Raw genomic sequence first — 56,548 nt, forward strand, 5'->3', positions numbered from 1 at the left:
CGTCAACCCCGGCCGCCCCGGCCAGGATTCCGTCCGGGGATAACCGGAACACCATGTATCCGGGGCCCGGCTTCCCGCGCTCCACAGCTTCCCCAGGCGCTGACATGTTCCCGACGGCTTCGGCATGCACGCCGTAGCGGTCGGTCCAGAACCACGGCACGGCGTCCGCGGGCGCTTCCTGGCCCAGGATTCCCGCGGCGGCCGCCTGGCCGGAGCGTACAGCGGCGTCCCAGTGCTCGCTGCGCCTTTCCAGGACTCCGTTGATCCTGCGGCGAACGGCATCACCGGCCGCGAAGACCCGGGGATGGCTGGTTCGTCCGGCACCGTCAACCACAATTCCGTCCTCCACTGCCAGGCCCGCGGCCTCCGCGAGCCCCGTGTCCGGAACCATGCCCACAGCGGCGAGCACGGTATCCGCGGCCACGGATGTGCCGTCTTCCAGAAGTACGGCCAGCGCTTCCCCGTCGGCCACGACGTCCACGGGCAGCGCGGTGATGGATTCAACCCCGCCCTGGGCATGGAGGGAATGCAGGTGCGCGGCAAGTTCGGCCCCCACGGCGGGAACCAGCGGGACCGGAACCGGATCGATCAGCACGACGGCGGTGCCGCAGGCGGCAGCCGTCGCGGCGACTTCCGCCCCGATGAGTCCGGCGCCAATAATGACCAGCCGCCGTCCTGCACCAAGCCGGCCGCGCAGCGAGTCTGCATCGGAACGGCTCCGGAGGGTGTGCAGCAGTCCGGCGCCAGGGAACGGCAGGGCGCGTGCCCTGCCGCCCGTGGCCAGGAGAAGGACGTCAGCCTGGAGTTCTCCGCCGCCGTCGAGAAGCACGGTTCCGGAATCCGGATCGATTCCTGCGGCAGTGCCGGCGGTTACGGAGACCGAGTTGGCCTCATACCAGGACTCTTCAGCCAGCGCCAGGGCGGTATCCGGGTCCCCGGCGAGGTAACCCTTGCTGAGCGGCGGCCGGTCATAAGGCAGTCCCTCGGGATCCAGCAGCTGGATGTGCCCGGCGAATCCGCGGCGCCGCAGTTCCGCCGCAGCACTGAACCCTGCTGGACCCGCTCCGATGATGGCCACGGAGGCGGGCTCGGCGTCGGGCATCCCTTATGATCCAGCCGGAGCCACGCCCGGATAAAGGATCACGTCACCGTCCACTACTTCCACCTTGTGGGCCACCGCGTTCACGGTGGCGGGTAGGCAGAGGGCAGCGCCGGTCTTGAGGCAGAAGCGGGCGGAGTGAACAGGGCACTCCACTTCTCCGTCTTCGATCCAGCCTTCGGCAAGGGATGCCTCTTCATGTGTGCACGTGTCATTGAGTGCATAGAACCCGCCGTCGTCGCTGTGGAAGACAGCTATGTCATCCACTGTCCCGGCGGTGGTGGAGTCCACCGTGATGGCTTCGCCTTCATCAATTTCGTCTGCTGCAGCTACGCGGATACCTTCACTCATGACGTCCACGTTACCGCGAGCCGCCGGCCGGGTCCGGGCACCCGCCGCTAGGCACCGGCAGACCCCGCCGTGCCGTACTGGCGGTTCCCCTCAAGCTCGGAAATCAGCGAAATGAGCTCCTGGCGCAGCGCCGGCCGCAGTTCAGCCGTAAGGCTCTGGTCTTCCAGGCGGATTGCCTGTCCCAGCGCTTCGCGGCCGTACTCGGAAATGTGCACTGCACGTTTAGGCGCTTCCGCGCCGTCGCCCACCTCGTAGACGAGTCCCTGCGAGCGCATGCTCACCAGCGTGGTTCCCAGCGTCTGCGCGGTCACCCTGAGCCTGCGGGCCAGTTCTGCCCGGCGCATCGGCCCAAAGTCACGCAGCACTTTTAAGGCCGTAACCCTTTCCTGGGTCAACCCCATTGCCCGCAGCCGGTTATCCATCTCCCGGCGCAGCATCCGGGCTGCCGTTGACAGCAGCCGGACGGCTTCCCAATCCCCCTCGTTCTGCATACCTGGTTCCCCCTGAGCTAGCTGTGGCTGATGTTCAGATTTCCTCAGTGTACTTACTATCCAAACCGCAGTCGGGGGGTGCCTGTCAAGCTCGGCCTTCGTCAGGCGCCGGTAAAGCTCCTGAATCGGTCCACGCACTCGGGCGCGCCGGAAATCTCCACCCGGGCAGCCGAGCGCCGCCCCATAGCGTGCAGCGCCAGCTCCGACACGGGTCCGGTCATGGTCACGGACCGCTCCCCGCGCCGGACCCTCGCCTGCTCTCCGCCCGGCAGCTGCAGCAGCACTCCCACGGGGCTGCGCAGGTACCCCATCCGTGCCATCAGCGGCAGCCGGCGGCGCAGCTCGCGCTCCTCCCCTTCCGGCAGATCGCGCGGTCCTGCCTCACCGGTCCCCCGGCGGATGTCCTCGTGGTGCACAAAAAATTCCAGGAGGTTGACGGCGTCGCCTCCCCAGCGCATGGGCGAAATGCCCTGCGCCCCGGCAGCGAACCGGTCTACCAGTTCCCGATAGCCGGACTCCGTTCCAGCCTGTGCCACCAGCGGGTTCAGGCTGTGCTCCTGGCCCGGTTTGTCGCGCCGGATCTTGTCCCCGGCCATCTTCCAGGGCCGCTCCTCACGCATGATCAGGTGGGCCAGCAGCCTGCTCACGTTCCAGCCCTCGCACAGCGTTGGTGCCTGGGGATCCGCGGCGTGCAGCGTCCGGACCATTGCCTCGCGTTCGGTTTCCATCCATGCCATGCCCGGTACCCTACATGGTCACGCCGGGCGGCCCGCCGTCGTCGCCGAAAGGAATTGGCTACTGGCCGGTACCGGTTATTCGGCTACCCCTTTACCGGCCAGTAGGAACGCGTAGCATGGTCGGCACAGCCAGCGGAGGCTGCATGGGGAGCGGCCCGGATCAGTCCAGAACTAGGGGAAAACCATGAGTTCCACTAATCTGCAGGATGCCCAAAATACCGGTGAAGACGATTCGGTCCGCCGGCTCCGGGAACGCAAGGTCAGCGAAAAAGACGCCCGCGATGTTGCAGAGGCGTCCCGCATTACCGATGAGCAGCGGCCCAGCTTCGCCAAGGGCATCTATCTGGGCGACTTTGATCTGTCACTGATCCGCCCGCACCCGTCGCCCGCCCCGGAGGAGGTGGCGCGCTCAGAGCGGTTCCTGGCCGACCTCACCGAATACTGCTCCACCATGGACGGGCAGCTGATCGAACGCACCGGCGTGATCCCCGACGAGTACCTTGCGGGTCTGGCCAAGCTTGGAGTCTTTGGCATCAAGATCCCGCAGGAGTACGGCGGCCTGGGACTCTCGCTGCTTTACTACGGCCGGGCCCTGATGATTCTGGGCACGGTTCACCCGAGCCTCGGTGCCCTGGTTTCGGCGGACCTGTCGATCGGTGTGCCGGAGCCGGTGAAGGTCTTTGGCAGTGAGGAACAGCGCCGGGAGTACCTGCCGCGCTGCGCTGCCGGGGCCATCACCGCATTCCTGCTCACCGAACCCGACGTCGGCTCCGATCCGGCCCGCATGCGCACCACTGCTGTTCCCTCCGAGGACGGAAGCGAATACGTGCTGGACGGTGTGAAGCTCTGGACCACCAACGGGGTGATCGCCGAGCTGGTGGTGGTAATGGCTGCCGTTCCGCCGCGCGACGGGCAAAAGGGCGGAATCAGCGCGTTCATCGTGGAGATGGATTCCCCCGGGATCAGTGTGGAGAACCGCAACAACTTCATGGGCCTGCGCGGGATCGAAAACGGCGTGACCCGGCTGCAGGGTGTGCGGGTTCCTGCTGCCAACCGCGTGGGCCGGGAAGGCCAGGGCCTCAAGATCGCCCTCACAACCCTGAACACCGGCCGCCTTTCCATCCCGGCGATGTGCGCTGCGGGCGGCAAATGGTCGCTGAAAATCGCCCGCGGCTGGTCCAACGCGCGGGAGCAGTGGGGCCGGCCGATCGGGCGGCACGAGGCGGTGGGAAAGAAGCTGGCGTTCATTGCCGCCACCACCTTTGCACTGGAATCGGTTTTTGAACTCTCCGCCGAAATGGCCGACGCCGGCACCAAGGACATCCGGATCGAGGCGGCACTGGCCAAGCTGTGGGCCAGCGAAATGGCCTACAGCATTGCTGATGAGCTGGTCCAGGTGCGCGGCGGCCGCGGCTTCGAGACGGCAGCTTCCCTGGCAGCCCGCGGCGAGCGCGCAGTCGCTGCCGAACAGCAGCTGCGCGATCTGCGGATCAACCGGGTCTTTGAGGGTTCTACGGAAATCATGCACCTGCTGATCGCACGCGAAGCCGTGGATTCCCATCTGAAGGCTGCCGGAGACCTGGCGGTTGCCGATGCGTCGCTTTCCCGGAAGGTGAAGGCCGGCGCAAAGGCGAGCGGCTTCTACGGCAAGTGGCTGCCCACTCTGGCGGTGGGAAACGGCAACGTCCCGACGTCGTACACGGAGTTCGGCCCGCTGGCCAAGCACCTGCGCTACGCCGAGCGGGCGTCCCGGAAACTGGCGCGCTCCACCTTCTACGGCATGGCGCGCTGGCAGGCGGGACTGGAACACCACCAGGCGTTCCTGGGCCGGATCGTGGACATCGGCGCGGAGCTGTTCGCCATGTCAGCGTCCTGCATGAAGGCAGAGACCATCCGGCGGCGGGACGCGGAGGAAGGCGCAGGGGCATATGAACTCGCGGACGCCTTCTGCGCCCAGTCGAAGGTCCGGGTGGATGCCCTCTTCACCGAGCTCTGGAACAACTCGGATGTTGAGGACCACAAGCTCTCCAAGAAGGTCCTGGACGGACGGTACACCTGGCTCGAGGAAGGTGTGCTGGACCAGTCGGAAGGAACCGGACCGTGGATCTCCCCCACCGCGTCCGACGGCAAGCCCAAGGAGAACCTGCACCGCAAGTACCGCTGACGCAGACGGCCTGACGGCCCCGGAGATGCTTCCGGGGCCGTCAGTCTGTCAGCCGTGTAAAGGGCGGTCAGCCGTTTGAGGCCCGGGGCGCTCCGATGCCGGGATCGATCTGGAATGGTCCGGACGCTGAGGGCCGCACATCGAAGTCAAAAATCGACGTCGGGATGTAGACCGTGGAACACGAGTTCGGGATGTCCACCACTCCGGAGAGGCGCCCCTCGATCGGCGCGGCACCGAGCAGCAGGTAGGCCTGCTCCGGGCTGTAGCCAAACTTGGTCAGGTAGTCGATCGCGTGCAGGCATGCGCGCTGGTAGGACAGGTGCGAGTCCAGGTAACGCTGCTCGCCGTCGAGCGTCACCGACGTCCCGGAGAACGCGATCCACTCGCTGAACTGCGGATCCACGTTCCCTGGCATAAAGATGGCGTTCTCATGCACCCCGTAGGTGTCCATGCCACCCTTGATGATGTCCACCCGCAGGTCGATGAAACCGCCCATCTCGATGGCGCCGCAGAACGTGATTTCGCCGTCGCCCTGGGAAAAGTGCAGGTCCCCCACGGAGAGGTTGGCACCGTCCACGAACACCGGATAAAAGATCCGGGAGCCCTTGGAAAGGTTCTTGATGTCCTGATTGCCGCCGTTCTCCCGCGGCGGTGCGGTGCGGGCGGCCTCGGACCCAACGCGGGCCCACTCGTCCCGCGGCAGGGCCCCAAGGACGGCATGCTCAGCTTCCGGCGGCAGCGCCAGCGGCGGCACCCGGTGCGGGTCCGTGGCAATAAGGTCTCCCTCGCGTTTGTTCCACTTGGCCAGCAGCGCAGCGGAGGGAGCGGTTCCCATCAGGCCCGGGTGGATCAGCCCGGTAAAGGAGACCCCCGGGACGTGCCGCGACGTCGCCGTCTGGCCGTTGAAATCCCAGATGGCCTTATAGGCGTCGGGGAACTGGTCAGTGAGGAATCCGCCGCCGTTTTCCTTCGCAAAGATGCCGGTGTAACCCCAGCCCTGCCCGGCCAGCGGACCGGAGTCCTCCTGCGGAATGGGGCCGACGTCGAGGATGTCCACGACCAGCAGGTCTCCGGGCTTGGCCCCTTCCACGGCGAAGGGGCCGCTGAGTTTGTGCACGGTCAGCAGCGGGGCGTTGAGGATATCCTCTGCGGAATCATCGTTGACAATGGCGCCGTCAAACCATTCGCGGCAGTCCACCCGAAAGGACTCACCCGGTTTTACTACCGCGACCGGGGGAATTTCAGGGTGCCACCGGTTATGGCCCAGCTTTTCCTGGTCTTCGAATTTCCTGGCCGAATCGAGTGGAAACAGGTTTTTTGGCACCATTCCTCCTTGGGGAAACTGAAACGCTCTTTTAGTCGGGGCGGGGAAGTTTCTGGTGGAGCGGATTCCGGGTGACTCCCGTACCGGCGGGCCGACGCCGTCCGCCCGGCGAGGAGACAACGGCAGGTTCCGACGCAGTGCGTTCGGTTGACTCGATCAGCTTGTAGGCGCTGGAGGAGGACAGTGACAGGTTCGGGGCTGTGAACCTCCGGGGCGCGGGAGTCCCGCATTCCGGGCATGGCAGGGTCTCCCGGACCTGGCTCATGGACGCCTGGACTTCGAAGTCCGCGCAGTCCGCGCACCGGTAAGCGTATAGCGGCATCAGGCACCTTTCTGCGGTTCCGGCGTTGCTAATCCGCAGGCGGTAATACGTTCCGGAAGGCCTGCGAATAAAGTCATGAATGAATTTTGAATAAGCACCGTAGCGATTGTCCCCCACCCTAATAACACCTTCAGATAAAGGTCAATGGTGCGGGTTTCACCGCGGCGGCCCCCTAAGCCAGCACATCCTTGACACCCGTAGGCGGCGGGCGCAGACTCGGGCCGTCGGGCCGGCCTGGGCACGGCAGGCAGAGCCAAAGGGGACGCCGATGAGCAGCTATCCGGTACCTTCGACGGCCCTCCCGCACCGCCTCGCCGGCCGGAGGGCCGTCATCACGGCCTCCAGCCGAGGCATTGGGCTGGCGGTCGCACACCGCTTCGTTGAGGAGGGCGCACGGGTGCTGATCACCGGAAGGGACCCAGGGCGGCTCCAGGAAGCTGTCGACGGGTTTCCGGACGGAACGGCGCTGGCCGTACCGGGAAACGCGGCAGATCCGCTGCACCAGCGCGAGGTGCTGGACGCGGCGGCCGAGGGGTTCGGCGGGGTGGATGTCCTGGTCAACTGCGCCGGGACGAACCCCGTCTGCGGCCCGCTGCTGGACCTGGATCTTGACGCTGCCCGTAAGATCCTCGACACCAATCTGGTCACGGCACTCGCCTGGGTGCAGTCCGCCTGCCGGCACCCGGCTGCGGGTTTCCTCAAGGGAGGATCCGCCGTCATCAATCTGTCCTCCGTCAGCGCACGGACGACCGCCAAGGGGATCGCCTTTTACGGGATCAGCAAGGCTGCGCTGGAACACCTCACCCGCGCCCTCGCCGTCGAGCTTGCGCCCGCCGTCCGGGTCAATGCCCTGGCTCCGGCCGTGGTGAAGACCCGCTTTTCCCAGGCCCTCTACGAAGGGCGTGAGGAAAAAGCTGCGGCTGCCTATCCGGTGGGGCGGCTGGGCACACCGGAAGACGATGCGGCGGGCGCGGCTTTCCTGGCCTCCGACGACGCCGCCTGGGTCACGGGGCAGGTTCTTACCCTCGACGGCGGACTGCTGGCCGGCGGTTAACCGGCCCAGCCTCCATGCCGTCTAGGGAACGACGACGGCGCGGCCCAGCAGCTGGTTGTTCTTCAGCTTTTCGTAGGCGGCAGGTGCCTCGTCGAGGGAGAAGACTTCGGTGTGCACGTTGATGTGCCCGCCGCGGGCAAGGTCCAGGACTTCGAACAGCTCGGTACGCGAACCCCAGTACGGCGACCGCACGGACACGTCCCAGGCAGCACCTGACACGAGTCCCACTTTCAGGGTTCCAGCGCCTGCTCCGAGCAGGACGTGGTCGCCCTGCGGACGGACCATTGCCTGGCCGAGGTCCAGAGTGGCCTGATTGGCTACAAAATCGAAGACAGCATCGACTCCCAGTCCGTCGGTCAGATCACTGATCATGGTCGCGGCACCGGCCTCGGACGGGAAGGTGTACTGGGCACCGACGTCGCTGGCAAGATTCAGTTTTGCTTCGTCGATGTCCAGGGCCACCACGGTGGCGCTGGTGAGGGCGCGCAGGATCTGGATGGCCACGTGCCCCAGCCCGCCGACGCCAATTACGACGGCGGTGGCACCGGAGTGCAGCTTCTCCAGGGAGCCCTTGATCCCGTGATAGGGCGTCAAGCCGGCATCCGTCAGGGAAACGTTCTTCACCGGATCCAGGTCCCCCAGGGGCAGCAGATGACGGGCGCTGTCCACGATCACATATTCGGCCATGGAGCCCGGAGCACCCAGCCCGGGAGGGGCAATACCGTACTTCGCCGCATTCCGGCAGTAGTTCTCACGTCCTGAGGAGCATTCGTAGCAGAGCCCGCAGCCCCACGGACCGTAGACAGCCATCGACTGGCCCTCTTCGATGTACTTCACCCCGTCGCCGATTTTGTCCACGATGCCGGCGCCTTCATGGCCCAGGGTCAGCGGCAGCCCGTAAACGAACTCGCTTTCGGGAAGGGACATGATGTATTCGTCGGAATGGCACACTCCGGCGGCAGTGACCTTGAGCCGCACCTGTCCCGGGCCCGGTTCCGGAGTGTCGATCTCAACGACTTCGGGGGCTTGGCCGATGCTGCGGTATTGAAGGGCCTTCATGGCATGCTCCTGTCTCCGCACCGGCAGATCCCGCCCGCACGGGTGGATGGATTTGCTCCTTAATCGTTGCACCGATGGGCCGATAACACAGCCCTGAACGATGGTGCGGAACAGATGAGCTGCCAGCTATCCGAACAGTGCCGCCGCCTTTGTCAGGGTCTGAAAGACCCCGTAGGCGAGGGGAATGCCGACCAGCAGCCAGCTAAAGGTCAGTTTCAGGGTGCTCATCGGGTGCCTTCCTGGAGGGTTTCGTTCGTGCCGGAGTTCCGGACCGCGGTTTCTTCCGTGCCTTTGGTGCTTCCGCCCTTGCCCGGCTCGTGGTGCTTGGGGGCAACCGGAGTAATCAGGAGATTGGCGATAAACCCGACGATCAGCAGCCCCACCATGGTCAGCAGCGCCGGCTGGTAGGCCTGGGCCGCCAGCTCACCGGGTGTGCCCTGGGCGTCCAGGAACGAGTTCACGATCAGCGGTCCTGCGATTCCGGCAGCAGACCAGGCAGTCAGCAGCCGGCCATGGATGGCGCCCACCTGGAAGGTGCCGAACAGGTCCCGCAGATAGGCAGGAACCGTGGCGAAACCTCCGCCGTAGAAGGAGAGGATGATGAAGGCCAGGAGCACGTAGAGGATCGTGGACGTGGAGCCGAACAGGGCCAGCAGCACGTAACAGACGGCGCCCACGCCGAGGTAGACCATGTAGATCCGCTTGCGGCCAATCACGTCCGAGGTGGCGGACCAGACGAAACGCCCGCCCATGTTTCCGATCGAGAGCAGGCCCACGAATCCGCCGGCCACGGCCGCCGTCACGATTGACGCGCCGTCGGGTTCACGGAAGAAGTCCTGGATCATGGGCGCTGCCTGTTCCAGGATGCCGATTCCGGCGGTCACGTTGCAGAACAGCACAATCCAGACCAGCCAGAACTGCCGGGTCTTGATGGCGTTTGACGCGGACACGTTGGCGGTGGTGACGAGCGGCTTCTTGGCGACGGTGGCCGGATCGAATCCCTCGGGCTTCCAGTCATCCGCCGGCACCCGGATAGTCCATGCCCCGTAGAGCATATAGACCAGGTAGACGACGCCGAGGGTCAGGAACAGCTTGCCGACGGCGTCTCCGCTTGCCACCCAGCCGGCGGTTCCGGAGTCCGGGTCGTAGAAGGCCAGCAGCGCGGAAGAGAGCGGGCTGGCGATCAGCGCGCCGCCGCCGAAGCCCATGATCGCCATGCCGGTGGCCAGGCCCGGGCGGTCCGGGAACCATTTGATCAGGGTGGACACCGGCGAGATGTAGCCGATGCCCAAACCGATGCCGCCGAGGAATCCGTAGCCGACGTAGACCAGCCAAAGCTGGCCGGTGAAGATCCCCAGAGCGCCGACCATAAAGCCGCCGGACCAGAACAGTGCCGAGACGAACATGGCTTTGCGGGGACCGTTGCGGTCTACCCAGGTGCCCATCACGGCTGCTGAGAGTCCGAGCATCACGATCGCAACCGAGAAGATCACGCCGATCTGGGTGAGGCTCGCGTCGAAGTACTCGACCAGGGCCGTCTTGTAGACGCTCGTGGCGTACGCCTGCCCGATGCACAGATGGACAGCCAGAGCGGCTGGAGGAATCAGCCAGCGGTTGAATCCGGGCGGGGCAATAATGCGGTCGCGGTCCAGCCAGCTCATTTGTTCTCCCAAGGTCACCCAGCAAAGTCATTGGCCGGCCGGTGCCGCCAGGGCGGCACCGGCCTGTGCGCCCAGCCTTGTCGACTACTGCGCCTGACGGGTGGCCGACACGCCGTAATCCGCTGGATCAGATGTGCACTTCCGCTGCAACCTACCGGCCGGTAACTAATTTTCAAAAACCCTTGCTTTGTTACCAATCAGTAAGTTAGATGTAACCGACATCACATTCCTACTGCCCGGTAACCCCCGTTCGTGACACGGCATGACACGCGGGAAATGCTGCGCAGCGCACCACGAGGCGGAGCCCACAGGCGCACTCCCGCCGTCCAAGCGGTCTCGAGACCGAAGCTGAACCAGAAAAGGGATATTCAATGACGAGTTCCACGTCCGGCCGGTCCACTAACCGGCCGCACACCATTCTGACCGGTCTTTTGGCCTTGTTCCTGGTCTTGCTGCTGGCCTTTTTTGTGCTCTTCACCAATCAGGTGGCCAGCGGCGCCACCCAGCTTTCCGAAGGCGCTGAGCGTGCGTCCGCCGGTGCCGGGGACCTGAAGGAAGGCGCTGCCTCAGCCAAGGAAGGCGCAGACAAGGTCGCCGCCGGAACTGAGAAGGTCGACGACGGCGCCCAGACCCTCGCGCAGGGCATTGGCACTGCCAAGACCGGCGCCAAGTCACTGAATGAAGGAGCCGTCACCCTGAACGACGGCGCCGCTGCCGCTTCGGAGGGCGCCGGCAAGCTGGCCACCGGTGCCACGAATGCCTACACCGGCGCATCCACGCTGGCCAACGGTGCGTTCAGCGCATCAGAGGGTGCGAACAAGCTTGCCACGGGTGCGACGAATGCCCGCACGGGTGCATCCACTCTGTCAGGCGGTGCTGCTTCCGCCTCCGAGGGAGCGAGCCAGCTCGCCGCGGGGACCTATCGTCTTTCCCAGGGCGTAACCAAGCTGAATGATCCCAAGTCCGGCGTTCCCTATCTTGCCGGCGGGGCCCAGACTCTTGCCGCCGGCACCGATCGCGCAGTTCAAGGAACGGAAGATCTTGAGGCGGGCGCCCTGCGTCTGAAGAACGGTGCCCTCGAGCTGCAGGCCGGCGTGAATCAGCTGGCCCATAAGGAAACCGGCGCGCCGGCCCTCGCCGCCGGTGCCGCGGGTCTGCGGGACGGCGTGAACACCATCATTGCTGCTCCCGAAGCGCTCAGGGCCGGTGCAGACGATCTCGCCTCCGGTCAGGAGCGGCTGGCCGGCGGTGCCAGTGATCTCGCGACCGGCGCCGGACAGCTGCAGGTAGGCATGACAAGTTTCGCAGAGGGTGCGACGGGGCTCGTGAACGCGTTCGACGGAGCTGCCGAGGGCTCACAGGGCGCCGTAGACGAACTCAGTGCAATTCGCGGACGGGCCGGGACCATGCCGGCGGACGAGCTGAATGCCGCAATCGAACGGGCGCTCGGGAACGCCGTTGCGGCGCAGCGCGCGTCCTCGGCAGTCTCGCTCTACACTTCCGGTCTTTCGGTCGGCAACGATGCTCTCCAGCCGGGAATCGAAGCCTTCGTTGCCGGGGCAACGGGCTTTTCGGCGGGGGCCGGCGATTTCGTCTCCGGAGCCGGTGAATTCGCCACCGGCGCAGGCAAGTACAGTCAGGGCCTGATGCTGATCAAGACCGGGGCGACCGACGTGGCCAACGGCGCTGCTGCGCTCAACGGTGGAATCCAGCAGATCAAGGTGGGAATCGACAAGGGCGAAGAAACTCCGCTCAAGCCGGGTCTGGTCCCGGGCGCAACCGCACTTCACGCAGGAACTCAGAAACTCCTCGGCGGTTCCAAGGAGCTCCAGGACGGTGCCCACCAGATCGCCGGCGGCACTGACAGGGTCAAGGCCGGCGTCAGTGAACTCGCCGCCGGCATCGAGACCCTGCGCAACGGTGCGTACTCGCTCTCTGAAGGCAACGCCAAGCTCGCCGACGGTGCAGGAACGCTGACCGCCGGGCTCGGTTCGCTGGAGAACGGTGCGTACACCCTCTCCGAAGGCAATGCCAAGCTGGCCAACGGTGCCGGCACCCTGACCAGCGGCCTGGGCACACTTGAAGCCGGCGCCTACTCACTCTCTGAAGGCAACGCAAAGCTCGCCGACGGAAGCGGCCGCCTGCTCTCCGGCTCGGATTCACTTAACGAAGGTATGGGCAAGCTCGACGACGGTGCCCGGACCCTCAAGGAAGGCACCGCCACCCTGAAGACCGGCGCTGCCGATCTGGCCGAGGGCAACGGCAAACTTGCCGACGGCACCGCAACACTGGCTGACGGCAACGGAGAAATCTCCACCGGCGCCGACACCATGATGGAGCGGACCTCCGCCATGACTCCGGGTGAGCTGCTTCGCTCTCCCGCGATCCTGGCGGTCCTGATCCCGGTGGCCTTGCTGCTGATTCCGCTGGCCCTGCTGATTGCAGGCCGCAGCCGCCGCTCACAGCACTAGAGCGGAGCGCGGAGAAGCGCACCACCGACGCCGGAAAGGCCGGGCATCACCCCAAGCGGGAGGTGCCCGGCCTTTCCTTTTGCCAGCTGGGCCCGCCCACCGGGCTTTGTTGCACCCGGGCCCGGAACTAGAGTTCAACCATGCAGGAAAAGCACTCCCACCAGCACGATCCGCAGGATCCGTCCCCGCAGCCTCCGCCTCACGAGTTCTGGGACGGGTTCTACCGCGAACGCACCCAGGTGTGGAGCGGAAACCCCAACGCGCTGCTGGTCCGGGAAGTCGAAGGACTGAAGCCGGGAACCGCCCTTGAACTCGGTTGCGGAGAGGGCGCCGACGCCGTGTGGCTGGCCAAACGGGGCTGGGAAGTCACAGGCCTGGACATCTCCACACTCGCATTGGAGCGGGCCGCGGAACATGCCCGTGAAGCAGGCGTCGGACAGCTGGTAACCCTGATCGAAGCCGACCTCGCCGAGTGGTCCGCCACGGACCCCGGCACGGACCCCGGTTACGATCTGGTCTGCGCCCAGTACCTGCACTCCCCCACCGAACTTCCGCGCAACCAGATCCTGATGCGCGCAGCCGCGGCGGTGGCCCCCCGGGGCCGCCTGCTCGTCGTCGGGCACCAGGGCTTTCCGCCCTGGGGACGGCACCCGGCTCCGGATCCGGCGCTGCCCACCGCGCCGGAGCTGGCCGAGGAACTGGGACTGGCCGCCCGCGGCTGGATCATCGAGACTGCCGAGGCCATCCCCCGGACAGTCCAGGGACCTGAGGGACAGGAAGCAGTTATCCACGACAACGTGCTGCTGGCCCGCCGCGGCGCCTAGTCTCCGCGCGGCATTTCGGCGACCTTGAACGGACGCGGCAGCAGGGACAGTGCCACCACTCCGGACTTGGTCACGTGTGATCCGGTCACCATGAATGACGACGGCGGCGCCGCGTCATCGAACAGCCGTTTACCGGCCCCCACCACTACGGGAAAGATCAGCAGCCGGTACTCGTCTACCAGGCCTGCCTCGTACAGCGAGCGGGCCAGCTGATAGCTGCCGTGCACTTGCAGTTCACCGTGTCCCTGGCTCTTCATCTCCTTCACCGCACGCACCGGATCCGAACTGATCACGGTGGTGTTGTGCCAGGTCGGATCCGTGACGGTACTGGAGACCAGGTATTTGGGCAGGTGGTTCAGTGAATCGGCCACCGGGTCAGACGGGTCCGTCACCAGCTCCCAGTACGGCTGCATCATCTCGTACGTGGTCCTGCCCAGCAGCAGCGCATCCGCCTGCCGGAACCAGCCGGAGACAAGCTGGTCCATCTCATCGTCAGCCAGGGGAACCAGCCAGCCACCGCGCTCGAACCCGTTGGAGGGGTCCTCGTCGGCTGCACCCGGCCCCTGCATAACACCGTCGATGCTCAGGAAAGTGTTCACAGTCAGCCGCATGGCGGGCACCTCCGACTCCATCACGCCGATAGCCGCTGGGAGCGGTTACCCTCAGGCTCGGTCAGGGCGCGGGAACAGTCAAGGGTAGGTCAGGCAGCCCAGGCATGCGGTGCCGGACGGCGCGTACCGGGCAGTGCCACGCTGGCACGCCAGTCCGCAATCCAGTCCGGGAGCACCAGGTCTTCCGGCGGGCGGCGGCCAACGGCCTCGAAGATTTCCTCATTGGTCACGGGACCCTTTTTGGAAAGCATCCGGGTGGCAATGAAGGCGCTGGCGTAGATTTCGCCGTCCACCACCATGCGCTGCTCAAAGTAGATGGCACGGTCATCAAAACCGATGATCTTCGTTTCGATGCTGTACCGCTGCCAGGGCTCCAGTGACTTGCGGAAGCTGATGGTCTCGTTGCTGATGACCGGTCCCCAGCCCTTGCTGCGCATCAGTTTCCAGAAGCCGCTGCGGATCATCAGATCGAACCGTCCCAGATCCATCAGGGAAAGGTACATGCCGTTGTTGACGTGGTTCGCAAAGTCCAGGTCTGTGGGCAGCACCCGCATGGGCAGCGAGGATGTCTCAAAGAGATCCAGCGGGGGCCGGCGGCGGCGTGCGGTCAGGAGCAGCAGCAGGGTGCGGAAGATCAGATGCATGCCGCCATATTACCCACCGGTAACATAGCGGCGGCGAATTGCGGCGAGTGTTTCGGTGCCGGGTCTGCAGAATACGCGGCACTACTCGTTACACCCGGCCCCGGCGGTGGTAGGGATCTGCCCATGAGTGAGCGATTTAAGGTAGGTGACCGTGTGCGGTGGAACTCGCGCACGGGTGCCGTCACGGGGGAAGTCACCGAAGTCCACACCTCGGATTTCGAGTTCATGGGACGCCGCAGGCTGTGTTCAGAAGATGACCCGCAGTACAAGGTGCGCAGTGATGCCACCTCCCTGCACGCAGTCCACCGGGCGGATGCACTGCGCAGGGCGGGCTGACCAGACACAAAACGGCGGCGGACTCCCCGCCCGGGAGGCCGCCGCCGTCGTTATGGGCTCTTCACGCTAGGAACGTGCTCCCGCGCGGGCGCGGAGCCTGGCCAGGACATGCTCCTCCGCGTCCGGGCCGGCCTTGATGCCGCCGGGGACCCGGAAGAAGAAGACCAGTCCAATAATCCACCAGGCGCCGAAGAGCAGCCAGGGCTCAATGCCGAGTGCCGCAGGCATGCCGGGCATGTAGAGGCTGAACAGGGCCGTGCCCAGGATTGCTGCGGCAATACCGATCACGATGCCGCCCTTGCCCTTGCCGCCTACGCGCAGCGGACGGACCATCTCAGGTTCGCGGCGGCGCAGGATCAGGAAGGACACGGCTACCAGGGTGTAGGCGAGCACAATGCTGGGCGCGCCGGAGTCCACAAGCCAGCCGAGCATTTGGGCTCCGCCGAACGGAGCAAGCACGCTGAGTCCGCCAATGAACAGCAGGGCGTTGTGCGGCGTGTGGTACTTCGGGTGGAGCCGCCCGAACCAGGCCGGGAGCATGCCGGACCGGGCCAGGGAGTACATCAGGCGCGAAGCGCCCATCAGCAGCGAGTTCCAGGACGTGAGGATGCCTGCAATACCGCCCGCGATCAGGATCTTTGCCATGAAGTCAGAGCCGAACATGGCTCCGACGGCGTCTGCGGTCGCAATGTCGGTGCCGGCCAGCTCCGAGGCAGGCATCGCGGAAGACGTGGTGAGGATAACCATCATGTACCAGATGGTCGCCAGGATGACTGAGACCACCACAAGCCGGCCGATCTGCCGTGCCGGGATGTTCACTTCCTCTGCGGACTGCGGAATGACGTCAAAGCCGATGAAAAGGAAGGGAACCACAACCAGCACTGCGAAGAAGCCGTTCATACCCCCGGTGAACCAGGGTTCCATGTTGGCGGCACTGCCGCCGGTGAAGGACCCAAAGATCATCACCAGGCCGATCGCCAGCAGGAACAGGACCACAAAGGTCTGCACGATTCCCGCTTCCTTAACGCCGCGGATGTTGATCCAGGTGATGACGACGGCGGCGACGGCACCTACCAGCGCCCAGGTCAGGTGCACCTCGAAGCCGGCCACGGTCCACAGAGGAATCTGGCTGAGGTTCGGGAAGATGTACTGCACGGTCCGTGGCAGGGCGACTGCCTCGAACGCCACGATCGTGACGTAGCCGCCAATGATCGCCCACGAGCCGATGAAGGACGTGCGCGGTCCCATGGCCCGCAGGATGTAGTTGTGTTCACCGCCTGCCTTCGGCATTGCGGCGCACAGTTCCGCGTAGGTCAGGCCTACGATCGCCATAATGACGCCGCCGGTGAGCAGGGCCAGGATCGCCCCGCCGGTGCCGGCGCTGGAAAGCCAGTCGCCCGTGAGTACGACCCAGCCGAAGCCGATCATGGCACCGAATCCCAGGGCCAGTACGTCGATGCGGCCCAGGACCTTCTTGAGTGAGGGTTCGGTTCCGGTTGCTGCTGCGGACACGCCGACACCCCCTTTCTGTAGAGCTGTGCCGGTTAGGGCACCGAAATAAATTGCCCACTCACGCTACTGGGATGGTCCGGCCACACCTAATGTTTCGTCCGGTTTCCGTCATGCTCGGTCGGGCGCTGGAAATCCGGCTGCCCTGCACGCTAGGTCAGCCGGTTGAAGGCCAGCTGGGCAAGGGCGGCAGCCTGGTCAGCCAGGACCGAGTCGTCAAAGAGAACCCGCGGGGAATGGTTCCAGGCGGCAGTCTCCGGATCAACCTCGGGCGGAGTAGCGCCCAGGAACAGAAACGCACCGGGAATCTTCTGCAGCACCAGGGAGAAGTCCTCGGATCCCATCAGCGGATCCCTGGACTGGATCACGCGTTCTTCGCCGAAGAGTTCCCTCAGCTCACGCATGGCTTCGAAGGTCCGCGACGGATCGTTCTCGGTCATCGGATAGAGGATCTCGAAACTGACCTCCGCCGTGCAGCCGTGTGCCGCCGCGATGCCGTCCGCGAGCGCCTTGGTCTCCACGATCAGCCGGTCCACGGATTCGGCAGAAAGCGTGCGGACGCTGGCGCCAAGCCGTGCGGTGTCAGGAATGACGTTGATGGCACGGCCGGCTTCGAGCTGGGTGACGGTCAGGACGATCGGGTCAAAGACGGAGAATTTCCGGGTAGCCATCACCTGCAGTGCCGCCGCGATCTCCACCAGGGCAGGAACCGGGTCCAGGGCGTTGTGCGGCTGGGACCCGTGCCCGCCGGACCCGTGCACGGTAATCCGCAGCTCGTTGGCTCCGGCCATGAGCGTTCCCGGACGGGTGCGGAACACACCCAGCGGACCAGGCCGGACGTGCACACCATAGGCCGCTACCGGCTTTTCCCCGGCCGCCTCCAGGACGCCTTCCTCGATCATCAGCCCGGCACCGCCGTCGCCCTCTTCCCCGGGCTGGAACATAAAGATGACGTTCCCGGAAATGTCCCGCTGCTGTGCCGCGAGCAGCCTCGCGGCTCCGACCAGGCCGGCAACGTGGAGGTCGTGCCCGCAGGCGTGCATCGCGCCGTTTGTGGAGGCGTACTCGAGGTCGGTGAGCTCCTCCACAGGCAGGGCGTCCATGTCTCCGCGCAGCAGGACCGAGGGCCCTTCCTCACCGCCCCGGAGCACCGCCGTCACTGAGCTGAGTGCCTTGCCCGTAGTGATCTCCAGCCCCAGCCCGTCCAGGGCATCCAGGATCTTCTCCTGGGTCCGCGGAAGATGCAGCCCTACCTCGGGCTCCCGGTGAATATCCCGGCGCAGGGACACCAAATCCGGCAGCAGGTCCTGGCCCTCAGCAGCAAACATCCTCATCCTTACGGTTTATCCAGTACAGCAGTGAAGGGACTTCGGTCCCTGCGTCGAAGTAAACCACCCCACGCATACAAAGGCACTTGTCACAGGCCTGGAACCGGAGGTACTCCGCCAATTCGTAACCCGCCGGCCTCCGTCCTGCGGCGGATCCGCCCGCAGCGGGCGCGGACCTAGACTGTTGGCCATGATTGAAATGCAGCCGCCTGGCACGGACACAGCCGGTCCGGCTTCGCAGGAGAAGGCAGCTACGGCGTCCGGAGACGCCCGCGGCGGCCTCGCTGGACGCATCCGGAAGCTCCGGCTCAGTCTCCCGTGGCACTCCGAGGACGACTGGGAACGCCCGGCCCCCGGGCCGGAGGGGTACCGCCGCGACGTCATCGGCGTCGCCGTCGCTCTCCTTCTCAGCGCAGTGATGCTGGAGTTCATGCGCGGGTTCGCTTTCGGCGGGGAAGACTCCGCCAATGCATGGGTGCAGCACCTGGTGCAGGCGTCCATCTTCGTGATTCTGCTCTTCCGCCGGCGTTTCCCCATCGCCACGATGCTGATCGGCTCCACCGCGTTCATCGTCGTGGGCGTTACGGTTCCGCCGATCAGCCAGACACTCGGTTTCCAGGCCGCCTACTTCGCTTCCCTCTACAGCGCCGCCGCCTGGGCACGCAACCGCCGCGCGCTCTGGCTTGCGGTCATCGTGGTGGTCACCGCAATGTTCCTGTGGATCGTCCTAGGCTTCACGCTCTCCAGCAGCTACGACGAAATCCTCCGGTCGTACAACCTCGAGTCCAATGAATCCTTTGGGCTCTTCCCGCCTGTGACCTCCTACGTGCTGTACTCCTTTATGCTCAACGCCGCGTACTTCGGCGGGGCGATCATGTTCGGCATGAACTCCTGGCGCAGCGCGCACCAGCGTGAGCAGCTGGCCGAACAGGCCCTCCAGCTCGAAGCCCAGGCTGCCGACCTGGCCCGTAAGGCCGTCATCGAAGAACGCCTGCGCATCGCCCGGGAACTGCACGACGTCGTTGCGCACCACATTTCGGTGATCGGCATCCAGGCCGGGGCGGCCCGCCGGGTCCTGGAGAAGAAGCCCGACGCCGCAGCCCGTGCGCTGCAGACTATTGAATCCTCCAGCCGAGACGCCGTCGCGGAAATGCGTTCACTGCTCGGCGTCCTACGCTCTTCCGATGCCGAAACGGACGGGCCGGTCCAGCGCCAGCCGGAACCCGGCCTGGAAGAGATTCCCCAACTGCTGGAGGACTACCGCCACAACGGACTGGACGTGAAGTTCCACCGCGCCGAGCAGGAACCCGGTGTGCTGGAGAACCTTTCGGCTCCGCTGGCCCTTTCGGTCTACCGGACCATCCAGGAATCCCTGGCGAACATCCGGCGCCATTCCACGGCCGGCAACGCCGTCGTTGCCCTGCGCAGCGGCAGTACACCGGGCGCGGCCGATGCGCCGGGCTCCCCTGCCGCGCAGCCGCAGCGCTGGGTGGAAGTTGAAACCGTCGACGACGGACGTCCCCGCCCGGGCACCAGCGGCACCGGCTACGGACTGCGGGGCATCCGCGAGCGCGCTGCACTGCACGGCGGCATCACGGAGATCGGTCCGCGCGAAGGCGGGGGCTGGCGGGTGCGGGTGCGCTTTACGCTGCGCTGATGCGTCGCGCTGACATTCCGCGCTGACACGCTGCCTGCCCCGGCATCCGGGACAGGCCGGAGTTGGCCGCTATGGTAATCCGGGGGATGGCATCGGGCCGCCCATGATTTTCGAGGACTCAATGGAACCGATCCGCGTTCTGCTTGCCGACGACCAGGCGCTGGTGCGTGCCGGCTTCGCCATGATGCTCTCGGTCGAGGACGAGATCGAAGTGGTGGGCGAAGTGGCCAACGGCCAGGAAGCTGTGGACTTCGCTGCTGCGAATAACGTGGACATCATCCTGATGGACGTGCAGATGCCGGTGCTGGACGGTATCCGGGCCACCGAGCAGATCGTGTCAGCGGACCGGGCCAAGGTCATCATCCTCACCACCTTCGAACGCGACGACTACCTCTTCGACGCCATCCAGGCCGGCGCCAGCGGGTTCCTGCTCAAGAACGCAGACCCGGACGACCTGGTGGGCGCCGTCCACTCCGTTGCCTGCGGACATGCGCTGCTCGCCCCCGAGGTAACCGTGCGGGTCATTGAGCGCTTCGCCCGGCAGCTGGACGCCGAACGGAGCGCGGCCTCAGTGCCGGCCGACCCTGCGCCGTCCGCATCCGCGCCGTCCGCATCCGCACCGGCCGGCCCTGCCTCCCAGCAGCCGCAGCCGGACCCGGCCCAGCAGAAGCTCCTCGCCTCCCTGACAGCCCGTGAGCGGGAGGTGCTGGAACTGGTGGCGGCCGGGCTGAGCAATGCCGAGATCGCTTCGCGCATGTTTGTGGCCGAAGCGACGGTCAAAACCCACGTTTCAAATCTGCTCGGCAAGGTGCAGGTGCGGGACCGGGTCCAGGCCGTGGTCTTCGCCTACGAATCCGGACTCATTCTTCCGGGTGAGGCGGCCCGCGAAGCGTAAGCCGCGGCTTCCCCCGAGCGGCCGATCCGCCGTCGTGCTCCCTTCCCTAGGCTTAAGGCAGTTACATTCGCACGACTGTCCGGCTAGCCGGGAAAAGGAGCAGTACCCTCATGCTGCAGGTCCGCAATCTCACCCGACGGTTCGGTGACAAAACCGCCGTCGACTCGGTGACCTTCAACATCCCTTCGGGCCAAATGACCGGGTTCGTCGGCGCCAACGGTGCCGGCAAGACCACCACCATGCGCATGATCATGGGCGTGCTCAGCACCACGTCCGGTGAGATCCTGCTGGACGGCGCTCCCCTGGATGCCGAGGCACGTTCAAGCTTCGGTTACATGCCCGAGGAGCGCGGCCTCTACCCGAAGCAGCCGATTCTGGACCAGCTTGTGTACCTGGGCCAGCTGCACCGGATGAGCGCATCCGGTGCCCGGAAGGGCGCCGTCGAGCTGCTGGAGCGCTTCGGCCTGGGCGAACGCACCAAGGACAAGCTGGAGTCCCTCTCGCTGGGCAACCAGCAGCGGGTGCAGATCGCCGCATCCCTGCTGCACAAGCCAACCGTACTGATCCTGGACGAACCGTTCTCCGGCCTGGATCCAGTGGCCGTGGATTCAATGGTGGAACTGCTGCGCGAACGCACTTCCGCCGGAGTTCCGGTGCTCTTCTCCAGCCACCAGCTGGACCTCGTGGACCGGCTCTGCGACAACATGGTTGTGCTGCAGCAGGGCAAAGTGATCGCCTCCGGCACCGGGGATGACCTGCGCGCCAAAGCGGTCAACCGGCACCGGATCACCATCTCGCCCGACGCCGGCTGGGTGCGCGACGAACCCGGTGTGCGGGTCCTCGACGTTGCCGGGCCCACGGCAATCCTCCAGTTCGACGACGACGCCGCGCGCCAGCGCCTGCTGGCCACCGCCCTGACCCGGGGTTCCGTTGAGGAATTCGCCCCGATCCGTCCGTCCCTGAGCGAAATCTACCGTGAGGTCACCGCAGCATGAGCACCGTATCCCGGCCCACCCCGGCGTGGGCGATCGTCACCCTCCGCGAGGTCATGGTCAAGGCCCGCGACCGCAGCTACCTCATCTCCACGCTCGTCACGCTGGTACTGATTGTCGGCGTCGTCGTCTTCAACGCCTACATGAGCAGCAAGGCGGAGGAATACACCGTCGCGGTCAGTGATTCCGCGGCGACTGCCGTTGTGGATGCCGCGAATGAAGCAGGCCAGGCCGACGGCGGCAACACCAGTTTCGAGGCTGTTGAAGCTGCCAGCGCCGAAGCGGCCGAAGAACTAGTCAGCAGTGAAGGGGCCGATGCCTCCCTCATCCGCGGCGCAGACGGCCAGTGGACCCTGACCGGCAACGAAGAACTCTCCACCGGCCTGCAGCAGGGCATCGCCGAAGCCCTGCGCGCTTACGCGCTCGAGATCAACGCCGGCCAGGCCGGTACCACCGCTGAAGCACTGCTGGAAGGCAGCGAGTTCGAGACGGCCCTGCTGAACGGCAACGCGGAAAACCAGTTCCTGGCCCAGTTCGCCGGATTTGTGTTCGGGTTCCTCTTCTACATGGCTGCGATCATTTTCGGCATGGCGATCGCCACCTCAGTCCTGGAGGAAAAGCAGAACCGCGTGGTGGAGATCCTGGCCACCGCCATCCCGATCCGCCAGCTGCTCTACGGCAAAGTTGCCGGCAACACCGTCCTGGCCATGATCCAGCTTGCACTCTACGCCGGGGCGGCGCTGCTGGCCCTGACCTTCACCGGCACCGCGGACTCGGTCAGCACCATCATCCCGGCGTCGGGCTGGTTCCTGGTCTTCTTCCTGGTGGGCTTCCTGATCCTGGCCTCGCTGTGGGCCATGCTCGGTTCCATGGCATCCCGGTCCGAGGACCTGAACAACAGTTCCGGCCCGGTGCTGACTGTGATCATCGCTGCCCTGTTCGCGGGCCTGTTCGCCAAGGGCCAGCTGCTGGTTGTGGCGTCCTACGTTCCGGTCATTTCCACGGTGGCGATGCCGGTTCGGATGCTTGGCGGCGAGGTACCCCTGTGGGAGACGTTCCTGTCCCTGGCCATCGCCCTGGCTGCCGCGTACGCGCTGCTGCGCTTCGGCGAGAAGATCTACCGCCGGGCCGTGATGCAGGGCGGCGGTGCGCTCACCCTGCGCAAGGCGATGAAGCTGGAGCAGTAGCGCTTCCTCCTCCACCGAGATGGCAGAAACTGCCCGTATGAGCGTTCATAAGGGCAGTTTCTGCCATCTCGATCTTTGTCCGGGTTGGGAAGCTAGTTCCGTCTCAGGGTTTCGGCCGCCGTTTCCAGCAGCAGCGGGACGCCCTCCTCAAGGGCGGGGCCGAAGGTGTCACCGGGACGCTCGCCCTTGAGGTACCGCGTGTAGATTGCTTCGCAGAAAATGGCCGATTTCCACAGGGCCAGAGCCTGGTACCAGGGCAGGGCGCTGACATCGAGGCCGGTTCGGTCCCCATACCCGGAGACCAGCTGCTCCCGGCTCCAGTACCCGGGCTGCCGGGTTACCGAGGTCAGATCCATCACCGTGGACTCCGCGCCGGGTTCAGCATAGGTCGCAACGAGGTAGCCGAGGTCCGCGAGCGGATCCCCGAGCGTGGCCATCTCCCAGTCCAGGATCCCCGTGACGGTGGCGGGCTGCTGCGGCCCGAACATCAGGTTCCCCAGCCGGTAGTCCCCGTGCACCACTGACGCCCGGTGCGACGCCGGCACGCCGGCTCCAAGTTCCTGCGCCACCTGCGACACCAGCGGCACATCCCGGAGGGTGTTCGCTTCCCAGAGCCCGGCGAAACGCTGAACCTGCCGTTCCAGGTACCCCTCCGCCCGCCCCAGTCCGGAGAGCTCCGGTCCGGTCACGTCCACGCTGTGCAGCCGGGCCAGGGTTTCGACGACGGCGCGGCTGATGTCTCCGCGCTGCTCCGGGCTATCCAGGTGTTCAGGTGCGGAACCGGTGATGACGTGCCCGTCCAGGTAGGACATCACGTAGAACGGCACGCCCAGCAGGGTTTCGTCGCTGCAGACCGCCAGGATCTGCGGCACCGGAATGCCTTCGCTGCCCAGCAGCTGCTGGACCCGGGCTTCCCGGACCATGTCGTGGGTGGACCGGGGCAGCGGCGGGCGCGGTCCGCGGCGCAGCACAAACGACTCTCCGCCGCGGAGGATCCGGTAGGTGATGTTGGACTGCCCGTCACCGATGCGTTCCCAGGCCAGTTCGCCGTCGCCCAGGCCGTGGCTGTCCAGGAAACCGGTCACGGCGTCGAGCACCAGCAGCGGCGGCCGCTCCAGTGCAGCAGCCTCAGCCGCGGTCGCCACCACTTCAATCCCGTCGGGACGGGTCTGCAGACCGCTCACTGTTCTTCCTCCCCGCGAACGACGGCGTCGCCCTGGTAAGGCGCGCCGGCTTCCACTTCCTTGCGCCGCCGGGCTGAGGCCCGCCGCGCGATGGCCCACTTGTGGGTTTCGTTCGAGCCGTCGTAGATCCGGAAGGGCCGGACTTCGTTGAGGTACTGGGCCAGCGGCAGCCCGTCGGAGACACCGTCCCCGCCGCAGAGCTGTACACAGCGGTCAATCACCCGGTACACCGCCTCGGAGCAGTGAACTTTCGCCACGGAGGACATCGCTGAGCCGGCCTTCGGGTCCTCAGCCAGCATCTGCGCCGTGCGGGTGATGATGGCTGCGGACGTTTCAATGTCGATCACGCTCTGCGCAATCAGTTCTTGGGCCAGCCCCAGCTCGCTGAGCCGGGAGCCGAAGATCTCCCGGCGGCCGGTGCGGTCCAGCGCAATGTCCAGCGAGCGCCTGGCCAGGCCTAGCCAGCGCATGCAGTGGGTGAGCCGGGCCGGGCCCAGCCGGACCTGGGCGTATTTGAAGCCCAGTCCAGGTTCGCCCAGCACCGCGGAGTCCGGCACCGCACAGTTCTCGAAGTACACGTGCGGATGTCCGCCGCCGATGGTCCGGTCGATGGTGTGGATTAGTTCCCCAACGCGCACGCCGGGATTGTCCATGTCCACTAGGAACATGGTGGCGCCGGCAGGGGTGTCACCGTCGGCCTCGGTCCGGGCCATGACAATGCAGAAACCGGCGCCGAGCGCACCGGAGGTGAACCGCTTGTGGCCGTTGATGAGCCAGCCGTCCTCACCTTTCCGTGCGGTGGTCAGCAGCGCGTCGGGGTCCGATCCGGCGCCCGGGTGCGGTTCCGTCATGCCGAAGCAGGAACGGACGTCCCCGGCTGCGAGCGGCACGAGGTACTGCTGCTTCTGCTCCGGCGTGCCGATGAGTTCGAGCATGTGCATGTTGCCTTCGTCCGGTGCCATGCAGTTCAGGGCCACGGGCCCAATCGGCGAATAGCCGGCCTCTTCGAAGATTTCCGGCCAGTCCTGCAGGGGCAGCCCCTGGCCGCCGTACTCCGCTGGAACATGCGGGGCAAAGACGCCGGCGTCCTTCGCTGCCTGCTGCAGCCGGTCCCGCTCAGATTCAGTCAGCGCCTCCCCCGGAACGGGTTCGGCCGGAACAACCACATCCCGGATGAACTCCCGGGTGCGGCGGCGCAGGTCTTCCAGTGCGTCGCGGCTGGGGACGGTGTGTGCGGGGGCGCTCATCAGGCGGTACCTCCGGCGGCCAGCAAACCGCCGTCGAGCGTCATCACCTGCGCGGTCACCCAGGAAGCTTCCGGGGAGACCAGGTACGTCACGGCGGAGGCGACGTCTTCGGGCGTTCCCAGCCGCCCCATTGGATAGGCTCCGGTGACGGCTTCCTCCTTGCCTTCGTACAGCGCCCGGGAGAAGCGGGTCTTGACCACGGCCGGGGAGACCGCGTTCACGCGGATCTCAGGGCCCAGTTCGACGGCGAGGGAACGGGTGAGGTGCGAAACCGCGGCCTTGCTGATGCCGTACAGGCCGATGCCGGGAGACGGAGTGTCCCCCGAGACGGAAGACAGGTTGACGACCGATCCGCCGCGTTCGCGGAACCCCAGACCCGTGTGGGCCACCGTGTCCTGCACCCAGGCTAGAGTGCCAATGACGTTGACCTCGAAGATCTTCCGGGCAGCGTCAAGATCCATTTCCACGAGCGGGCCGAAGACCGGGTTGATGCCGGCGTTGTTGACCAGGATGTCCAGCCCGCCGAATTCCTTCGCCACCGTATCCAGGACATCGGCGCGGTGGACCGGGTCATCGGAGGCTCCCGCTACGGCGATGACGCTGCCGTCGGGGAACTGCGCTGCTGTTTCCTTCAGCGCGTCGCTGCGCCGGGCGGTGATGCAGACACGCGCGCCGTGGGCGACGAGGTCCCGGGCAATGGCTAGCCCGATCCCGCGGCTCGCGCCGGTGACGATTGCTGTTTTTCCTTGGAGTTTTCCTTGGAGCCCACGGTCAGTTGCCACGGATCATCCTTCCTTTGGGGTCTCGCGCAGTTCCCGGCGGCGGATCTTGCCGGTCTGCGTTTTGGGCAGGTCATCGATTACGTGCACGGACCGCGGGTACTTGTAGGCCGCCAGACGTTCCTTCGTGAAGGCAATCAGCTCCTCTTCGGTGGCCGTGCGGCCGGGCTTCAGCGAGACGTACGCGACGACGGTTTCACCCCGGTACGCGTCCGGCATTCCAACGACGGCTGCTTCGTACACGGCCGGATGTTCGTAGAGCACGTCCTCCACTTCGCGCGGCCAGACTTTGTAGCCGGAGACGTTGATCTGGTCCTTCATCCGGTCCACGATGTACACCCAGCCGGACTCATCCATGGTGGCGACGTCGCCGGTGCGCAGCCGGCCGCCTGGCATGGTCCGTGCGGTGGCTTCGGGGTTGTTCCAGTAGCCGGGGACGATCTGCGGGCCCGCGAGTTCCAGTTCTCCCTGCTCTCCCGCCGGCAGCGGCTTGCCGGCGGCGTCAATGATCCGCGCGGTGACATTCGGCAGCGGCAACCCGATGGACAGGCTGCCGCTCGCCGGGTCCACCGGCGCCTGCACGCCGGGCGGAACGCCGATGACGGCGGACGTCGTTTCGGTCATCCCGAAGATGTTGTGGATGTAGGCTCCGAAGCGTTCCTGGAACGCCTCCACGGTGGACGGCGGGATGGGAGCCCCGCCGGAATAGAGAGTCTTGGCGGAGGCAAAGTGCGCGGCCGCAGCCTCCGGGACCTGGTAGATGGCGTTGAAGACCGTGATTGATCCGGTGGTGCAGGTGACCTGGTGCTCGGCGAAGGCATCAACCACAACAGCGGGATCGGTCCGGTTCACCATTACCAGCGCGGTGTCAGCCAGCAGGGGCGTGGCGGCGTCAATGACGGCACCGGTGATGTGGAACAGCGGCGCGACGGCGAGCACTGAGTCCCCGGGTTCCAACCCCATCCAGGCGGAGCAGGTGGCCGCGACGTTCAGGATGTTTCCATGGGTGTTCATCGCACCCTTCGGGGCGCCGGTGGTTCCTGAGGTGTAGGCCAGCAGCGCGACGTCGTCCTGTCCCAGGGCAGGGGAGTCAGGAACACAGCCGGCAAACTCGGCGAGCCAGGCTGCCATGTCTCCGTCCGGGGACGGCGGCGCAGGTTCCGTGGAGCTGAAGATCCGGGGGTCGCTGCGGCTTTGGTATTCAAGCCCGGAGGTGGTGAGGATCCATTCGACGGTGCTGCTTGCAGCGGCTGCAGCCGTCGCCGGATAGAGGGAATCTTCCGCGAGAATGCCACGGGCGCCGGAATCTTCGATCAGGTGCCGCAGTTCGCGTTCCTTGTACATCGGGTTCATCAGCACGGCGATGGCTCCCAGTTTCCAGAGCCCCAGCAACGCGATCACGTACTGCGGGATGTTCTGCAGCTGGATGCCGATCCGGTCGCCGTGCCCGATTCCCCGGGACTGCAGTGCGGAGGCGAAGGAATCGGAGAGCTCATCAAGTTCCGCGGCGCTGAGCTGCCCGTCGAAGTAGGCGATGGCCAGGCCATCCGGATTGGCGTGGACGCGGTCCTTCCAGGCATCCACCAGCGAAGCCGTCCGGACGTCGAGCTTCGTTGCCAGTCCGGGTGGATAGACCCCGGCCCAAGCCGGTGAGAGCGTTATGTCCTCCACTGCCTGCCTGCTTCCCTGTAATGGTTCCGCATCGACCTTGCGAGCGATCGCTCGGTAGAAGTAGTGTGAAGAACGTCACAAGGCAGTGTCAACCCCCTTTGGCAACCTAAAGTTTTCGACCGTAAAGAGATCCGATGACTAAAGCTGCACCGAAGGAACCCGCCCCCGCTCCCCTGCCCCCGGCCGCCCAAGACTGGCGGAATTACGGCGTGGATGATCTGCCGCCGATGCTCGCGCGCGCCCTGGAATGCTTTATGGAGCACGGCTATCACGGAACTACCATCCGCCAGCTGGCCGCCCGCACCGGTCTCTCCGTTCCCGGCCTGTACCACTACTACCCCTCCAAGCAGGCACTGCTGGTGGCCATCGCCTCCCACGCCATGAACGACCTCTGGATCCGCAGTGAGCAGGCGGTCGCGGAAGCGGGCAGTGACCTCTCCCGGCAGTTCGACCTGCTCGTTGAGTGCCTGGTGCTGTTTCATGCCCGGCGGCGCGGCCAGGCTTTTATTGCCTTCAGTGAGATCCGCAGCCTGGAACCGGAGGCCCGCGCAGCGCACATCGCAGCCCGTGACCGGCAGCAGCACCTGATGGATCGAATCCTGGCCGAAGGGAAGGCTGCAGGCATTTTCACCGCCCCGCATCCGCGCGAGGCAGGCACCGCCGTCGTGACTATGTGCACCGGCGTCGCGCAGTGGTTCCGGCTGGACGGTGAACTCTCGCCGGAGGAACTCGCTGAGCGTTACCGGGTCATTGCCCGGATGGCTGTGGGCGCCCGGGCTCTTTAGCGAAGCACTTGAGGGCGAGGCCGTTAGGGGGCCGCAGGCGGCCGGCCAGCAGGCGCATCCCCTCCCGGCACACCACCAGCGGGCGGCTCTCCCCCGGGTGCGCCCATCCCTCCATCAGGTCCGCCCGTGCCGCCGGGCCCTCCCGTTCCAGCGCCCGGCGCACCCCCACCGGCGGGTCCGTCCATGCCGGCGCCGGGCTCGGTGCGGGTATCAACGGCGGCGGTCAGGGAGACCGAATACCCCTGTTCAACACTGCCGGTAACCGCGCCGAGCTGGCTCGCACCGCCGTCGTCCCCGAAAACGTTGTCACTCTGCAAGGTGACTTCGGCAAGGTTCCGCACTGAAGCTTCGTAGCCCGGAATGGCATACACCGCTTTGCAGGCATCCTCAGGCAGAGCCACCTGGGACGTTGCTATCGCGTTCGCTGAATCGGTGATCGACGCTTCGTCGGGGTGGACCTCGAAGTGGATGTGCGGCCAGCGGCCGGAGTAGCAGGCTGGGAAAACGCTGCTGAACTGGACCACGCCGTCGACGTCTGCAATCTGGACACCGCGGAGGTAATTCTGGTCCTCCACACCTTCTGAATACATCGAGTACAGGCCCTCCCGGGTGCAGTGCCAGACATACACGGCCACACCGGCGAAGGGGGCGCCACCATTGGCGAGGTCGGTGATCCTCAGCTCCAGGACCATCGGAATGCCCTCGGCAGTTCCGGAGGATTCGCCGAAGCTGGACCGGATATCGCTGCGTACGATTCCGCTCTGCTCCAGCACATCCGGCCCGTTGGACCCGTCCCCCGGGTACGGGCCGGCCGTCTCATCCGGAATCTCGCCGCCGCCGGCCTCTGACGCAGCTCCGCAGGCCGCCAGCGCTAGGGTAAGCCCGCCGACGCCAAAAGCCTTCAGGAGCTGCCGGCGCTGAAGCAATGTGCCCACGTCGAACGCCAGCCCCTGATCCTCCAGGTCTTCCTCCGGGCGCGGCAGCGGGCGTCCTTGATAAACAGTGCTTTCTGGGTTGTGCGGCATCTTTCTCCTCGCATCGCAGGTTTCCCCGGATTGAGGTTAGGCCGCCTTCCTGTGTCCAAGCTGAGCAACGCACCTGCCCTTCGATGGCAGCCGCGGCAGTCAGGCGTACAGCTCATCCAGCAGCGCCAGGCCACGCTGGGCCCAGGCGATTTCGGATTCCGCCCGGGCAGTGAGACCTTCATAGGTGAAGCGCTTGAAGGCGGCGACCCGGTCATGGTCACCGGCGGGGACCGTAGCGAGGCGCCGGTTGAGCATGTCCGAAGTGCCGCCGTCGATCTCCTGGATCTTCTGCTGCCACTGGATCAGCCTGGCGCCGTAGTGTTCCACGTGTGCTTGGAGCTGGCTGCGCGCCGAGGCCGGATCCGCCCATTCCAGGTAGGCGGCCTTGAGGTGCATGGGATCGCGCTCGCGGGGATAGTCCAGCTGGGTGTTGATCCAGTTCCGGAATGCCTCCCGGCCGGCGTCGGTCACGTGGTACTGCCGTTTGCGGCCCTTAGTTCCCCAGGCGACCTCCTCGCCTTCGAGCAGGCCGTCACGCTCCATGCGGCGCAGCTCCGGATAGATCTGCGAGTCGGGAGCGTGCCAGACGTAGCCAACGGAGGACTCGAACTGCTTGTACAGGTCATAGCCGGTCATGGGTTCCACGTTCAGCAGCGCCAGCAGCGCGTACCGAAGGCTCATACCGGCCTCTTTTCCGAAAAAGAAATCCCTTGCCTAACCACTATAGACATAGATACTGTGGCGCATATCACTAACTATCTATGCCGATAGTTAGTTGAGCCGCCGCATCAGTGCTGATGCTCCTGGAAGGAACACCATGACCGCCGTCTCGACCGCCGCTATGACCACTGGGCAGCTCCAGAGCTCCACCACCAGCAAGGTACTGGGCTACCCGCTGAACGCCTGGTACGTCGCCGCCTGGGACCACGAAGTGACCCGCAAGCCGATGGCCCGCAGGATCGCCGACCGGCCGCTGGCGCTCTACCGGACCGAGGACGGCCAGGCCGTTGCCCTGGCCGATGCCTGCTGGCACCGGCTGGCACCGCTGTCCATGGGCAAGACCACCGGCCGGGACGGAATTCAGTGCCCGTACCACGGGATCGTCTATAACTCCGCCGGACGCTGCATCTCGATGCCGGCGCAGGAGACCATAAACCCCAGCGCCACAGTGCCTTCCTTCCCGGTGGTTGAACGCCACCGCTACGTCTGGGTCTGGCTCGGCGATCCAACGCTGGCAGATCCGGATACCGTCCCCGACATGCACCAGCTCTCCTCCCCTGAGTGGGCGGGCGACGGCGAAACAATCCTTGCGCCGTGCAACTACCAGCTGGTGCTGGACAACCTGATGGACCTCACCCACGAGGAGTTCGTCCATTCCTCCTCGATTGGTCAGGACGAGCTGAGCGAGTCCGAGTTCATCGTGACCCACGACGACGACACCGTCACCGTGACCCGCTGGATGCTGAACATCGACCCGCCGCCCTTCTGGCTGAAGAACATGCGGGACAAGTTCCCCGGCTTCGAGGGCAAAGTGGACCGCTGGCAGATCATCACCTACCGGGCGCCGTCGACCATCAACATCGACGTGGGCGTGGCGAAGGCCGGCACCGGCGCTCCCCAGGGAGACCGCAGCCAGGGCGTGAACGGGTTCGTCATGAACACCATCACCCCGGAAACGGCGAAGACCTGCCACTATTTCTGGGCCTTTATGCGCAACTACCGCCTGGACAGCCAACTCATCACCACCCAGCTGCGCAACGGCGTCCATGGCGTGTTCGGCGAGGACGAGGAGATGCTTGCCGCGCAGCAGACAGCGATCGATGCGAACCCGGACTACGAGTTCTACAACCTGAACATTGACGCCGGCGGCATGTGGGTCCGGCGCCTGATTGAACGCCGCCTCGCTGCGGAGGGGAGGCTCCCCGACGGCAGCCGGATTACGGACGGCAGCCGTCAGAGTGCGGTGCTGGGCTGACCCGATGGCTGCAACGAACGTAGAGATCTGGCAGCGCGCCGTCGTCCGCGAAACCCGGGACGTGGCCGAGGATATCCGCCGCATTGTCCTGGCCCCGGGCCAGCCGGTGCCGGCAGCGCCCGGAACACATGTGGACGTGATGGTGTCCAATAACGGGGAACGGCACCGCCGCTCCTACTCAATCGTCGAAGCGCCCGGCGGTGGCACGGAACTTGCGATCAGTGTCTTCCGCACCGCGGCCTCGCGCGGCGGATCTGTGTTTATGCACAGCCTGCAACCCGGCGACGAACTCGAAATTACCCAGCCGCTGCAGAACTTTCCACTGCGGATCGGCGCCGGGCGTTATGTCCTGCTGGCCGGAGGCGTTGGCATCACGGCACTGCTGAGCATGGCCCGGGTGCTGAAGAATGTGAAGGCCGACTACCGGCTGGTCTACGCCGGGCGGAACCGGGCTGCCATGGCATACCTGGCCGAGCTCCAGGAAGAGCACGGCGAAGCGCTGGAAGTCCACGTCGATGCCGAGGGCAGCGCGCTTTCCGTTACGGAATTGGTCGCCGGAATCGAGGACGGAACAGAGCTGTACATGTGCGGTCCAATCCGGCTTATGGATGCGGTCCGGCGCTCCTGGCGGACCCGGGACCTGGATCCGGCCAGCCTGCGTTACGAGACGTTCGGCAACTCCGGCTGGCACCGGCCGGAGGAATTCATCGTGCGGGTTCCGCGCCTGGGGCTGGAAACCCGGGTGGGCCCCGGGAAGTCGATGCTGGAGGCACTCGAAGATGCCGGGGCGGACATGATGTTCGACTGCCGCAAAGGCGAATGCGGGCTCTGCGAAGTGCGGATCCTGGAACTTCAAGGCACCGTGGACCACCGGGATGTCTTCTACAGCGAACGCCAGCAGCGCGCCCGGGAAAAAATGTGCTGCTGCGTCTCGCGCGCCGTCACAGATACAGCCGCCGACCCCGGAACTTCCGGGCTCCGGCGGGGTCCCGCCGTCGTCACCATTGAGGTCTCCTAAACTGTTCTGTGATACGTCTTACGAAGGTGCGGCGCCCGCCTGCCCGAGCAGGCACGAAGCCGCGCATTCGTATAGATTGAACTGAGCATTCCGCATAACGGAATGGTCGGTGAGTCACCGAATTACTTTGAGGGGACCCCGCCCTCAACCGAGAGGCTGCATATGAGCGTCAGTGAAGACAGAACGGACATCCTCAGCGGGCTGACCAGCCAGCTGCCGGACCGTGACCCGGAAGAAACCGCGGAATGGATTGAATCGCTTGACGAGCTGATCCGTTCGCAGGGCACCGAGCGTGCGCAGTTCATCATGCGCTCCCTGCTCCAGCGGGCTGGTTCCCGCTCCGTTGGTGTTCCCATGGTGACCACCACCGACTACGTCAACACCATTCCGGTGGACCAGGAGCCCGAGTTCCCCGGCGACGAGGAAACCGAACGCCGTTACCGCGCCTGGCTGCGCTGGAACGCCGCGATCATGGTGCACCGCGCGCAGCGCCCCGGCATCGGCGTCGGCGGCCACATCTCCACTTATGCCGGTGCGGCCACCCTGTACGAAGTGGGCATGAACCACTTCTTCCGCGGCAAGGACCACCCCGGCGGCGGCGACCAGGTCTTCTTCCAGGGCCATGCCTCCCCCGGTGTGTACGCCCGCGCCTTCCTTGAAGGCCGCCTGAGCGAGGAAGACCTCGACGGCTTCCGGCAGGAGAAGTCCCGCGAGGGACACGCCCTGTCCTCCTACCCGCACCCCCGGAACATGCCCGACTTCTGGGAGTTCCCCACCGTTTCCATGGGCATTGGCCCCATGAACGCGATCTACCAGGCACAGTCCAACCGCTACCTGCACAACCGCGGACTCAAGGACACCTCAGACCAGCACGTCTGGGCCTTCCTGGGCGACGGCGAAATGGACGAGCCGGAATCGCGCGGCCTGCTCCAGCTCGCCGCCAATGACAAGCTGGACAACCTCACCTTTGTGGTCAACTGCAACCTGCAGCGCCTCGACGGACCGGTGCGCGGCAACGGCAAGATCATGCAGGAGCTGGAAGCCTTCTTCCGCGGCGCCGGCTGGAACGTTATCAAGGTTGTCTGGGGCCGCGAGTGGGACTCGCTGCTGGAGAAGGACAACGACGGCTCGCTGGTGGACATCATGAATTCCACGCTCGACGGCGACTACCAGACCTACAAGGCCGAGTCCGGCGGATTCGTCCGTGAGCACTTCTTCGGCAAGACCCCGCAGACCAAGGACATGGTTGCGGACCTGAGCGACCAGGAGATCTGGAACCTCAAGCGCGGCGGGCACGATTACCGCAAGGTTTACGCCGCGTACAAGGCTGCCACTGAGTTCAAGGGCAAGCCGACCGTCATCCTGGCGCACACCGTCAAGGGCTACGGCCTGGGCACGCACTTCGAAGCCCGCAACGCCACGCACCAGATGAAGAAGCTGACGCTGGAGGACCTGAAGGCCTTCCGCGACCACCTGCGCATCCCCATCTCAGATGAGCAGCTGGAAGCCGACCCGTACCAGCCGCCGTACTACCACCCGGGAGCTGACTCTCCGGAGATCAAGTACCTGCTGGAACGCCGCCGGGAACTGGGCGGCAACGTACCCGAACGCCGGGAGAAGCATGCACCGGTGAAACTGCCCGAGGCTTCGGCCTACGAGGTAGCCAACCGCGGTTCGGGCAAGCAGCTGGCGGCCACCACCATGGCCTTCGTCCGCCTGCTCAAGGACCTCATGCGGGACAAGGAATTCGGCAAGCGCATTGTGCCGATCATCCCCGACGAGGCCCGCACCTTCGGCATGGACTCGTTCTTCCCGACGGCGAAGATCTACAACCCCAAGGGGCAGAACTACCTCTCCGTGGACCGGGACCTCGTCCTGGCCTACAAGGAGTCCCCGCAGGGCCAGATTGTGCACGTGGGCATCAACGAAGCCGGCTCCATTGCAGCGTTCACCGCTGCCGGAAGCTCCTACGCCACCCACGGCGAACCGCTGATTCCGGTGTACGTCTTCTACTCGATGTTCGGTTTCCAGCGCACCGCCGACTACATCTGGGCAGCTGCTGACCAGATGGCACGCGGCTTCCTGATCTCCGCCACCGCCGGCCGCACCACCCTGACCGGTGAAGGCCTGCAGCACGCGGACGGGCACTCCCCGATCCTGGCCTCCACCAACCCCGCGGTGAAGACCTACGATCCGGCCTACGGCTACGAGATCGGGCACATCATGCGCCGCGGCCTCGAGGAGATGTACGGAGAGGATTCCGAGGACCGGAACCTGATCTACAACATCATGGTTTACAACGAGCCGATCCTGCAGCCGAAGGCACCGGAAGACCTGGACGTTGAAGGTGTCATCAAGGGCATCTACAAGGTCTCTTCCTCTGACGCCGAGGGCCCCAAGGCCCAGCTGCTCGCTTCCGGCGTTGCGGTTCCGTGGGCCCTGGAAGCACAGAAGCTGCTCGCCAGCGACTGGGGAGTTTCTGCAGACGTCTGGTCGGTAACGTCGTGGAACGAACTGCGCCGCGACGGCCTGGCTGCCGAGGAAGAAGCCTTCCTCAACCCCGGCTCCGAACCGCGCGTACCGTTCGTAACCAAGCAGCTGGCCGGCGCCGAAGGACCAATTGTGGCCTCGACGGACTACATGAAGGCCGTTCCGGACCAGATCCGCCAGTTTGTGCCGAACGACTTCGCGTCCCTCGGCGCGGACGACTTCGGCTTCGCTGACACCCGTGCAGCGGCCCGGCGCTACTTCAAGATCGACAGCCACTCCATGGTGGTCAAGACCCTGCAGCTGCTTGCCGGCCGCGGTGAAGTGGACAAGGACGCTCCGAAACTGGCAATGGAGAAGTACGACCTGCTCAACGTCAACGCAGGCACCAGCGGCAACGCAGGAGGCGACGCCTAGGCTGCCCGGCTTTCACACGCAAAAGGGCCGGAAACCGTAAGCGGTTTCCGGCCCTTTTGCGTGTGGTTCCGCGGTTCACGCGGTTCTGAATGCTAACGCGGTTCCGCGGACTAACGGCGCTCAGGCGTGCCGGCAGAGATCCTCGCCGATTTCCCGTGCCGCGGCCTGCAGCAGCGGAACCGCACGGCGGCCGAAGGTTTCATCCACCCGGGAGACCGGCCCGGAGACGGAGATCGCCGTCGGGCTGGGCGCGCCGGGAACGGCTGCCGCGAAGCAGCGAACCCCCAGCTCCTGTTCCTGTTCGTCGATGGAGAAGCCACGTTCACGGATCCTGCGAAGATCTGCCAGCAGCTCATCGATACCGGTGATACTGGCCTCCGTGACTGCCGGGAGGCCTGCCCGGTCCGCGATCTGGCGCACCTTCTCGTCGGGAAGCTGGGCCAGAATCGCCTTTCCGACGCCGGTGGCGTGGCTGTGCGCGCGCCGGCCCACTTCAGTGAAGGTGCGCATGGAGTGGCGGGAGGGCGCCTGGGCAATGTAGAGCACCTGGTCCGAATCCAGGACTGCCATGTTGGCTGTCTCTCCCAGCTCATCGACCAGGTTCTTCAGCACCGGCATGGCCAGGGCGCCCAGCTGTGCCGTGGCTCCTTCTCCCAGCCGGATCAGGCGGGGTCCCAGGGAGTAGCGGCGGTTGGGCAGCTGGCGGGCATACCCTAGACCCACTAGGGTGCGCAGCAGCCGGTGGATCGTGGGCAGCGGCAGGTCAGCGGTGGCGGCGAGTTCGCTCAGGGTCGCCGAGCCGCCTGCATCGGTTATCAGTTCGAGGAGCTCAAAGACCCGTTCCACGGACTGCACTCCGGTGGTTCGCTCAGCCATAGCGGCAGTCCTTCCGGTACGGTTCACCGAGGCGAACAGTTCAGCACTGAATCCATTGTCATTCCGTATCGCAAACAATATTATCCGTGATACGGAAGGCGAAGGTGCAGGGAGGAGAATCCGATGGCCATTCCCGGCCCGGGCAACTCAATCGCCCTGCGGGTGAAATCGCCGTCGGACGTCGGCGCGGCCAGCGCGCTGGCTGCTGCAGTCGGCGCTGCCGGCGCCACCCTCACCGGCCTGGACGTGGTTGAATCCGCCCAGCGCTTCCTCCTGATCGACATCACCTGCAACACCGCCGACGCCGGCCACGCCTCGCGGGTGGAACAGGCGCTGGAAAAGCTCGACGGCGTCAGCGTCCAAAGCGTCACCGACCGCACCTTCGCCATGCATCTGGGTGGGAAAATCGGCGTCGTACCCACTGTGGCCCTGGATGACCGCGACGATCTCTCCCGTGCCTATACCCCCGGCGTCGCCCGCGTCTGCCTCGCCATTGCCGAAGACCCTGCCCAGGCCCGCCGGCTGACAACCAAGGGCCACACCGTGGCCGTGGTGACAGACGGCTCAGCAGTGCTGGGACTGGGCAACATCGGCGCGGCTGCGGCGCTGCCCGTTATGGAGGGCAAGGCGGCGTTGTTTAAGCACTTCGGCGGGGTGGATGCCTGGCCGGTGTGCCTCGATACTCAGGACACCGAAGAGATCATTCGGGTGGTCAAGGCAATCGCTCCGTCCTACGGCGGCATCAATCTGGAGGACATCGCGGCGCCCCGCTGCTTTGAGATCGAGAGCCGGCTGCGTGCCGAGCTCCAGATTCCCGTTTTCCACGATGACCAGCACGGCACCGCCGTCATTACCCTCGCCGCCCTGCAGAACGCCCTGCGCGTAGTGGGCAAGGCACTGGAATCCGCGCGGATCGTCATCGCCGGTGCAGGTGCTGCGGGTTCGGCCATCACCCGGCTGCTGCTGGCGGCCGGGGCGGGCCGGATCATCGTCTACGGAAAAGAAGGCGCCGTCAGCGCCAGCGAGGAACAGCCCGATCCCACCAGGGCCTGGCTCGCAGCCCACACCAACCCGGACGAGTTCACCGGCCCCCTTCCTGCGGCGCTGGCCGGGGCAGATGTCTTCATTGGCGTCAGCGCTCCCGGGATCCTCTCCGAGGAGGACATTGCGGCCATGGCGCCCGACGCCGTCGTTTTTGCCCTGGCCAACCCGGAACCCGAAGTGGATCCGGCAGCCGCCGCCCGGCACGCCGCCGTCGTGGCGACCGGACGCAGTGACTTCCCGAACCAGATCAACAACGTCCTGGTGTTCCCGGGGTTCTTCCGCGGCCTGCTGGATTCCGGAGCCGCCGATTACTCCGAAGCCATGCTGCTGGCAGCCTCGCAGGCCATTGCGGATCGGGTCACGCCGGCAGAGCTGTCCGCCGCCTACATAGTCCCCAGCGTTTTCGACCCGGGAGTCGCCCCGGCGGTTGCCGCTGCCGTGGCGGGTGCTGTGCCGAGAGCCGGAGCCGCGACAGCGGAGGGGGCGGCAGGATGACTCCTGAAACCCGGTTCCCTTCGGGGACACAGACCCCCTTGGTCCTGCGCGCGGAAGACTATGCACGGGTCGCAGAGGACCTGCGGGCCAGCGACGAACTGCTGGCAGATGGGTACCCGGGGGACGACGGTTCCCGGCAGCCCGTGCACTCGGTTTACGTCCCGGGGAATAAGTTCACGCCGGTACTTCCCGCGGCGTGGGGGCAGCGTGCCCTCGCCGCGGTCGACGAACAGGGCGGCCTCGAGTGGCTTGCGTCCGAGCTGGGGTTCGCGGAGGCGGGAGTTCTGGCCGAGCTGGCCGGCGCCAAGCTGGTTTCCGAGCCCATCGAGGACCTGCGGCTGGATTTTGAGGACGGCTACGGTTCCCGTTCCGATGATGTGGAGGACCGGGATGCGGCTCGCTGCGGTGCGGCAGTTGCGGGGGCCGTCGCAGCCGGTACCGCTCCCCCGTTCATCGGCATCCGGTTCAAATCACTCGAGGCAGCCACCCGGGAACGGGGACTGCGCACCGTGGACCTTTTCCTGGGTTCCCTTCTTCGCTCGCTGGCCGGCCGGGCGCTGCCGGAGGGACTTGTGCTCACCCTTCCCAAGGTGAGCACCGTGGCGCAGGTGGAGGCCATGGCCTACATCTGCGGGCGGGTGGAGGAAGCGTACGGGCTGCCTGCCGGCCGGCTGCGGTTCGAGGTGCAGGTGGAAACACCGCAGGTGATCCTGGGCGCGGACGGCACCGCCGCCGTCGCCCGTCTGCTGCACGCAGCTCCCGGGAGGGTCAGCGGACTGCACTACGGCACGTATGACTACAGCGCAGCTATTGGGATCGCTCCGGAGTACCAGTCGCTGGAGCATCCGGCTGCGGACTATGCGAAAACCGTTATGCAGGCTGCCGCTGCCGGTACCGGTGTTCGGCTCTCCGACGGCTCCACGATCATCCTGCCGGTGGGCGATGCCGGCAACGTGCTGCGGGCATGGAAACTGCACGCCCGCCTGGTGGCCCGATCGCTGGAAGCCGGTTTCTACCAGGGCTGGGACCTGCACCCGGCGCAGCTTCCCACGCGCTACCTTGCCACCCATGCGTTCTACCGCCGGGGTTTCCCCGCCGCCGCGGAGCGGCTGGGCAACTATGTGCACCAGCGGGTGAGCACCGTCCTGGATGAGCCGGCCACCGCCCGGGCACTGGCACGGTTTATCCAGCGGGCAGCCGCCTGCGGTGCGGTAACCGGCGCGGAGGTTTCCGCCGCAGGGGTCTCCCCTGAGGACCTGGACCGGCTCGCCCGGCCGCGAGAAACGGAGCACATGTGAGCCGCTATTACGCCCCCGAAGCCGGGCTGCCACCGCAGACCGTACTGCTCTCCGACCGGGCGGTGGTCACGGAGGCTTACACCGTTATTCCGCGCGGGGTCCTGCGTGACATCGTGGCCAGCGTCCTGCCTCAGTGGCAGAGCACCCGCGCCTGGATCCTGAACCGGCCCGTCGCCGGCGGCGCCACGACGTTCGCCCAGTACCTGATGGAGGTGTCCCCGGGCGGCGGATCCCGGACCCCTGAACCGCAGCCGCACGTGGAGTCCTTTGTCTTCGTGCTCGACGGCGGTCCGCTCACCATGAGGATCGACGGCGAACGCCATGAGCTGGGCCCCGGAGGCTTCGCCTACCTACCGCCGGAACGGGTCTGGGAAGCAACCAACGACGGCGGCAGTCCGGCGCGGTTCCAGTGGATCCGGAAGGCGTACGAGCCGCTGGCCGGGCACATCCCGGCCGTCGTCGTCGGGCAGGAGAGCGGAATTGAACCGGTGGGCATGCCCGGAACGGACAACAAATGGCGTACCACGCGGATGCTGCCGGTGGATGACCTGGCCTATGACATGCACGTCAACGTGGTCACCTTCGAACCCGGAGCGTCCATTCCGTTCGCCGAGACCCACGTGATGGAGCACGGGCTCTACATCCTGGAAGGCAAGGGCGTGTACCGGCTGAATGAAGACTGGGTGGAGGTGCAGGAAGGCGACTATCTCTCCCTGCGAGCCTTCTGCCCCCAAGCCTGTTATGCCGGCGGGCCCTCCAACTTCCGGTATCTGCTCTACAAGGACGTCAACCGGCAGATTCTGCTGTGATGGAACCCATGAGCGCTCTGTTTTCCCTGCCCAGCACGAAACTCACGGTCAACTGTTCAATCATGCTGACGGATCTTCCGCTGTATCAGCGCCCGGCTGCCGCTGCGGAGGCTGGGTTCGACGCCGTCGAGTTCTGGTGGCCCTTCGACTCACCGGTGCCCGGGGACCGGGAGGTCGACGCGTTCCTGCGGTCCGTTTCCGACGCGGGGGTACGGCTGACCGGGCTGAACTTTTATGCGGGGAACATGGCTGCCGGGGAGCGCGGCGCACTCTCATCCCCTTCGCGGACTGCGGAGTTCCGTTCCAGCCTGGAGACCACCGTCGGTATTGCCCGAATGACCGGGTGCCGGGGGTTCAATGCCTTGTACGGCCTGCCGGAAGACGGGACTGCTGACTCGGTTCGGGCCGGCTGCGCGGTGGAGAACCTTGCGGCTGCCGCAGACGCCGTCGCCGGCCTGGGCGGGACGGTGCTTCTTGAGCCGCTGAGCGGCCTGCCCTCTTATCCCCTGCGCAGCGCGGAAGACTGCTTCGGCGTCATTGAGCAGGTGCGTGCGTCCGGGCAGGAGAACATTGCGCTGCTGGCCGATTTTTACCATCTGGCCGTCAACGGTGAGGACATACCTGCCCTCATCGAGGGTTACGCTGCCGAATTCGGGCATATCCAGCTCGCTGATGCTCCGGGCCGGGGCGCTCCCGGAACCGGGGACCTGCCGCTGGTGCAGTGGACTCAGGACGCGGTGGAGACCGGTTTCACCGGGCTCGTCAGCCTGGAATACCAGAGTCCCAGTGCGGACGCGTTTGGCTGGCTGGAGCCGTACCGCACCGCTGCGGAGCAACGTCCATGACCGGGTACGACCTGGTCATCCGAGGGGAACGGGTCCTCGCGGCGGGTGGGACCGGTGCGTGGGAAGTGGGAGTCCGCGGCGGCGTCATTGCCGCCGTCGTGCCCCTCGGTACCGGGCTGAGCGGTGCCCGCGAAATCCAGCTGGCGTCGGATGAGGTGCTGATCCCCGGTCTGGTTGATACCCACGTGCATGTGAACGAACCGGGCCGTACCGAGTGGGAAGGTTTTGCCACTGCCACCCGCGCTGCCGCCGCCGGGGGCGTCACAACACTTATCGATATGCCGCTGAACTCGATTCCTGCGACGGTGTCTGTTGCGGCGCTGCAAGCCAAACGGGAAGCGGCCGCCGGGCAGGCGTTTGTGGATGTTGGGTTCTGGGGCGGTGCGGTGCCCGGGAACACTGCCTCGCTAAGACCGCTGCACAACGCCGGAGTCTTCGGGTTCAAGTGTTTCCTGGTGCATTCGGGGGTGGATGAGTTCCCGCATCTGGAGCCGGAGGAGATGGAGAAGGACCTCACCGAGATCGCGTCCTTTAATTCGCTGCTGATTGTCCATGCCGAAGACCCGCAGGTCATCGACACGGCGCCGCAGCCTTCCGGCTCCCGCTACGACCTGTTTCTGGCTTCCCGCCCGCCTGCTGCGGAGAACAGGGCCATTGCCCGGGTGATCGATGCCGCCCGCCGATCCGGTGGACGGGCGCATATCCTGCACCTGTCCTCTGCCGAAGCGCTGCCGCTGATCGCCGCCGCCAAGCAGGAAGGTATCCAGGTCACGGCCGAGACCTGCCCGCACTACCTGACCCTGCTGGCCGAAGAAGTTCCGGACGGCGCCACCGCCTTCAAGTGCTGCCCGCCGATCCGGGATGCGGCCAACCGGGAGCAGCTGTGGCAGGGCCTCGCTGATGGAACCATCGATCTGATTGTCTCGGACCACTCCCCCAGCACACCGGATATGAAGGACCTTGAAGACGGGGACTTCGGGGTGGCCTGGGGCGGGGTGTCCTCCCTTCAGCTCGGACTCCCGGTTATCTGGACCGAGGCCCGGCGCCGTGGGGTTCCGCTGGAAACAGTGGTGGATTGGATGTCCCGCCGGCCTGCGGATCTGGCCGGGCTGGAACGCAAGGGCCGGCTTGAAGTCGGTGCCGATGCTGACTTCGCAGTGTTCGCTCCCGGGGATTCATTCATTGTGGATCCCGTCCGGTTGCAGCACCGCAACCCCGTGACCCCATACGCGGGCAGGGAACTGACCGGCGTCGTCCGGCGGACTTTCGTGCGCGGCGCGGAGGTCTTGCTCGATGTTGCCCCGGGCAGCGAGGTGCCGGGCGGCAGGCTGCTGCGCCGGGGGTGACGGGACGTTCCCGTTCTTCCCCAGCGGTCCCGCAGATGCAGTGATCCTGGAGGACTCACCGTCGGGAGCGAAGCAAGCGGCGGCGGGGCGTTGCTGCGTCGTCATCGTCGTCCAGCCCGTCCTCATCTATTTCCCGCAGGCTGATGCGGCGCACACCCGGCAGTTCGCTCAACTGGCTAAGCAGGTCACGCAGCGGCGGCTTCCCCCGGAAACGCATTTCCACGACCACTTGGGCTGCGGCGTCGTCATCGCCCCCGATCTGCCGTGTGTCCAGAATGGAGGAATCGAATCCCATGCCGGTTGCGGTGCCAAGAATGTCACGAAGCACTCCCCGGCCGTCCTGGTAGCGGATCCGGACCGTCCGTTTGCCGTCAGGGGTGGGAAGGAACCGGGTCAGCGGTGCCAGCACACCGACAGCGATGAAGTGCAGCAGCGTGGCAGCAACGGCCAGCGGAACCATTCCCGCCCCACACGCCATGCCGATGGCTGCCGACATCCATACCGTCGCGGCGGTGGTCAGTCCCCGCACGACGTCGCGGTTCACAAAGATCACACCTGCGCCCAGGAAGCCGATTCCGGACACAACCTGGGCCGCAATGCGCGAAGGATCCAGCATGACGTCCCCGCCCAGCACCGTGGAGAACCCGAAAGCCGAGACCAGCGTGAAGATTGCTGAACCGGTCCCCACCAGGGCGTGCGTCCGCAGTCCCGCGCTCTTCTGCCGAATCTGGCGTTCCAGCCCGATCAGGCATGACAGCCCAAAGGCACATGAAGCAAGAATCAGTTCTGTGAGGAAGGTGTCTGAGAAGAATTCCATGCGGTTTCCTTTCCCGTTCAGGACGCGGGCTGCCAGGAGCCCAGGAGTCCAGGAAGTTCGCGGACCGACGGCAGCACTGCGCTGGCTGCCGAGGGGCCTGCCCCGCTTCCGCTGACGCCGCTCAGCACCAATACGGTCCGGATGCCAGCGGCCTGTCCCATTTGTATGTCGGTTTCCAGGCGGTCGCCCACTATCAGGGCTTCCTCCGCACCGACGCCCAGCCGTTCCAATGCGGCGTTTGCCATGATCGGTGAGGGTTTGCCCATGAGGACGTCGACCTTGCGTCCGGACGTAGCTTCCAGCGCAGCAGTGATTCCACCGCAGTCCGGTATGAGGCCTCCGCCCGCGACTGGGCAGGTGGTGTCCGGATTAGTAGCAGCGAACAGGGCTCCTCGCCGCAGGGCCTGGAAAGCCGTATTCAATTTGGCATAGCTGAACGTCCGGTCAAACGCCGCGAGGACCACGTCAGCCTGCTCTGAATCTGTTACCTGGACTCCAGCGGACCGCAGTTCCCGGATTAGGGATTCCTCACCGACAACAAAGACCGAGGCACGTGGCTGGGTATTCCGCAGCCATCCGGCCGCCACTCCGCCGCTGGTGAGCACGTCATCCTCAGCGGCGGGTATCCCCATGCTACTCAGCCGGCGGGAGTATTCCAGCGATGTAGCCGTCGGATTGTTGGAGGCAAAAACACACCGTATTCCGGCTGCCCTCAGCTCCGCGACTGCTTCCCCGGCGCCGGGGATTCCCTCGGTGCCGCGGTACATTGTCCCGTCCAGATCGAAGAGGATCCCGCGGACCGGAGCGGAGCCGCCGCCTTCGTTTCCCGGGTCCGCCGGAACCGGGTAGTCGAGTGCAGCGGCTCCGTCTGTCACCTGATGCCTGCCCGCATAAAGCTCTGGACAAACTGCCGCTGGAAGATCAGGAAGGCGATCAGCAGCGGTGCCACCACCAGGATCGTCGCCGCGGAAAGGAGCGTCCAGTCAATGCCGGATTCCGTGCCGTTGTAAACCATGAGCCCAACGGTGAGCGGGCGTGCCTCCACGCTGTTCGTGATGATCAGCGGCCACAGGAAGTTGTTCCAATGGGTGCTGACAGACACAAGTCCCCAGGCCACGAGGGTCGGCTTGGCCAGCGGCACATACACCTTCCACAGCCTGCCCCACCTCGAGCAGCCTTCGATTTCCGCAGCTTCGTCAAGCTCAATCGGAATGCTCTTGAAAGTCTGCCTCAGCAGGAAGATTCCGAATCCGCTGGCAATGTACGGCAAGCCAATACCGGTGATGGTGTCCACGAGGCCCAGCTGGGCCATGGTGGAGTAGTTCTCCGAGATCAGAATGTCCGGGGTAATCATCAGCTGAACCAGTACCAGGGCGAAGGCGACGTTCTTTCCCCTGAACTCGAAGCGGGCGAATGCGTAGGCAGCCAGCACCCCGAGGAGGATCTGCCCGGCAAGAATTCCGCACACCAGAAGAATGGTGTTGAGGTAATACCTGTCGAACGGTGCCCCGTTCCAAACCGTGACAAAGTTTTCAAACGTCAGCGGCGCGGTCAGGTCAAAGCTGGTGGCGCTGTCCCGGTTATGGACCGAGGCCCACAGGGCGTAGACCAGCGGCAGCAGCCAGAGCACGCCAAGCAGCCAGGCGCCGGCGGTTTCAAGCGTGCGGCTGAAGGAAAAGGGCGCACGACGCCGGCGCGGAGCCTGCTGGCGCCCGGGGGCTGCCGGAGCTGGCGCGCCGGTACCGGTAGCCGGAGCAGCCGGGGCGGTGGAGTGGCTCACTGGTAATGCACCCGCTTTCCGAGAATGGTGAACTGCAGGACTGCGACAGCACCGAGAATCAGCACCAGTGCCACTGTCAGCGCCCCCGCATAAGGCATGTCGAAGAAGCTGAATGCTGTGTCGTAGATGTAATACAGCAGCAGGTTGGACGAGTTGTTGGGTCCGCCGCCGGTCATGATGAACAGGTGGTCGATGATCTTGAACGCGTCGGTGACCGCCACGACGAAGACGAACAAGGTGGTGGGCATCAGCAGCGGAAAAGTGACCCGGCGGAAGTGATACCACCGGGAGGCACCCTCCAGGCTCGAGGCTTCTTCCAGCTCCGGCGCCATATTCTGCAGCCCGGCCAGGTAGAAAATCATAAAGAACCCGGCCTGCTTCCAGATCATCACCACGACCAGCGCCCACATCACTGTGTCCGGGTTGCCGAGCCAGTTCTCCGCGGGCAGCCCGAAGAACTCGGCGAGTTTGGTTACCGGACCGAGGCCAGGCGAGTAGAAAAACAGCCAGATACTTGCCACTGCCACCATCGGAAGGATGGTGGGTGTGAAATAGGCGAGCCGGACAAAACCCTTGCCCTTCAGCTTTCCGTTGACCCACACAGCCATCAGAATTGCCAGCGCCATGCTGGTCGGCACCACGCCCAGGGCAAACAGCAGGTTGTTCTTCACGACCTGCCAGAAGACGTCATCGTTGATCAACCGCTCATAGTTGGCGAAACTCGCGTCTCCCCGGCGGTCCTCGAAGCTGCGCATGACGGCGCGGATGATCGGATAGTGCGTGAACGCGACCAGCACAATAAACGCAGGTGCCAGCATTGCCCAGGCAAAAGCCTGGTCCCCCATCGGCCGGCGGGCCCCGGGCCGACGGCGGGGGGCGCCGTCGGCCTCTTTGGCGGCCTGTTCCAAAACCTGGGTCATCGATTAGTCCCGGTACGTTTCCAGCACGCCGTCGATCTGCTCCTGAAGCGCCTTCATGCCGGCCTCAGGTTCCTGCTGGCCTGTGAGCACGGAGGCGATGGCGTCGTTCACCATCTGCACGACCCGGCCGTTCTCGTGTGTGGAGAGTTCGATGACGGCGTTGTCCAGCTGCTCACGTGCCACCTCTGCCTGGGGGAACCCTGTGACGTATTCCTTCATCTCCGGTGTTTCCCAGGCCTCGGGTCCGGTGGCGACGTAACCGGTCTCGATGCTCCACTGGGCGGTGCGCTCGGGCTGCGTGAGGCAGTCAGCGATGGTCAGGGCAGCTTCGCGCTGATCATCGTCCGCCTGCTCAAAGACGTACAGGTTGCCGCCGCCGGTGGGAGATCCGGGCTGCACATTAGCGGGCAGCTGGCTCACACCGAAGTCGAACCCGGCATTGGTCCGTACGTTGGTCAGGTTGCCGGTGGTGGTCCACATCATGGCAGTGCGGCCCTGAAGGAAATCTTCGGGGGTAGAAGCCCACTCGGTGGTTCCGGAGGGCATCAGGCCTTCATCCGCCAGCTGCTTCCAGTACTCCATGGCTTCAATGGCGGCCGGATCGTCGAAGCGGGTCTCGGAGCCGGACCCGTCAGTGATTTCTGTGCCGGCCTGCACCGCGAGCGCCTGGAACATCCAGTATCCGAACTGGGTAGAGGGTATTTCGATTCCATACTCCGCCGCACCGGACTCCTTGATGGTCTTCGCAGCAGCAGAAAGCTCTTCCCAGGTGGCGGGCGGAGCTTCAGGGTCCAGTCCGGCCTCCTGGAACAGCTCCTTGTTGTGGTACTGGACGATCGTGGAGCGCTGGAAGGGAATGCTCCACAGTGTTCCTTCAGCATCCTTGCCGCTCTTGAGGAAGGGTTCGTAGAACCTGTCCTCGGCCCAGCCGAGGTCGTCTGAAATGTCGTTCAGCGGAACAATGAGGTTCTGGTCCTGGAGAGTGAAGAGCTCCGTCGTCAGCAGGACGGCCAGATCAGGGCCGTCACCTGACCGCGCTGCGGTCTGCGCCTTCGTCATGGTGTCCGCATAGCTGCCGGCGTAAACAGCTTCGACGGCGATGCCCGGGTTCTCGTCTTCGCATTCGGCGATGAGACCGTCCACGACTGAGGTCAGCGGCCCACCGACCGCAACCGGGTAGTACATGGTGATTTCTACGTCGCCGTCAGCATTGGTGCTGCTGCCGCCACCGCCGCAGGCAGTGAGCAGCAGTGCCCCGGCAGCCAGGACGGAAAGCGCCTTCACGGAAGGCCGGACGGTGCGTGCGGGCGGTGAGAACGCGTTGCGGTGGGACATAATCGGGCCTCTCTGCGCGATCAGGTGAAAAGGTGAGTGATGAATGCCGGCAGGACCGGCTGGTGCGGAGCGTGGGCAGGGATCAGGCGGAGGCTGGCTCCGGAACTGCAGTTATCCGTTTGCGCGAGGCAGCGTCGAAGTAGCGGAGGCCCTCGGGAACCGTCTTGAGCAGCACCGGATCCCCCTCTGCCGCGCGGACAATGCCGGGCAGTCTCGCGACCACGCTGTGGCCGTCGGCGACATCCACCGTAAGCAGGGTTTCAGCACCGAGCATTTCCGTGGCCTTGACCGTTCCTGGAAGAGTCGCATCCCCGGATTCGTGGGTGAGGGACAGGTTTTCCGGGCGGATACCCAGCAGCATTTCCTGGCCGGACCCTGCAGGAAGGGCCGTCTTCCAGGAGATTCCGCCGGGCAGCAGAATCTGCTCTCCTGCCGCACGGGTGACCGGCAGCAGGTTCATAGGCGGCGAGCCGATGAACGCAGCGACATCCGCATCAACCGGGTTCACATACAGCTCCTCCGGTGAAGCAGCCTGGGCAACGTGTCCGTCCCGCATTGTCACCACGTGGTCTGCCATGGTCATGGCTTCCACCTGGTCATGCGTAACGTAGAGCACCGTCAGCCCCAGCTCCCTCTGTAGGCTGCGGAGTTCAATCCGCATCTGCTGGCGCAGCTTGGCATCGAGGTTGGAGAGCGGTTCGTCCATAAGGACAACCTTGGCGTCGCTTACAAGGGCCCGGGCCAGGGCTGCCCGCTGGCGCTGGCCGCCGGAGAGCTGGCTGGGACGGCGGTCCAGATACGGCACAAGACCCACCTTCTCGGCGGCCTCCGTTGCCCGTTTTTCCCGCTCTGCCTTGGGGACCTTGCGCACCCGGAGCCCGAAGACGATGTTTTCGAGAACCGACAGGTGCGGATAGAGCGCATAGTTTTGGAAGACCATGGCAATGTGGCGCTTGGCAGCCGGTACGTCGTTGACCTTCCGGCCGTCGATCAGCACCTCGCCCGCTGTGGCCTGCTCAAGGCCGGCAATGATGCGCAGTGAAGTCGACTTTCCGCAGCCGGAGGGGCCGAGCAGGACCACGAACTGTCCGGACGGGGCGACGATGTCTACTCCGTGCAGTACGCGGGTAGTGCCGCCTTTTCCGTCCGTGAATGTCTTCTCCACGCCGCGGAGCTCAACATCGGACATTTCTCCCCCACTCCGTCGTAGACATGATTTAGCTCACGTATTTGCTAATTGGGGACAGCTAACTAAATCGTTTAAGCTTTGTCAACAGTTAGCTCTAGACTGTGGACGGCTGGAGATCCCAGCTTGTCAGCGGCGCAGCGAATTCGCGCTCCGACCACAGCAAAGGCAGCGAGGGGATTCGCATGAAAGGCCGTCCTAGCATCCGTGACGTAGCTCGGGAAGCCGGAGTGTCCGCCACGCTGGCCAGCTTCGCACTCAATGACCGCGCGGGCGTCTCTGCCGCCACGAGGAAGCGCATCCTCGCAGCGGCGGACCGTCTGGGCTACCGCGCGGACCCCTTTGCCCGCGCACTGCGAACCGGGACGGCGAACGCCTATGGGCTAATGATCCGCAACATGGCTAATCCCTTTTTCCTCGATGTCCTCCGCGGCGCCCAGGACGCGGCCACCGAACAGGGCGCCACCATTCTGGCTGTGGACTCCGAGTACTCCACCGAACGCGAACGTGAACACGTCGACCTGCTGCTGGGGCAGCGGGTGAGGGGCCTCGCCATCGCACCGGTGGGCCCCGGCGGGGCCGTCAGCCAGTGGCTCAACGGCGCTCCCGGCCGGGCAACCGTGGTTATCAACGCCGTCCGGCCGCCTGATCTTCCCGTAACCTGCGTGTCACCGGACAACAAGTCAGCGGTCAACCTTGCGGTCGATCACCTGGCCGGCCTGGGACACCGGAGGATCAGTTTTCTCACCGCCCCTGCGGGCCTGATGGCGGATAATGACCGGCTGGTGGCATTCGAGCAACGGTGTGCTGAACTGGGCATTGAACCGGACCCGATCCATACGAGGCTCAGCCTGGAACATGTTCATGCCGCTGTTTCGGAGCGGCTGGCAAAGGCTTCCCGCCCCACCGCCGTGGTGACCAACTCGGACTTCACGGCCCATGCGGTGTACCGGGCCGCCCGCCAGGCGGGTGTGGCCGTGGGAACTGATCTCTCCGTAGTCGGCCACGACGACCTGCCAACCTCAGAGCTGCTGGCTCCGGGACTGACAACCATCAGGCTGGACCGGCAGGCCATTGGACGCGCCATATTCGCCCGGCTCGCAGACACGGAGCTGCTGAGTGACCATGTGGAACCGGTGGAACTTATCTCGCGCAGTTCCACCGGCCCGGCTCCGCATTAGTCTCAGCTCCGGTTCATCCTGGGGTCCGGCAAAAGCAGCTCTACGTTCCGGTCCCCGGGTTCCCCGTGCGCGTTGAATCCGCCCACACCCATGGGATCATTCGCGGCGAGTTCCCGGTGCCACGCTGCCAGTTCCAAAGAACCGGAGGTCCCTGCCGGGGCAACCGGCGCTTCATGGTCCAGTGCGGTGGAGAAGATGGACAAAGTGCCGTCTGCGTTATCCACCACTTCCAGCAGCCGTGCCTGACAGGGCCAGTCCATAACCGAGGAGGTACTGATCTCCCAGAACCCTCCGCTGCGTGATGCCAGGGGACGAACATAGTTGCGGTGGATATGCCCGCTCACCCAGGCGATGACGTTCGGGTACCGGTGCAGCACGGCGGCAACTTCCTCACCAAGGACACGGTCACCGGAGTCCAAATACCCTGCGGGCACCTCGCGGTCATTGGTCATGCTGGTCCGCGGATGGTGCGAGGTGATGATGACAAGCCGCTCGTCACCTCCGCCCGGAACCTCCCGGCCTGCGGCATCCGTATGGCGCACATGCACCTCTGCGAGGCGTTCTTCCAGCCAGGCAAGCTGCCTGCGGTCGATGCTGCCTTCGAAGATGCCTGCGGGGTTCGTTGTGTCCAGCACTATGACCCGGATCCCCGGCAACCCGTCGTAGGCGTAGTAGGCAGTCCCGTCCAGACGGTTGCGCTCCGCCAGCCCATGTCCGGACGGACGGGCGGTGGGCTGGAAATGCGCTTCGATGAATTCTTCCCTGGTGACCGGCCGCCGGGCTTCATCCGGAGTCACCTGATGCGCGGGACCGGAGAAGGTTTCGAGCGGATGCTCGGTGAAGTCGGCAACCGGTCCGGGCGGAAGCGCGTGCACCTTTCGGTGTCCGGTCATAACAGCGCCAAGCTCCGGGGTAAGGGGCGCCCGCCCCTGAACCAGTCCGTCGTGATTCCCGTAGCAGGTGAGCCACGGGATGTTCAGGCCGGCGGCCATGAAGGGTTCCAGCCCGGCCTTGAGCAGGCCCGGAACGTGGGGGAATCCGTGTGCACGCCCCCAGGGGTTGTCAGGGTCTTCCGGTGCCCAGGCCCAGGGAAAACGCCCGTCCTGGACACCCTCAAATGCCGAACCGCCGGAGTCCATGCACACTTCGCCGCCCTCGAGCAGGCTCAGGAAGGACCTGACTTCGTTGAGCTGCATGTTATCCACGTTGTCACCGGTTGTTACGGCCAGTTGGAGAGCAGCGCCGGTCTGCGGACTCGTGGCCACGCGATTGAGCGCCCGGACCAAAGCATCAGTGGCGTGTGCAGCCAGCAGCTCCTGCGGCCGCATCATGGGCAGGAGCAGCATGGTATCGGGGCGGCGCCCAAGCTCATGCATGGCTTCCAGCCTTGCCGGCGACTGGACGTCAGTGAGCTGTATGTCCGTCAGATGCGCCAGGTACGCGATGCTGCGGCGCTGTCCCCGCAGGCTTTCGTCTTCCTGCGGAGCGTCTTTCGCACGGGGATGTCCTTCTGGAGCCAGCTCAGTCCGCGTGCCGTGTGCTTCACCGGGGCCGGGCTCGAGTGCGTAGTACGGCTGCTCGGATCCCCGGCGCACTGCTTCGCCCCTGCGGATTGTCTGCTGCACGGTCGTCTTGGCCGCAGGTTCATGCACGATTGTGGTCTCCTTCTGTGTTGGGTCTGACCAGCCCCGTTGCCGGTCAGCGGCCCTGCCGCAGTTAGTACCGGCAAGCTGTGGCGAGCGTACCTAAAACGATTAAGGCAGGCAATGGCCGGAGCGGACCGGCTCTCTTGACCCTCGTACTAAAACGTTTCAGACTGGGGCCTGTCAGCCCCGCCGGAGACGGAATCCGTGCCCCATGGGTTTCGGGGAACCACGTCCCGGCCTGGAACAGATGACGGCCGCTCGGTCGCCGCCCACCCGGACAGTAAGGATCTTCCATGAGAAAACTGCACACGCGCGCCTCAGCAGCATTCGGTGTTTCGCTTGTGGCTGCACTCGCCCTGGGCACAGCAATTCCTGCAGCAGGCGCCGAGCGGGCCGGGCCCCCTGGCAGCACCGATTACCCAGGCATCGTTGGCCACCGGGGCAGCGCCGGACTGTCTCCTGAAAACACCGTTGCCGGGTTTGAGCAGGCGCGTGCCTTCGGTGCGGACCTGTTTGAAGTTGATGTGCAGCTGAGCAGTGATGGGGAGATCTTCCTCTTCCACGACGCAACGGGCGCACGGACAACCAACGTGGCAGAGGTTTTTCCCGAGAGGGCTGCTGATCCCATCACGTCTTTCACCGCCGCGGAGCTGAGCCTCCTTGACGCCGGTTCCTACTTTGGCGGGTCTTTTACCGGGGAACCGATTCCAGACCTTCGCGATGCTGCACTGGTGACTACTCCACGGACCGGAATCAACATTGAGATCAAGTCTCCTGAAAACTCACCGGGCGTAGAGGCGAAGCTGGCCGAGGCTCTGGGGGAAAAGCGCTACTGGCAGCGGTTGATCGCCCGTGACCAGCTGGTTGTCAGCTCTTTCGATGAGGCCTCGCTTCGCGCCTTCCATGATCTGATGCCGCATATCCCCGTGCTCCTGATCGGCGAGGTTCCCGACGACGCGGGGCTGGCTGCCCTGGCGGCGTGGGCGGATGGCCTGGTCACCAACTACCGTCTCCTGGATCCGGCCGATGTCGCCCGAGTCCAGGCGGCTGGCCTTACTCTCGATGTCTACACAGTCAACAGCGTCGAGGCCATGACTGAGATGACCGCCCTGGGCGTGGATTCAATCATCACCGATTTCCCCGGCGTCTTGTCCGCGCTCCAGCAGGGCCAGAATCCGTTGCCTGAAGCTAACGGCGTAGAAGTCTCGACGGTTGTTGCGGATCCTTCCGGAAACGATGTGCAGCCAGAAAACGGTGAATACGTCCTTCTGACCAATACCGGGAATACGCCTGTTGATGTCAGCGGCTATGTGCTTCAGGACGCCGTCATCAACCGGCTTGTGGTTGGCGAAGGCTACGTGCTGAGCCCCGGCGGGCAGCTCCGTGTGTACACCGGTCCGGGGACCAATACTGCTGACCGGTTCTACAACAACCGGACAACTGCTGTTCTCAACAACAACGGGGACAGCATTGCAGTCTTCACTCCGGAGGGCAGCTTCGTAGATCTCTACGCGTACTAAAGTTCCTCCCCGGCAACAGTGCGGGGTGTCCGGCGGATTTAGTCTCTGCCGGGCGCCCCGTCATGCAGCGGGTTCCTGATTCGCAGGCACCCTGCCCCGCAGCGGCAGCCGACGCAGCTCGACGTCGACCGTTCCGTCCTTGATTTCGGCAATCATGTACGTGCAAAACGGCTGGCGCCGCCGGTCTGTTGGTGATCCCGGGTTCAGCAGCCGCAGCCCGTTGGGAGCGGTGGTGTCCCAGGGAATGTGACTGTGGCCGAAGATCAGCAGGTCCGTGTTCGGGAACGCGTCCTGCATGCGCACTTCCCGGCCTTTTGCCGTACCCGTTTCATGCACGACGGCGATCTTCACGCCTTCGATGACGGTGCGGGCAATTTCCGGGAGCCTCTTTCGAAGCTCCGGTCCGTCGTTATTTCCCCAGCAGCCCACCAGGTCCCGCGAGCGTTCCTGCAGCTCGTCCAACAGGTCTTCCGTGACCCAGTCTCCGGCGTGGACCACGAGGTCTGCAGCTTCCACTTCGTCCCATACCTGCTGCGGCAGCACCTTGGCCCGCTTCGGCAGATGTGTGTCGGCGATCAGCAGCAGTCTCGTTGTCATTCCTGTGTTCCCTTTCCGGAGTACGCGGCGGCTGGGCAGCGACCAGCGCCACAGACCCAGGCTATCGGCAGGACTGGCTCACTTGTGGTTCCGGCCGAGGGTGAGCGGGAGCCTACGAATACGGTGCGGGAGTACTGGAGTACTGTGTGCTGCCCCAGCGGATCCTCTGCCGCCGCGCCTCGATGGCACCGCCGCTGCATGCACCGAGAATCCTGTGTCCAGGATGCGTTGCCCTTCCAGCCCCGCGAGTCACTAGAACGGTGGTGGGGCGTCGTCTGGTTGCTTAGCCTTCTGGCCGGATTGGTCAGGCCTGGTTACTAGTGGACTGGGCATGAACGCCAGTGCTGGGTCGGTGGCGTACGTGCGGCCGGTGGGTGAGTCCCATTCGATGGTTCCGGGCTCTGGTTGGCGTGCTTTCCAATGTCCGAGGGTTTTGAACCGGTGGTGTTTGGGACAGAGGTGTTCCAAGTTCGAGTGGTCGGTTGCTCCGCCGTGGGAGAAGGGTTTGGTGTGGTCGATCTCTGCGTGGGTGACGGTTACTGAGCAGCCGGGGAATCTGCACGTTCCGTCCCGTGCTTGGAGCCAGCGTTTGAGTCCGGTGGGGATGCGGCGTGTGCGTCCGACGTTCAGGATTTCACCGGTGGTGGGGTCTTGGAGCAGGGGTGTCCAGTGCAGGGCCTCGAGGATCATGGCCCGTGCTGTGTCGGCGCTGATGGGTCCGTAGCCGTTGAGTTCAGCGGTGTTCTCGTCGATGCCGGCGAGGGTATCTGCGTTGATCAGGACCATAACTTCTGTGCGGACCTTCGACCGGTTTTGATTCCGGTTGCGGTGCCGCTCCGCCCGGCGAGGACGTTTCGCTGCCCTCTTCGCAGCAGGGGCGGAACGTGGCGGTCCATTGGTATCGGGGACGGAACCGGCATCGGTCTCGATCCGGGTCTCAGGAGGAGTGTCCAGGGGCTTCGCCCGCCGAGTCCCGCCGACGATGCCAGTGCGAGTGCCGCTGCCGGTACGAGTGCCGCTGCCGGTACGAGGAGAAATGGCATCGCCGCTGTCACCGCCGGTAGGACTGCCAGTGCCGCAGTCACCGCCTGCCGAAGTGCCTGCGCCGGGATCGTCCTGACTGTTGCCCGCGTCCGGGCCCGGACCAGAACCGGGACAGCCGGAGTTTGAGTCCTTGGGTTCGCCTTCGAGGAGGAGCGCGGTGAGGGTGTCGGCACGGAGCTGGTCCATAGTGCGGGGGTCTCCGGCTCGTTTGCCGGCCTTCGCGGCACCGGTGAGGGCAGCGAACATGGCCTGGCCCTTTTCAGCAGCGATGATCGCACTGAGGCAGGACATACCGTCAGGCAGCGGCTGGAACATCACCCGGCGTTTATCTTTCGCCTGCCGGTGACGAACCGGAATCAGATCCGGAAACCGGGATTCCCGAAGCCTGCGGGCACGGCGGCCGAACCCGGCAGCAGTCCTGCCCTCAGCCTCCGTGAGCAGATCGCGCTCAAACGCGCCCCGGACACTGAGCACCTCGGCGACGGCATTGGTGTCAGTATTACCGGCTGTGGCCTTAGAACCCGCAGCACCGACGGACCCGTCATCGCCGCTACCTTCAGGGCCCGGCAGACCGCCCAGATCATCGAGGCCAAGGTCCAGCTGCCCGGAATCCCCGGCAGATGAGTTTCCAGCTGCTGGGTTCCCCGCAGTGAGGTCGTCGGAGGCCGTCCCAGCCGGACCGGCGCCTGTCCCTAGCCCAACCTCCGGGGCCTCAAGGACCTCCGTAGGGAGATTGTGGGTCTCTTCGAGGATGATCCGCGCATGCTGGAGACCGATCTTTCCCTCAGCCAGACGGGCAAGGGTCTCCGGCGCATCCGAACACAACCTGGAGGATTCACTAATGAGCTGCATCGCGGTCATGTGCGGAATGTTCAGGACAGTTGACGCTTCAGCAGCCGCGAGACTCAGGGCAAGAGCTGGTTCTTCGCGGCCGGATGCATCGGCAATGTCCCGGGCAAAAAGCATCTCCAAGCGGGCCGCGGCATGTGCCTGCTGGGCCTGCGCCCAGGAGATCAGCATTCCAAGGCGCTGCAAAGCAGAAACGGTCTCCTCATAGCCCAGGGACTCGGCACCACCGAACGACAACCTGCCAGCGAACCCCTCCGGCAGTGACGTCACCGCGGTGTCATCCACACTCGCCGGATCGGCGCAGAACACAGAACCGGCGGAAGCCGCAAACCCGTGACTTGGGCCTGATGATGTCCTGGGACCCGAGCGGGCTGAAGGTCCGCGGCTGGAATCGGGTCGAGCTGAAGGTCCGCGGCTGGACTCGGGTCGAGCTGAGGGGCCGGATCCAGGGCCAGCTGATGCTTCGGGGCCAGCCTGGGCCGAAGGTCCGGTGCCCGGTACGGGTGGGGAAGAGGAGCCAACGCCCGACCCGACCGACGATGAGGATCCGGTGCCCGGTAAGGGTGGCGAAGAGGGTTCTGGGCCGGGTTTTACGCTCGGTTCAACGCCCGGCACCTTCCTGGGTTCAGCACCCGGCGCCGGCTCCGACCCCAGCACACCGTTCCGTTCCCGGTCCGTTGACCGGGAAAACGGTGTGTCCGAGGAGCGGTTCATACCTCAACTCTTTCAGCTGCCACTGACATTCCGCGGCCAAAATCGGCCCTTTTCAGGGCCATCAAATACGGGACTTCTACCCGAAATTCATCGTCGGAAGGCGAGCGGTTTACCGGTATAGAGCTCTAGCACGGCCCAGCCTTCTCACTGATGGCAGCCGAGGTTCCAGCTCCACCTGACGAGCAGACCAGCTCAGCACGGGATTTCCCGACTCCGGGCCGCACGGTCTGGCCAGCAGACTGTCTCAGCCCGGGGATTCCCAGACTCCAGGCCTCCCGGTCTGACCAGCAGACCAGCTCGGCACGGGATTTCCCGAATCCCAGGCCCGCCGAAACTCTTTCCAGTACGGCCAAAGAGCGGAGCCACCGTAAATACGCAGCACGCCAACCGCTTTGGTACGGGCGCAGTCCTCGAGGGCGCAAACGCGCCCGGCCTGTTCACACGGACCCTCTCTCCTGCCTTGGCTGCCGGTTCACAGGCGCTGGCCCAAACGCCACCTCGGCCGGAGCCAGCGTGCCGCAACAGCACAGCACTAGCTGTTGGCCCAGTCCAGAGAAACCCGGACCTGCGCCTGGCTGCCGTCCGTGTAGCTAACCTGCAGCAGGACCCCCTCGTCCGGGTAGTCCCGCAGCTCGTTCCCGGGAAACCACAATACAAAGTATCCGTTTGCTACGCTGGCCCGGACTTCGCCCTCGGAACGGCTGAGATACGAGACCCCGCTGACCTCGGATCCGGCAGCACCAACAACCATTGAAAGTTCACCGGCTGACGTTGACCCCATGCCCATGGCCGTAGGCAACAGCTCGCGCGCCGCAGGCTCGACATCTCCGGGACGGTGACCGGAATAGCCAAAGGAACCGCCGAAAAGCGACCCGTCAGTGACGCACATGGCCGAGAAGCTTCCCGGACCGGAGAGCACCACAGTGGTCCACTCGCCCCGGC

At 65.2% G+C, this 56,548-nt stretch carries 50 protein-coding genes (2 of these 50 only partly in view); 20 read left to right on the plus strand and 30 right to left on the minus strand.

Going from position 1 to position 56,548, the window contains the following annotated elements:
* From ACWGQ2_RS14965 to ACWGQ2_RS14980, 4 genes are all read right to left on the minus strand, one after another.
* A protein-coding gene (locus ACWGQ2_RS14965) for an NAD(P)/FAD-dependent oxidoreductase (RefSeq protein WP_452018625.1) crosses the window boundary here: on the minus strand, positions 1–1,102 show its 5' portion. The gene continues 116 nt to the left of window position 1, outside the view; the window shows 1,102 of its 1,218 coding nt (coding positions 1–1,102); the start codon lies at positions 1,100–1,102; its stop codon lies beyond the left edge, outside the window.
* Between the two features lie 3 nt (positions 1,103–1,105).
* Positions 1,106–1,450 carry a bifunctional 3-phenylpropionate/cinnamic acid dioxygenase ferredoxin subunit gene (locus ACWGQ2_RS14970; protein ID WP_452018627.1) on the minus strand — a complete coding sequence of 115 codons (345 nt, stop codon included), beginning with the start codon at positions 1,448–1,450 and terminating at the stop codon, positions 1,106–1,108.
* A gap of 47 nt (positions 1,451–1,497) precedes the next feature.
* Complete coding sequence (locus ACWGQ2_RS14975; RefSeq protein WP_325790160.1) at positions 1,498–1,941, minus strand: MarR family winged helix-turn-helix transcriptional regulator; 444 nt, start codon at positions 1,939–1,941, stop codon at positions 1,498–1,500.
* A 101-nt stretch (positions 1,942–2,042) separates the two neighbouring features.
* Positions 2,043–2,678 (minus strand): TIGR03085 family metal-binding protein, encoded by a 636-nt coding sequence (locus ACWGQ2_RS14980; protein ID WP_452018629.1) that lies wholly within the window; start codon positions 2,676–2,678, stop codon positions 2,043–2,045.
* A gap of 184 nt (positions 2,679–2,862) precedes the next feature.
* On the opposite strand from ACWGQ2_RS14980, the gene ACWGQ2_RS14985 reads away from it, so the two are divergent.
* The gene (locus ACWGQ2_RS14985) at positions 2,863–4,842 is read left to right on the plus strand and encodes an acyl-CoA dehydrogenase family protein (RefSeq protein WP_452018631.1); all 1,980 of its coding nucleotides are present in this window, start codon (positions 2,863–2,865) and stop codon (positions 4,840–4,842) included.
* 67 nt (positions 4,843–4,909) lie between these two features.
* Here the strand turns inward: ACWGQ2_RS14985 and fmdA are convergent, their stop codons facing one another.
* Both fmdA and ACWGQ2_RS14995 read right to left on the minus strand, forming a co-directional pair.
* On the minus strand, positions 4,910–6,166 hold the full coding sequence (gene fmdA, locus ACWGQ2_RS14990; RefSeq protein ID WP_452018848.1) for a formamidase: 1,257 nt from the start codon (positions 6,164–6,166) through the stop codon (positions 4,910–4,912).
* Positions 6,167–6,197: 31 nt separating this feature from the next.
* Positions 6,198–6,488 (minus strand): FmdB family zinc ribbon protein, encoded by a 291-nt coding sequence (locus ACWGQ2_RS14995; RefSeq protein WP_452018633.1) that lies wholly within the window; start codon positions 6,486–6,488, stop codon positions 6,198–6,200.
* Between the two features lie 268 nt (positions 6,489–6,756).
* Between ACWGQ2_RS14995 and ACWGQ2_RS15000 the strand changes: the two genes are divergently transcribed.
* Complete coding sequence (locus tag ACWGQ2_RS15000) at positions 6,757–7,542, plus strand: SDR family oxidoreductase (RefSeq protein WP_452018635.1); 786 nt, start codon at positions 6,757–6,759, stop codon at positions 7,540–7,542.
* A gap of 21 nt (positions 7,543–7,563) precedes the next feature.
* Here the strand turns inward: ACWGQ2_RS15000 and ACWGQ2_RS15005 are convergent, their stop codons facing one another.
* From ACWGQ2_RS15005 to ACWGQ2_RS15015, 3 genes are all read right to left on the minus strand, one after another.
* Positions 7,564–8,601: an NAD(P)-dependent alcohol dehydrogenase gene (locus ACWGQ2_RS15005; protein ID WP_452018637.1), complete on the minus strand. Its 1,038-nt coding sequence runs from the start codon at positions 8,599–8,601 to the stop codon at positions 7,564–7,566.
* 126 nt (positions 8,602–8,727) lie between these two features.
* On the minus strand, positions 8,728–8,829 hold the full coding sequence (locus tag ACWGQ2_RS15010; protein ID WP_194783038.1) for an MFS transporter small subunit: 102 nt from the start codon (positions 8,827–8,829) through the stop codon (positions 8,728–8,730).
* Complete coding sequence (locus ACWGQ2_RS15015) at positions 8,826–10,262, minus strand: OFA family MFS transporter (protein WP_452018639.1); 1,437 nt, start codon at positions 10,260–10,262, stop codon at positions 8,826–8,828. Before ACWGQ2_RS15015 ends, ACWGQ2_RS15010 begins: the two co-directional genes overlap by 4 nt.
* A gap of 371 nt (positions 10,263–10,633) precedes the next feature.
* On the opposite strand from ACWGQ2_RS15015, the gene ACWGQ2_RS15020 reads away from it, so the two are divergent.
* The gene (locus ACWGQ2_RS15020) at positions 10,634–12,733 is read left to right on the plus strand and encodes a hypothetical protein (protein WP_452018641.1); all 2,100 of its coding nucleotides are present in this window, start codon (positions 10,634–10,636) and stop codon (positions 12,731–12,733) included.
* A 140-nt stretch (positions 12,734–12,873) separates the two neighbouring features.
* Positions 12,874–13,557, plus strand: a complete 684-nt coding sequence (locus tag ACWGQ2_RS15025) for a class I SAM-dependent methyltransferase (RefSeq protein WP_452018643.1) — start codon at positions 12,874–12,876, stop codon at positions 13,555–13,557.
* Here the strand turns inward: ACWGQ2_RS15025 and ACWGQ2_RS15030 are convergent.
* Together ACWGQ2_RS15030 and ACWGQ2_RS15035 are read right to left on the minus strand one after the other, a co-directional pair.
* On the minus strand, positions 13,554–14,168 hold the full coding sequence (locus tag ACWGQ2_RS15030; RefSeq protein ID WP_452018645.1) for a dihydrofolate reductase family protein: 615 nt from the start codon (positions 14,166–14,168) through the stop codon (positions 13,554–13,556). The two genes, ACWGQ2_RS15025 and ACWGQ2_RS15030, sit on opposite strands and share 4 nt — an antisense overlap.
* Before the next feature lie 89 nt (positions 14,169–14,257).
* Entirely contained in the window at positions 14,258–14,812 is a 555-nt protein-coding gene (locus ACWGQ2_RS15035; protein WP_452018647.1) for an acyl-CoA thioesterase, read from the minus strand.
* A gap of 123 nt (positions 14,813–14,935) precedes the next feature.
* Between ACWGQ2_RS15035 and ACWGQ2_RS15040 the strand changes: the two genes are divergently transcribed.
* Positions 14,936–15,148, plus strand: a complete 213-nt coding sequence (locus tag ACWGQ2_RS15040; protein WP_452018649.1) for a DUF2945 domain-containing protein — start codon at positions 14,936–14,938, stop codon at positions 15,146–15,148.
* A 66-nt stretch (positions 15,149–15,214) separates the two neighbouring features.
* Here ACWGQ2_RS15040 and ACWGQ2_RS15045 read toward each other — a convergent pair whose 3' ends face one another.
* Positions 15,215–16,660 carry an APC family permease gene (locus ACWGQ2_RS15045; protein WP_452018651.1) on the minus strand — a complete coding sequence of 482 codons (1,446 nt, stop codon included), beginning with the start codon at positions 16,658–16,660 and terminating at the stop codon, positions 15,215–15,217.
* Positions 16,661–16,809: 149 nt separating this feature from the next.
* Positions 16,810–17,991, minus strand: a complete 1,182-nt coding sequence (locus ACWGQ2_RS15050; protein ID WP_452018653.1) for a M20 metallopeptidase family protein — start codon at positions 17,989–17,991, stop codon at positions 16,810–16,812.
* Positions 17,992–18,175: 184 nt separating this feature from the next.
* On the opposite strand from ACWGQ2_RS15050, the gene ACWGQ2_RS15055 reads away from it, so the two are divergent.
* From ACWGQ2_RS15055 to ACWGQ2_RS15070, 4 genes are all read left to right on the plus strand, one after another.
* Positions 18,176–19,642 (plus strand): sensor histidine kinase, encoded by a 1,467-nt coding sequence (locus tag ACWGQ2_RS15055; protein WP_452018655.1) that lies wholly within the window; start codon positions 18,176–18,178, stop codon positions 19,640–19,642.
* A 103-nt stretch (positions 19,643–19,745) separates the two neighbouring features.
* The gene (locus ACWGQ2_RS15060; RefSeq protein ID WP_452018657.1) at positions 19,746–20,537 is read left to right on the plus strand and encodes a response regulator; all 792 of its coding nucleotides are present in this window, start codon (positions 19,746–19,748) and stop codon (positions 20,535–20,537) included.
* Positions 20,538–20,647: 110 nt separating this feature from the next.
* Positions 20,648–21,532, plus strand: a complete 885-nt coding sequence (locus tag ACWGQ2_RS15065) for an ABC transporter ATP-binding protein (RefSeq protein ID WP_452018659.1) — start codon at positions 20,648–20,650, stop codon at positions 21,530–21,532.
* Positions 21,529–22,716 (plus strand): ABC transporter permease, encoded by a 1,188-nt coding sequence (locus ACWGQ2_RS15070; RefSeq protein WP_452018661.1) that lies wholly within the window; start codon positions 21,529–21,531, stop codon positions 22,714–22,716. Before ACWGQ2_RS15065 ends, ACWGQ2_RS15070 begins: the two co-directional genes overlap by 4 nt.
* Before the next feature lie 92 nt (positions 22,717–22,808).
* On the opposite strand, the gene ACWGQ2_RS15075 is transcribed toward ACWGQ2_RS15070, so the two are convergent.
* From ACWGQ2_RS15075 to ACWGQ2_RS15090, 4 genes are read right to left on the minus strand one after another with little or no spacing between them, the layout of a single operon-like run.
* Positions 22,809–23,900, minus strand: coding sequence for a phosphotransferase family protein (locus ACWGQ2_RS15075; protein WP_452018663.1), 1,092 nt, complete (start codon positions 23,898–23,900; stop codon positions 22,809–22,811).
* A complete protein-coding gene (locus tag ACWGQ2_RS15080) occupies positions 23,897–25,147 on the minus strand; it encodes an acyl-CoA dehydrogenase family protein (RefSeq protein ID WP_452018665.1) in 1,251 nt (416 codons plus the stop codon). Before ACWGQ2_RS15080 ends, ACWGQ2_RS15075 begins: the two co-directional genes overlap by 4 nt.
* Positions 25,147–25,929 carry an SDR family oxidoreductase gene (locus tag ACWGQ2_RS15085; protein ID WP_452018667.1) on the minus strand — a complete coding sequence of 261 codons (783 nt, stop codon included), beginning with the start codon at positions 25,927–25,929 and terminating at the stop codon, positions 25,147–25,149. Before ACWGQ2_RS15085 ends, ACWGQ2_RS15080 begins: the two co-directional genes overlap by 1 nt.
* A 3-nt stretch (positions 25,930–25,932) precedes the next feature.
* Complete coding sequence (locus ACWGQ2_RS15090; RefSeq protein WP_452018669.1) at positions 25,933–27,597, minus strand: class I adenylate-forming enzyme family protein; 1,665 nt, start codon at positions 27,595–27,597, stop codon at positions 25,933–25,935.
* 134 nt (positions 27,598–27,731) lie between these two features.
* On the opposite strand from ACWGQ2_RS15090, the gene ACWGQ2_RS15095 reads away from it, so the two are divergent.
* Positions 27,732–28,382, plus strand: coding sequence for a TetR/AcrR family transcriptional regulator (locus ACWGQ2_RS15095; RefSeq protein ID WP_452018671.1), 651 nt, complete (start codon positions 27,732–27,734; stop codon positions 28,380–28,382).
* A gap of 23 nt (positions 28,383–28,405) precedes the next feature.
* On the opposite strand, the gene ACWGQ2_RS15100 is transcribed toward ACWGQ2_RS15095, so the two are convergent.
* Positions 28,406–29,407 carry an intradiol ring-cleavage dioxygenase gene (locus tag ACWGQ2_RS15100; RefSeq protein ID WP_452018673.1) on the minus strand — a complete coding sequence of 334 codons (1,002 nt, stop codon included), beginning with the start codon at positions 29,405–29,407 and terminating at the stop codon, positions 28,406–28,408.
* 99 nt (positions 29,408–29,506) lie between these two features.
* Positions 29,507–30,088, minus strand: coding sequence for a helix-turn-helix transcriptional regulator (locus tag ACWGQ2_RS15105; RefSeq protein ID WP_452018675.1), 582 nt, complete (start codon positions 30,086–30,088; stop codon positions 29,507–29,509).
* 160 nt (positions 30,089–30,248) lie between these two features.
* Here ACWGQ2_RS15105 and ACWGQ2_RS15110 point away from each other — a divergent pair, with 160 nt between their 5' ends.
* The 3 genes from ACWGQ2_RS15110 to aceE all read left to right on the plus strand — a co-directional run bounded on the left by ACWGQ2_RS15110 (position 30,249) and on the right by aceE (position 35,304).
* Positions 30,249–31,382 (plus strand): aromatic ring-hydroxylating dioxygenase subunit alpha, encoded by a 1,134-nt coding sequence (locus tag ACWGQ2_RS15110; protein ID WP_452018850.1) that lies wholly within the window; start codon positions 30,249–30,251, stop codon positions 31,380–31,382.
* Positions 31,383–31,386: 4 nt separating this feature from the next.
* A complete protein-coding gene (locus ACWGQ2_RS15115; protein ID WP_452018677.1) occupies positions 31,387–32,400 on the plus strand; it encodes a PDR/VanB family oxidoreductase in 1,014 nt (337 codons plus the stop codon).
* A 162-nt stretch (positions 32,401–32,562) separates the two neighbouring features.
* Positions 32,563–35,304 carry a pyruvate dehydrogenase (acetyl-transferring), homodimeric type gene (gene aceE / locus ACWGQ2_RS15120; protein WP_452018679.1) on the plus strand — a complete coding sequence of 914 codons (2,742 nt, stop codon included), beginning with the start codon at positions 32,563–32,565 and terminating at the stop codon, positions 35,302–35,304.
* Positions 35,305–35,424: 120 nt separating this feature from the next.
* Here the strand turns inward: aceE and ACWGQ2_RS15125 are convergent, their stop codons facing one another.
* On the minus strand, positions 35,425–36,180 hold the full coding sequence (locus tag ACWGQ2_RS15125; protein WP_452018681.1) for an IclR family transcriptional regulator: 756 nt from the start codon (positions 36,178–36,180) through the stop codon (positions 35,425–35,427).
* Between the two features lie 123 nt (positions 36,181–36,303).
* Between ACWGQ2_RS15125 and ACWGQ2_RS15130 the strand changes: the two genes are divergently transcribed.
* Genes ACWGQ2_RS15130 through allB form a run of 5 tightly spaced genes read left to right on the plus strand, consistent with a single transcriptional unit; the run spans position 36,304 to position 42,017 of the window.
* Positions 36,304–37,719, plus strand: a complete 1,416-nt coding sequence (locus ACWGQ2_RS15130) for an NAD(P)-dependent malic enzyme (RefSeq protein ID WP_452018683.1) — start codon at positions 36,304–36,306, stop codon at positions 37,717–37,719.
* On the plus strand, positions 37,716–39,017 hold the full coding sequence (locus tag ACWGQ2_RS15135; RefSeq protein WP_452018685.1) for a DUF6986 family protein: 1,302 nt from the start codon (positions 37,716–37,718) through the stop codon (positions 39,015–39,017). The genes ACWGQ2_RS15130 and ACWGQ2_RS15135 overlap by 4 nt, the downstream gene beginning before the upstream one ends.
* On the plus strand, positions 39,014–39,826 hold the full coding sequence (locus ACWGQ2_RS15140; RefSeq protein WP_452018687.1) for a bifunctional allantoicase/(S)-ureidoglycine aminohydrolase: 813 nt from the start codon (positions 39,014–39,016) through the stop codon (positions 39,824–39,826). The genes ACWGQ2_RS15135 and ACWGQ2_RS15140 overlap by 4 nt, the downstream gene beginning before the upstream one ends.
* An 8-nt stretch (positions 39,827–39,834) precedes the next feature.
* On the plus strand, positions 39,835–40,671 hold the full coding sequence (locus tag ACWGQ2_RS15145) for a hydroxypyruvate isomerase family protein (RefSeq protein ID WP_452018689.1): 837 nt from the start codon (positions 39,835–39,837) through the stop codon (positions 40,669–40,671).
* Positions 40,668–42,017: an allantoinase AllB gene (gene allB, locus ACWGQ2_RS15150; protein WP_452018691.1), complete on the plus strand. Its 1,350-nt coding sequence runs from the start codon at positions 40,668–40,670 to the stop codon at positions 42,015–42,017. Before ACWGQ2_RS15145 ends, allB begins: the two co-directional genes overlap by 4 nt.
* 55 nt (positions 42,018–42,072) lie before the next feature.
* On the opposite strand, the gene ACWGQ2_RS15155 is transcribed toward allB, so the two are convergent.
* The 6 genes from ACWGQ2_RS15155 to ACWGQ2_RS15180 all read right to left on the minus strand — a co-directional run bounded on the left by ACWGQ2_RS15155 (position 42,073) and on the right by ACWGQ2_RS15180 (position 48,058).
* Positions 42,073–42,834 carry an MgtC/SapB family protein gene (locus ACWGQ2_RS15155; protein ID WP_452018693.1) on the minus strand — a complete coding sequence of 254 codons (762 nt, stop codon included), beginning with the start codon at positions 42,832–42,834 and terminating at the stop codon, positions 42,073–42,075.
* Between the two features lie 17 nt (positions 42,835–42,851).
* Positions 42,852–43,709, minus strand: a complete 858-nt coding sequence (locus ACWGQ2_RS15160) for an HAD-IIA family hydrolase (protein WP_452018695.1) — start codon at positions 43,707–43,709, stop codon at positions 42,852–42,854.
* The gene (locus ACWGQ2_RS15165; protein WP_452018697.1) at positions 43,706–44,614 is read right to left on the minus strand and encodes a carbohydrate ABC transporter permease; all 909 of its coding nucleotides are present in this window, start codon (positions 44,612–44,614) and stop codon (positions 43,706–43,708) included. The genes ACWGQ2_RS15160 and ACWGQ2_RS15165 overlap by 4 nt, the downstream gene beginning before the upstream one ends.
* Positions 44,611–45,534: a carbohydrate ABC transporter permease gene (locus tag ACWGQ2_RS15170; protein ID WP_452018699.1), complete on the minus strand. Its 924-nt coding sequence runs from the start codon at positions 45,532–45,534 to the stop codon at positions 44,611–44,613. Before ACWGQ2_RS15170 ends, ACWGQ2_RS15165 begins: the two co-directional genes overlap by 4 nt.
* A gap of 3 nt (positions 45,535–45,537) precedes the next feature.
* A complete protein-coding gene (locus ACWGQ2_RS15175) occupies positions 45,538–46,869 on the minus strand; it encodes an ABC transporter substrate-binding protein (protein ID WP_452018701.1) in 1,332 nt (443 codons plus the stop codon).
* An 82-nt stretch (positions 46,870–46,951) separates the two neighbouring features.
* Positions 46,952–48,058 carry an ABC transporter ATP-binding protein gene (locus ACWGQ2_RS15180; RefSeq protein ID WP_452018703.1) on the minus strand — a complete coding sequence of 369 codons (1,107 nt, stop codon included), beginning with the start codon at positions 48,056–48,058 and terminating at the stop codon, positions 46,952–46,954.
* A gap of 182 nt (positions 48,059–48,240) precedes the next feature.
* Between ACWGQ2_RS15180 and ACWGQ2_RS15185 the strand changes: the two genes are divergently transcribed.
* Positions 48,241–49,236: a LacI family DNA-binding transcriptional regulator gene (locus ACWGQ2_RS15185; protein WP_452018705.1), complete on the plus strand. Its 996-nt coding sequence runs from the start codon at positions 48,241–48,243 to the stop codon at positions 49,234–49,236.
* 2 nt (positions 49,237–49,238) lie between these two features.
* Here ACWGQ2_RS15185 and ACWGQ2_RS15190 read toward each other — a convergent pair whose 3' ends face one another.
* Complete coding sequence (locus tag ACWGQ2_RS15190) at positions 49,239–50,888, minus strand: TIGR03767 family metallophosphoesterase (RefSeq protein ID WP_452018707.1); 1,650 nt, start codon at positions 50,886–50,888, stop codon at positions 49,239–49,241.
* Between the two features lie 287 nt (positions 50,889–51,175).
* Here ACWGQ2_RS15190 and ACWGQ2_RS15195 point away from each other — a divergent pair, with 287 nt between their 5' ends.
* Positions 51,176–52,402 carry a glycerophosphodiester phosphodiesterase family protein gene (locus ACWGQ2_RS15195; protein WP_452018709.1) on the plus strand — a complete coding sequence of 409 codons (1,227 nt, stop codon included), beginning with the start codon at positions 51,176–51,178 and terminating at the stop codon, positions 52,400–52,402.
* A gap of 60 nt (positions 52,403–52,462) precedes the next feature.
* On the opposite strand, the gene ACWGQ2_RS15200 is transcribed toward ACWGQ2_RS15195, so the two are convergent.
* From ACWGQ2_RS15200 to ACWGQ2_RS15210, 3 genes are all read right to left on the minus strand, one after another.
* Positions 52,463–52,999, minus strand: coding sequence for a metallophosphoesterase family protein (locus tag ACWGQ2_RS15200; RefSeq protein ID WP_452018711.1), 537 nt, complete (start codon positions 52,997–52,999; stop codon positions 52,463–52,465).
* A gap of 252 nt (positions 53,000–53,251) precedes the next feature.
* On the minus strand, positions 53,252–55,129 hold the full coding sequence (locus tag ACWGQ2_RS15205; protein WP_452018713.1) for a DUF222 domain-containing protein: 1,878 nt from the start codon (positions 55,127–55,129) through the stop codon (positions 53,252–53,254).
* Between the two features lie 1,009 nt (positions 55,130–56,138).
* Positions 56,139–56,548, minus strand: partial view of a hypothetical protein gene (locus ACWGQ2_RS15210; RefSeq protein ID WP_452018715.1) — the end only. It continues 421 nt past the right edge of the window; only the last 410 of its 831 coding nucleotides appear in the window; its start codon lies beyond the right edge, outside the window — the gene reads right to left on this strand; the stop codon is at positions 56,139–56,141.

This window comes from Arthrobacter sp. NPDC055585 (assembly GCF_053619115.1).

Excerpts from the sequence above, each read along its gene's own strand:
- ACWGQ2_RS14970 (WP_452018627.1), bottom strand. The coding sequence starts at position 1,450 with ATGAGTGAAGGTATCCGCGTAGCTGCAGCAGACGAAATTGATGAAGGC.
- ACWGQ2_RS14975 (WP_325790160.1), bottom strand. The coding sequence starts at position 1,941 with ATGCAGAACGAGGGGGATTGGGAAGCCGTCCGGCTGCTGTCAACGGCA.
- ACWGQ2_RS14980 (WP_452018629.1), bottom strand. The coding sequence starts at position 2,678 with ATGGCATGGATGGAAACCGAACGCGAGGCAATGGTCCGGACGCTGCAC.
- ACWGQ2_RS14985 (WP_452018631.1), top strand. The coding sequence starts at position 2,863 with ATGAGTTCCACTAATCTGCAGGATGCCCAAAATACCGGTGAAGACGAT.
- ACWGQ2_RS14995 (WP_452018633.1), bottom strand. The coding sequence starts at position 6,488 with ATGCCGCTATACGCTTACCGGTGCGCGGACTGCGCGGACTTCGAAGTC.
- ACWGQ2_RS15000 (WP_452018635.1), top strand. The coding sequence starts at position 6,757 with ATGAGCAGCTATCCGGTACCTTCGACGGCCCTCCCGCACCGCCTCGCC.
- ACWGQ2_RS15005 (WP_452018637.1), bottom strand. The coding sequence starts at position 8,601 with ATGAAGGCCCTTCAATACCGCAGCATCGGCCAAGCCCCCGAAGTCGTT.
- ACWGQ2_RS15010 (WP_194783038.1), bottom strand. The coding sequence starts at position 8,829 with ATGAGCACCCTGAAACTGACCTTTAGCTGGCTGCTGGTCGGCATTCCC.
- ACWGQ2_RS15015 (WP_452018639.1), bottom strand. The coding sequence starts at position 10,262 with ATGAGCTGGCTGGACCGCGACCGCATTATTGCCCCGCCCGGATTCAAC.
- ACWGQ2_RS15020 (WP_452018641.1), top strand. The coding sequence starts at position 10,634 with ATGACGAGTTCCACGTCCGGCCGGTCCACTAACCGGCCGCACACCATT.
- ACWGQ2_RS15025 (WP_452018643.1), top strand. The coding sequence starts at position 12,874 with ATGCAGGAAAAGCACTCCCACCAGCACGATCCGCAGGATCCGTCCCCG.
- ACWGQ2_RS15030 (WP_452018645.1), bottom strand. The coding sequence starts at position 14,168 with ATGCGGCTGACTGTGAACACTTTCCTGAGCATCGACGGTGTTATGCAG.
- ACWGQ2_RS15035 (WP_452018647.1), bottom strand. The coding sequence starts at position 14,812 with ATGCATCTGATCTTCCGCACCCTGCTGCTGCTCCTGACCGCACGCCGC.
- ACWGQ2_RS15040 (WP_452018649.1), top strand. The coding sequence starts at position 14,936 with ATGAGTGAGCGATTTAAGGTAGGTGACCGTGTGCGGTGGAACTCGCGC.
- ACWGQ2_RS15050 (WP_452018653.1), bottom strand. The coding sequence starts at position 17,991 with ATGAGGATGTTTGCTGCTGAGGGCCAGGACCTGCTGCCGGATTTGGTG.
- ACWGQ2_RS15055 (WP_452018655.1), top strand. The coding sequence starts at position 18,176 with ATGATTGAAATGCAGCCGCCTGGCACGGACACAGCCGGTCCGGCTTCG.
- ACWGQ2_RS15060 (WP_452018657.1), top strand. The coding sequence starts at position 19,746 with ATGATTTTCGAGGACTCAATGGAACCGATCCGCGTTCTGCTTGCCGAC.
- ACWGQ2_RS15065 (WP_452018659.1), top strand. The coding sequence starts at position 20,648 with ATGCTGCAGGTCCGCAATCTCACCCGACGGTTCGGTGACAAAACCGCC.
- ACWGQ2_RS15070 (WP_452018661.1), top strand. The coding sequence starts at position 21,529 with ATGAGCACCGTATCCCGGCCCACCCCGGCGTGGGCGATCGTCACCCTC.
- ACWGQ2_RS15080 (WP_452018665.1), bottom strand. The coding sequence starts at position 25,147 with ATGAGCGCCCCCGCACACACCGTCCCCAGCCGCGACGCACTGGAAGAC.
- ACWGQ2_RS15095 (WP_452018671.1), top strand. The coding sequence starts at position 27,732 with ATGACTAAAGCTGCACCGAAGGAACCCGCCCCCGCTCCCCTGCCCCCG.
- ACWGQ2_RS15100 (WP_452018673.1), bottom strand. The coding sequence starts at position 29,407 with ATGCCGCACAACCCAGAAAGCACTGTTTATCAAGGACGCCCGCTGCCG.
- ACWGQ2_RS15105 (WP_452018675.1), bottom strand. The coding sequence starts at position 30,088 with ATGAGCCTTCGGTACGCGCTGCTGGCGCTGCTGAACGTGGAACCCATG.
- ACWGQ2_RS15110 (WP_452018850.1), top strand. The coding sequence starts at position 30,249 with ATGACCACTGGGCAGCTCCAGAGCTCCACCACCAGCAAGGTACTGGGC.
- ACWGQ2_RS15115 (WP_452018677.1), top strand. The coding sequence starts at position 31,387 with ATGGCTGCAACGAACGTAGAGATCTGGCAGCGCGCCGTCGTCCGCGAA.
- aceE (WP_452018679.1), top strand. The coding sequence starts at position 32,563 with ATGAGCGTCAGTGAAGACAGAACGGACATCCTCAGCGGGCTGACCAGC.
- ACWGQ2_RS15125 (WP_452018681.1), bottom strand. The coding sequence starts at position 36,180 with ATGGCTGAGCGAACCACCGGAGTGCAGTCCGTGGAACGGGTCTTTGAG.
- ACWGQ2_RS15130 (WP_452018683.1), top strand. The coding sequence starts at position 36,304 with ATGGCCATTCCCGGCCCGGGCAACTCAATCGCCCTGCGGGTGAAATCG.
- ACWGQ2_RS15135 (WP_452018685.1), top strand. The coding sequence starts at position 37,716 with ATGACTCCTGAAACCCGGTTCCCTTCGGGGACACAGACCCCCTTGGTC.
- ACWGQ2_RS15145 (WP_452018689.1), top strand. The coding sequence starts at position 39,835 with ATGAGCGCTCTGTTTTCCCTGCCCAGCACGAAACTCACGGTCAACTGT.
- allB (WP_452018691.1), top strand. The coding sequence starts at position 40,668 with ATGACCGGGTACGACCTGGTCATCCGAGGGGAACGGGTCCTCGCGGCG.
- ACWGQ2_RS15155 (WP_452018693.1), bottom strand. The coding sequence starts at position 42,834 with ATGGAATTCTTCTCAGACACCTTCCTCACAGAACTGATTCTTGCTTCA.
- ACWGQ2_RS15170 (WP_452018699.1), bottom strand. The coding sequence starts at position 45,534 with ATGACCCAGGTTTTGGAACAGGCCGCCAAAGAGGCCGACGGCGCCCCC.
- ACWGQ2_RS15175 (WP_452018701.1), bottom strand. The coding sequence starts at position 46,869 with ATGTCCCACCGCAACGCGTTCTCACCGCCCGCACGCACCGTCCGGCCT.
- ACWGQ2_RS15180 (WP_452018703.1), bottom strand. The coding sequence starts at position 48,058 with ATGTCCGATGTTGAGCTCCGCGGCGTGGAGAAGACATTCACGGACGGA.
- ACWGQ2_RS15185 (WP_452018705.1), top strand. The coding sequence starts at position 48,241 with ATGAAAGGCCGTCCTAGCATCCGTGACGTAGCTCGGGAAGCCGGAGTG.
- ACWGQ2_RS15195 (WP_452018709.1), top strand. The coding sequence starts at position 51,176 with ATGAGAAAACTGCACACGCGCGCCTCAGCAGCATTCGGTGTTTCGCTT.
- ACWGQ2_RS15200 (WP_452018711.1), bottom strand. The coding sequence starts at position 52,999 with ATGACAACGAGACTGCTGCTGATCGCCGACACACATCTGCCGAAGCGG.